At 40.8% G+C, this 55759-nt stretch carries 62 protein-coding genes, 2 riboswitches and 1 other annotated feature (1 of these 65 cut by a window edge); of the genes, 38 read left to right on the top strand and 24 right to left on the bottom strand.

Annotation, left to right across the window (positions count from 1 at the left end):
- On the bottom strand, positions 1–119 hold the 5' end (the start) of the coding sequence (locus tag Q7A53_RS11820) for a M23 family metallopeptidase (protein ID WP_411789377.1). Its footprint begins 820 nt before the window's first position; only the first 119 of its 939 coding nucleotides appear in the window; its start codon is at positions 117–119; the stop codon falls past the left edge of the window.
- An 80-nt stretch (positions 120–199) separates the two neighbouring features.
- Entirely contained in the window at positions 200–808 is a 609-nt protein-coding gene (locus Q7A53_RS11815) for a YhcN/YlaJ family sporulation lipoprotein (RefSeq protein WP_411789376.1), read from the bottom strand.
- A gap of 133 nt (positions 809–941) precedes the next feature.
- On the opposite strand from Q7A53_RS11815, the gene Q7A53_RS11810 reads away from it, so the two are divergent.
- Positions 942–1217 carry a YutD family protein gene (locus Q7A53_RS11810; RefSeq protein ID WP_411789375.1) on the top strand — a complete coding sequence of 92 codons (276 nt, stop codon included), beginning with the start codon at positions 942–944 and terminating at the stop codon, positions 1215–1217.
- A 31-nt stretch (positions 1218–1248) separates the two neighbouring features.
- On the opposite strand, the gene Q7A53_RS11805 is transcribed toward Q7A53_RS11810, so the two are convergent.
- Together Q7A53_RS11805 and Q7A53_RS11800 are read right to left on the bottom strand one after the other, a co-directional pair.
- Complete coding sequence (locus tag Q7A53_RS11805) at positions 1249–1539, bottom strand: cytosolic protein (RefSeq protein ID WP_411789374.1); 291 nt, start codon at positions 1537–1539, stop codon at positions 1249–1251.
- 51 nt (positions 1540–1590) lie between these two features.
- A complete protein-coding gene (locus Q7A53_RS11800; protein ID WP_411789373.1) occupies positions 1591–1857 on the bottom strand; it encodes an SAV0927 family protein in 267 nt (88 codons plus the stop codon).
- Positions 1858–2037: 180 nt separating this feature from the next.
- Between Q7A53_RS11800 and Q7A53_RS11795 the strand changes: the two genes are divergently transcribed.
- Both Q7A53_RS11795 and Q7A53_RS11790 read left to right on the top strand, forming a co-directional pair.
- Positions 2038–2475 (top strand): DUF86 domain-containing protein, encoded by a 438-nt coding sequence (locus Q7A53_RS11795; protein WP_411789372.1) that lies wholly within the window; start codon positions 2038–2040, stop codon positions 2473–2475.
- Between the two features lie 144 nt (positions 2476–2619).
- Positions 2620–3411 carry a TIGR01457 family HAD-type hydrolase gene (locus Q7A53_RS11790; protein WP_411789371.1) on the top strand — a complete coding sequence of 264 codons (792 nt, stop codon included), beginning with the start codon at positions 2620–2622 and terminating at the stop codon, positions 3409–3411.
- Between the two features lie 111 nt (positions 3412–3522).
- Here the strand turns inward: Q7A53_RS11790 and Q7A53_RS11785 are convergent, their stop codons facing one another.
- Positions 3523–5085 (bottom strand): hypothetical protein, encoded by a 1563-nt coding sequence (locus Q7A53_RS11785; RefSeq protein WP_411789370.1) that lies wholly within the window; start codon positions 5083–5085, stop codon positions 3523–3525.
- Positions 5086–5193: 108 nt separating this feature from the next.
- On the bottom strand, positions 5194–5712 hold the full coding sequence (locus Q7A53_RS11780) for a phosphatidylglycerophosphatase A family protein (protein WP_411789369.1): 519 nt from the start codon (positions 5710–5712) through the stop codon (positions 5194–5196).
- 172 nt (positions 5713–5884) lie between these two features.
- Here Q7A53_RS11780 and Q7A53_RS11775 point away from each other — a divergent pair, with 172 nt between their 5' ends.
- Entirely contained in the window at positions 5885–6847 is a 963-nt protein-coding gene (locus Q7A53_RS11775; protein ID WP_411789368.1) for a 2-hydroxyacid dehydrogenase, read from the top strand.
- Between the two features lie 44 nt (positions 6848–6891).
- On the opposite strand, the gene Q7A53_RS11770 is transcribed toward Q7A53_RS11775, so the two are convergent.
- Positions 6892–7113: a NifU family protein gene (locus Q7A53_RS11770; protein WP_411789367.1), complete on the bottom strand. Its 222-nt coding sequence runs from the start codon at positions 7111–7113 to the stop codon at positions 6892–6894.
- A 159-nt stretch (positions 7114–7272) separates the two neighbouring features.
- Here Q7A53_RS11770 and Q7A53_RS11765 point away from each other — a divergent pair, with 159 nt between their 5' ends.
- From Q7A53_RS11765 to Q7A53_RS11750, 4 genes are all read left to right on the top strand, one after another.
- Complete coding sequence (locus Q7A53_RS11765; RefSeq protein WP_411789366.1) at positions 7273–7611, top strand: YuzD family protein; 339 nt, start codon at positions 7273–7275, stop codon at positions 7609–7611.
- Positions 7612–7687: 76 nt separating this feature from the next.
- Complete coding sequence (locus Q7A53_RS11760; RefSeq protein WP_411789365.1) at positions 7688–7924, top strand: YuzB family protein; 237 nt, start codon at positions 7688–7690, stop codon at positions 7922–7924.
- Positions 7925–8190: 266 nt separating this feature from the next.
- Positions 8191–8553, top strand: a complete 363-nt coding sequence (locus Q7A53_RS11755) for a HesB/IscA family protein (RefSeq protein WP_411789364.1) — start codon at positions 8191–8193, stop codon at positions 8551–8553.
- 194 nt (positions 8554–8747) lie between these two features.
- Positions 8748–8999, top strand: a complete 252-nt coding sequence (locus Q7A53_RS11750) for a hypothetical protein (protein WP_411789363.1) — start codon at positions 8748–8750, stop codon at positions 8997–8999.
- 56 nt (positions 9000–9055) lie between these two features.
- Here Q7A53_RS11750 and Q7A53_RS11745 read toward each other — a convergent pair whose 3' ends face one another.
- The gene (locus Q7A53_RS11745; protein ID WP_411789362.1) at positions 9056–10042 is read right to left on the bottom strand and encodes an NAD(P)/FAD-dependent oxidoreductase; all 987 of its coding nucleotides are present in this window, start codon (positions 10040–10042) and stop codon (positions 9056–9058) included.
- 293 nt (positions 10043–10335) lie between these two features.
- On the opposite strand from Q7A53_RS11745, the gene Q7A53_RS11740 reads away from it, so the two are divergent.
- From Q7A53_RS11740 to Q7A53_RS11730, 3 genes are all read left to right on the top strand, one after another.
- Positions 10336–11574: an NAD(P)/FAD-dependent oxidoreductase gene (locus Q7A53_RS11740; protein ID WP_411789361.1), complete on the top strand. Its 1239-nt coding sequence runs from the start codon at positions 10336–10338 to the stop codon at positions 11572–11574.
- Positions 11575–11690: 116 nt separating this feature from the next.
- Positions 11691–12008 carry a YuiB family protein gene (locus Q7A53_RS11735; protein WP_411789360.1) on the top strand — a complete coding sequence of 106 codons (318 nt, stop codon included), beginning with the start codon at positions 11691–11693 and terminating at the stop codon, positions 12006–12008.
- Positions 12009–12110: 102 nt separating this feature from the next.
- The gene (locus Q7A53_RS11730; RefSeq protein ID WP_411789359.1) at positions 12111–12779 is read left to right on the top strand and encodes a 3D domain-containing protein; all 669 of its coding nucleotides are present in this window, start codon (positions 12111–12113) and stop codon (positions 12777–12779) included.
- Positions 12780–12897: 118 nt separating this feature from the next.
- Here the strand turns inward: Q7A53_RS11730 and Q7A53_RS11725 are convergent, their stop codons facing one another.
- Positions 12898–13374: a divergent PAP2 family protein gene (locus tag Q7A53_RS11725; RefSeq protein WP_411789556.1), complete on the bottom strand. Its 477-nt coding sequence runs from the start codon at positions 13372–13374 to the stop codon at positions 12898–12900.
- Positions 13375–13562: 188 nt separating this feature from the next.
- Here Q7A53_RS11725 and Q7A53_RS11720 point away from each other — a divergent pair, with 188 nt between their 5' ends.
- Positions 13563–15041 (top strand): leucyl aminopeptidase, encoded by a 1479-nt coding sequence (locus Q7A53_RS11720; protein WP_411789358.1) that lies wholly within the window; start codon positions 13563–13565, stop codon positions 15039–15041.
- 275 nt (positions 15042–15316) lie between these two features.
- Positions 15317–15559, top strand: coding sequence for a DUF2642 domain-containing protein (locus Q7A53_RS11715; protein WP_411789357.1), 243 nt, complete (start codon positions 15317–15319; stop codon positions 15557–15559).
- Between the two features lie 38 nt (positions 15560–15597).
- Here Q7A53_RS11715 and deoD read toward each other — a convergent pair whose 3' ends face one another.
- Positions 15598–16308, bottom strand: coding sequence for a purine-nucleoside phosphorylase (deoD, locus tag Q7A53_RS11710; protein WP_411789356.1), 711 nt, complete (start codon positions 16306–16308; stop codon positions 15598–15600).
- A gap of 280 nt (positions 16309–16588) precedes the next feature.
- Here deoD and Q7A53_RS11705 point away from each other — a divergent pair, with 280 nt between their 5' ends.
- Positions 16589–17077: a cation:proton antiporter regulatory subunit gene (locus tag Q7A53_RS11705; protein ID WP_411789355.1), complete on the top strand. Its 489-nt coding sequence runs from the start codon at positions 16589–16591 to the stop codon at positions 17075–17077.
- A 6-nt stretch (positions 17078–17083) separates the two neighbouring features.
- Positions 17084–18259: a cation:proton antiporter gene (locus Q7A53_RS11700; protein WP_411789354.1), complete on the top strand. Its 1176-nt coding sequence runs from the start codon at positions 17084–17086 to the stop codon at positions 18257–18259.
- 208 nt (positions 18260–18467) lie between these two features.
- Here the strand turns inward: Q7A53_RS11700 and Q7A53_RS11695 are convergent, their stop codons facing one another.
- Positions 18468–18848, bottom strand: coding sequence for a kinase-associated lipoprotein B (locus tag Q7A53_RS11695; protein WP_411789353.1), 381 nt, complete (start codon positions 18846–18848; stop codon positions 18468–18470).
- A gap of 121 nt (positions 18849–18969) precedes the next feature.
- Here Q7A53_RS11695 and Q7A53_RS11690 point away from each other — a divergent pair, with 121 nt between their 5' ends.
- Both Q7A53_RS11690 and Q7A53_RS11685 read left to right on the top strand, forming a co-directional pair.
- Entirely contained in the window at positions 18970–19152 is a 183-nt protein-coding gene (locus Q7A53_RS11690; protein ID WP_411789352.1) for a hypothetical protein, read from the top strand.
- 114 nt (positions 19153–19266) lie between these two features.
- Positions 19267–19848, top strand: a complete 582-nt coding sequence (locus tag Q7A53_RS11685) for a superoxide dismutase family protein (RefSeq protein ID WP_411789351.1) — start codon at positions 19267–19269, stop codon at positions 19846–19848.
- A gap of 124 nt (positions 19849–19972) precedes the next feature.
- Here Q7A53_RS11685 and Q7A53_RS11680 read toward each other — a convergent pair whose 3' ends face one another.
- Positions 19973–21148: a MalY/PatB family protein gene (locus Q7A53_RS11680; protein WP_411789350.1), complete on the bottom strand. Its 1176-nt coding sequence runs from the start codon at positions 21146–21148 to the stop codon at positions 19973–19975.
- 546 nt (positions 21149–21694) lie between these two features.
- Between Q7A53_RS11680 and yugI the strand changes: the two genes are divergently transcribed.
- Entirely contained in the window at positions 21695–22081 is a 387-nt protein-coding gene (yugI, locus tag Q7A53_RS11675) for a S1 domain-containing post-transcriptional regulator GSP13 (RefSeq protein ID WP_411789349.1), read from the top strand.
- A 50-nt stretch (positions 22082–22131) separates the two neighbouring features.
- Here yugI and Q7A53_RS11670 read toward each other — a convergent pair whose 3' ends face one another.
- Positions 22132–22371, bottom strand: a complete 240-nt coding sequence (locus Q7A53_RS11670) for a DUF378 domain-containing protein (RefSeq protein WP_411789348.1) — start codon at positions 22369–22371, stop codon at positions 22132–22134.
- Positions 22372–22517: 146 nt separating this feature from the next.
- Here Q7A53_RS11670 and Q7A53_RS11665 point away from each other — a divergent pair, with 146 nt between their 5' ends.
- The 3 genes from Q7A53_RS11665 (at position 22518) to Q7A53_RS11655 (ending at position 25774) form a co-directional block, all read left to right on the top strand.
- Positions 22518–23684, top strand: a complete 1167-nt coding sequence (locus Q7A53_RS11665; protein WP_411789347.1) for an iron-containing alcohol dehydrogenase — start codon at positions 22518–22520, stop codon at positions 23682–23684.
- Between the two features lie 220 nt (positions 23685–23904).
- Complete coding sequence (locus Q7A53_RS11660) at positions 23905–25251, top strand: glucose-6-phosphate isomerase (protein WP_411789346.1); 1347 nt, start codon at positions 23905–23907, stop codon at positions 25249–25251.
- Positions 25252–25345: 94 nt separating this feature from the next.
- The gene (locus tag Q7A53_RS11655; RefSeq protein WP_411789345.1) at positions 25346–25774 is read left to right on the top strand and encodes a YugN family protein; all 429 of its coding nucleotides are present in this window, start codon (positions 25346–25348) and stop codon (positions 25772–25774) included.
- On the opposite strand, the gene Q7A53_RS11650 is transcribed toward Q7A53_RS11655, so the two are convergent.
- Positions 25745–26743, bottom strand: coding sequence for a potassium channel family protein (locus Q7A53_RS11650; protein ID WP_411789344.1), 999 nt, complete (start codon positions 26741–26743; stop codon positions 25745–25747). The two genes, Q7A53_RS11655 and Q7A53_RS11650, sit on opposite strands and share 30 nt — an antisense overlap.
- 96 nt (positions 26744–26839) lie before the next feature.
- A complete protein-coding gene (locus Q7A53_RS11645) occupies positions 26840–27394 on the bottom strand; it encodes a thioredoxin family protein (RefSeq protein WP_411789343.1) in 555 nt (184 codons plus the stop codon).
- 133 nt (positions 27395–27527) lie between these two features.
- Between Q7A53_RS11645 and Q7A53_RS11640 the strand changes: the two genes are divergently transcribed.
- The gene (locus Q7A53_RS11640) at positions 27528–28586 is read left to right on the top strand and encodes a M20/M25/M40 family metallo-hydrolase (protein ID WP_411789342.1); all 1059 of its coding nucleotides are present in this window, start codon (positions 27528–27530) and stop codon (positions 28584–28586) included.
- A 74-nt stretch (positions 28587–28660) separates the two neighbouring features.
- A riboswitch (FMN riboswitch) is annotated at positions 28661–28805 on the top strand.
- 163 nt (positions 28806–28968) lie between these two features.
- Positions 28969–29565, top strand: a complete 597-nt coding sequence (locus tag Q7A53_RS11635; RefSeq protein WP_411789341.1) for an ECF transporter S component — start codon at positions 28969–28971, stop codon at positions 29563–29565.
- Between the two features lie 27 nt (positions 29566–29592).
- On the opposite strand, the gene Q7A53_RS11630 is transcribed toward Q7A53_RS11635, so the two are convergent.
- The 4 genes from Q7A53_RS11630 to Q7A53_RS11615 all read right to left on the bottom strand — a co-directional run bounded on the left by Q7A53_RS11630 (position 29593) and on the right by Q7A53_RS11615 (position 31927).
- The gene (locus Q7A53_RS11630; RefSeq protein ID WP_411789340.1) at positions 29593–30123 is read right to left on the bottom strand and encodes a TspO/MBR family protein; all 531 of its coding nucleotides are present in this window, start codon (positions 30121–30123) and stop codon (positions 29593–29595) included.
- Positions 30098–30472 (bottom strand): TraR/DksA C4-type zinc finger protein, encoded by a 375-nt coding sequence (locus tag Q7A53_RS11625; protein ID WP_411789339.1) that lies wholly within the window; start codon positions 30470–30472, stop codon positions 30098–30100. Before Q7A53_RS11625 ends, Q7A53_RS11630 begins: the two co-directional genes overlap by 26 nt.
- A gap of 22 nt (positions 30473–30494) precedes the next feature.
- Positions 30495–30890 carry a hotdog fold thioesterase gene (locus Q7A53_RS11620; protein WP_411789338.1) on the bottom strand — a complete coding sequence of 132 codons (396 nt, stop codon included), beginning with the start codon at positions 30888–30890 and terminating at the stop codon, positions 30495–30497.
- A gap of 92 nt (positions 30891–30982) precedes the next feature.
- On the bottom strand, positions 30983–31927 hold the full coding sequence (locus Q7A53_RS11615) for a 1,4-dihydroxy-2-naphthoate polyprenyltransferase (protein WP_411789337.1): 945 nt from the start codon (positions 31925–31927) through the stop codon (positions 30983–30985).
- A gap of 110 nt (positions 31928–32037) precedes the next feature.
- Between Q7A53_RS11615 and Q7A53_RS11610 the strand changes: the two genes are divergently transcribed.
- The 7 genes from Q7A53_RS11610 to Q7A53_RS11580 all read left to right on the top strand — a co-directional run bounded on the left by Q7A53_RS11610 (position 32038) and on the right by Q7A53_RS11580 (position 40106).
- A complete protein-coding gene (locus Q7A53_RS11610) occupies positions 32038–33558 on the top strand; it encodes an isochorismate synthase (protein ID WP_411789336.1) in 1521 nt (506 codons plus the stop codon).
- A complete protein-coding gene (gene menD, locus Q7A53_RS11605; RefSeq protein WP_411789335.1) occupies positions 33558–35297 on the top strand; it encodes a 2-succinyl-5-enolpyruvyl-6-hydroxy-3-cyclohexene-1-carboxylic-acid synthase in 1740 nt (579 codons plus the stop codon). The genes Q7A53_RS11610 and menD overlap by 1 nt, the downstream gene beginning before the upstream one ends.
- 3 nt (positions 35298–35300) lie before the next feature.
- Complete coding sequence (gene menH / locus Q7A53_RS11600) at positions 35301–36098, top strand: 2-succinyl-6-hydroxy-2,4-cyclohexadiene-1-carboxylate synthase (RefSeq protein WP_411789334.1); 798 nt, start codon at positions 35301–35303, stop codon at positions 36096–36098.
- Positions 36099–36159: 61 nt separating this feature from the next.
- A complete protein-coding gene (gene menB / locus Q7A53_RS11595; RefSeq protein WP_411789333.1) occupies positions 36160–36978 on the top strand; it encodes a 1,4-dihydroxy-2-naphthoyl-CoA synthase in 819 nt (272 codons plus the stop codon).
- A 78-nt stretch (positions 36979–37056) separates the two neighbouring features.
- Positions 37057–38520 (top strand): o-succinylbenzoate--CoA ligase, encoded by a 1464-nt coding sequence (locus Q7A53_RS11590; protein ID WP_411789332.1) that lies wholly within the window; start codon positions 37057–37059, stop codon positions 38518–38520.
- A 3-nt stretch (positions 38521–38523) separates the two neighbouring features.
- Entirely contained in the window at positions 38524–39627 is a 1104-nt protein-coding gene (gene menC / locus Q7A53_RS11585; RefSeq protein WP_411789331.1) for an o-succinylbenzoate synthase, read from the top strand.
- Positions 39628–39785: 158 nt separating this feature from the next.
- Positions 39786–40106: a hydrolase gene (locus Q7A53_RS11580; protein WP_411789330.1), complete on the top strand. Its 321-nt coding sequence runs from the start codon at positions 39786–39788 to the stop codon at positions 40104–40106.
- A 194-nt stretch (positions 40107–40300) separates the two neighbouring features.
- Here the strand turns inward: Q7A53_RS11580 and Q7A53_RS11575 are convergent, their stop codons facing one another.
- Positions 40301–41143, bottom strand: a complete 843-nt coding sequence (locus Q7A53_RS11575) for a DUF6612 family protein (RefSeq protein ID WP_411789329.1) — start codon at positions 41141–41143, stop codon at positions 40301–40303.
- Positions 41144–41412: 269 nt separating this feature from the next.
- On the opposite strand from Q7A53_RS11575, the gene ytkD reads away from it, so the two are divergent.
- Positions 41413–41892, top strand: a complete 480-nt coding sequence (gene ytkD, locus Q7A53_RS11570; RefSeq protein WP_411789328.1) for an RNA deprotection pyrophosphohydrolase — start codon at positions 41413–41415, stop codon at positions 41890–41892.
- Positions 41893–41966: 74 nt separating this feature from the next.
- Here the strand turns inward: ytkD and pckA are convergent, their stop codons facing one another.
- Positions 41967–43556 (bottom strand): phosphoenolpyruvate carboxykinase (ATP), encoded by a 1590-nt coding sequence (gene pckA, locus Q7A53_RS11565; protein ID WP_411789327.1) that lies wholly within the window; start codon positions 43554–43556, stop codon positions 41967–41969.
- Between the two features lie 323 nt (positions 43557–43879).
- Positions 43880–43997: riboswitch (SAM riboswitch) on the top strand.
- A 223-nt stretch (positions 43998–44220) separates the two neighbouring features.
- Here pckA and metK point away from each other — a divergent pair.
- The gene (metK, locus tag Q7A53_RS11560; RefSeq protein ID WP_411789326.1) at positions 44221–45420 is read left to right on the top strand and encodes a methionine adenosyltransferase; all 1200 of its coding nucleotides are present in this window, start codon (positions 44221–44223) and stop codon (positions 45418–45420) included.
- Between the two features lie 155 nt (positions 45421–45575).
- Positions 45576–47489 carry an asparagine synthase (glutamine-hydrolyzing) gene (asnB, locus tag Q7A53_RS11555; RefSeq protein WP_411789325.1) on the top strand — a complete coding sequence of 638 codons (1914 nt, stop codon included), beginning with the start codon at positions 45576–45578 and terminating at the stop codon, positions 47487–47489.
- Here asnB and Q7A53_RS11550 read toward each other — a convergent pair.
- Both Q7A53_RS11550 and Q7A53_RS11545 read right to left on the bottom strand, forming a co-directional pair.
- Positions 47470–48345, bottom strand: a complete 876-nt coding sequence (locus tag Q7A53_RS11550; protein ID WP_411789324.1) for a C39 family peptidase — start codon at positions 48343–48345, stop codon at positions 47470–47472. The two genes, asnB and Q7A53_RS11550, sit on opposite strands and share 20 nt — an antisense overlap.
- Positions 48346–48354: 9 nt before the next feature.
- On the bottom strand, positions 48355–48870 hold the full coding sequence (locus tag Q7A53_RS11545; RefSeq protein WP_411789323.1) for a gamma carbonic anhydrase: 516 nt from the start codon (positions 48868–48870) through the stop codon (positions 48355–48357).
- Between the two features lie 69 nt (positions 48871–48939).
- Here Q7A53_RS11545 and Q7A53_RS11540 point away from each other — a divergent pair, with 69 nt between their 5' ends.
- Entirely contained in the window at positions 48940–49725 is a 786-nt protein-coding gene (locus tag Q7A53_RS11540; RefSeq protein ID WP_411789322.1) for an alpha/beta hydrolase, read from the top strand.
- A gap of 51 nt (positions 49726–49776) precedes the next feature.
- Positions 49777–50817 (top strand): tetraprenyl-beta-curcumene synthase family protein, encoded by a 1041-nt coding sequence (locus tag Q7A53_RS11535; protein ID WP_411789555.1) that lies wholly within the window; start codon positions 49777–49779, stop codon positions 50815–50817.
- On the opposite strand, the gene Q7A53_RS11530 is transcribed toward Q7A53_RS11535, so the two are convergent.
- Positions 50794–51399 carry a class I SAM-dependent methyltransferase gene (locus Q7A53_RS11530; protein WP_411789321.1) on the bottom strand — a complete coding sequence of 202 codons (606 nt, stop codon included), beginning with the start codon at positions 51397–51399 and terminating at the stop codon, positions 50794–50796. The genes Q7A53_RS11535 and Q7A53_RS11530 overlap by 24 nt on opposite strands.
- A gap of 210 nt (positions 51400–51609) precedes the next feature.
- Positions 51610–51830 (top strand) — a binding site (T-box leader).
- Between the two features lie 50 nt (positions 51831–51880).
- Between Q7A53_RS11530 and leuS the strand changes: the two genes are divergently transcribed.
- The 3 genes from leuS (at position 51881) to Q7A53_RS11515 (ending at position 55228) form a co-directional block, all read left to right on the top strand.
- A complete protein-coding gene (leuS, locus tag Q7A53_RS11525) occupies positions 51881–54295 on the top strand; it encodes a leucine--tRNA ligase (RefSeq protein WP_411789320.1) in 2415 nt (804 codons plus the stop codon).
- A gap of 285 nt (positions 54296–54580) precedes the next feature.
- Entirely contained in the window at positions 54581–54877 is a 297-nt protein-coding gene (locus Q7A53_RS11520) for a rhodanese-like domain-containing protein (protein WP_411789554.1), read from the top strand.
- A 12-nt stretch (positions 54878–54889) separates the two neighbouring features.
- Positions 54890–55228 carry a rhodanese-like domain-containing protein gene (locus Q7A53_RS11515; protein WP_411789319.1) on the top strand — a complete coding sequence of 113 codons (339 nt, stop codon included), beginning with the start codon at positions 54890–54892 and terminating at the stop codon, positions 55226–55228.
- Positions 55229–55759 lie beyond the last annotated feature (531 nt).

Here is a 55759-nt window from a genome sequence, read left to right as displayed (position 1 = left end):
GCTGACGTTTTTTTATAAAGAGCCATTCTTGCTGAGCTTTCCTGATCAGCTTGAACCACAGAATTCGGCAAGATGATAAAAGATAATACTGCAGCTATAAGGAATCCAATGTACTTCATTTTTATTTCACCTACAGATTATTTGATACCATTAGCTTGTGAAATTTGCGGACTGTTATGATAGGAAAAGAAAGGAAGGTTTATTTTTTTTCCATGTCTCCGCTCATGTTCATATTCTTATTGTTATTTTGCTGAACTTGCCCTTGGGGAGCTTTTTTCATCTTTTTAATTATGCTTTCAATGACACTGTTATAGTTTTTATCGTAAACGGTAGACGTGCTTAAGCTTTGAATGTCTCCAAAAGCGGAAGGGTTATCTGACACATACACATGGTAGAAGCTGGGAACGAGGGAATAGGCGGTTTTTTTAACCATATCAGCTGCCATATTGCGGTCTTCGCTGGCCGGTTTTTTATAAGCGACTAGCACTTCGTTATCAGTCACTACCGTAGCAACATCTTCAAATCCATCGTAAGTTAATATCATTCTGGTAATCATATCAGCTACCTGCTCACGATTCACTTTAATTTTACGACGCTGTTCTTTTTTCTGATCCAGCTGCGTACTTTTAAACCGTACATAACCCACTTGTCCATCGACTAGTTTGTCATTATAACTATCCATGGAATTTCCATTGAGCGCATCATCTTGATTCATTTTATTATCTGCATTTTTCACCTTCTCATTGGCACACCCAGCTGAGGTGAGTATGACAACAGAAAAAAGTAAGGGTATTAGTTTGCTTTTCATTGTTTTTTTCCTCCTAATTGTTCTTTTCATTAGGTTGAACCGATTTTAAAGAAAAATACAAAATTTGAAGATATGTATTTCTCTCTATGGAAATAAATATGATACACTTAGTACAACGTAAGAGGTGATGCATGTGGTGGAAATATTAGGGAAAACCTACGAAATTCTTGAAGATTATCGAGAAGCTTATAAAGAGGAAGAACTCGAAGGACGCTTTAGCGATATTTTAAGTAAATACGATTTCATCGTAGGAGACTGGGGGTATGGTCAGCTTCGTTTGAAAGGATTTTATGATGATCAGAACCCAAAAGCGACTTTCGATACGAAAATAAGTACTTTGGAAGATTACTTGTATGAATATTGCAACTTTGGCTGTGCTTATTTTGTATTAAAGCGAATAGACCAATAAAACCGGCGCTGATTTAACGCCGGTTTTATTGTTATTCTTTTTCTTCTGAGGGTTTTAAATCCTGATCGGGCTCGTCATGAGTGGGGTGAGCTCCATCTTCCTGTCGGGGAAGATCCTGATGCAAGGCTTTATATTCATAATTGAAAGCACTGTAATAGCGCTGTTTGTTTGTCCATGGGGCACTTTTTCTATTGGAAACGGGCTTATATTTGTTTCTTGGAGACCCGTATGCGCCTTCGGGAAGCTGTTCGGGAACGAGGTAATTACGCTGTGCTTCTACATTCGCAAAATCAGAATAAAATTCTTCATCTTTATCGCCCATACTAAAAAACCTCCTTTGGGTTAGTTTTTCCAAAGAAGGTCCTCTTATTCTTCACAGAAGGTCATTTAAGTAGCTTCTTAACTGTTCTGCTTCCATTTGATTTAATTGAAAAACATGTTCTAAATGACCTGGCTGGTGTATGTTATCTTTATCGATTAGCCCATGCCGAGTGCCTAAGAGATCAATCACCAGCGTTTGGTCATTAAAGTAATCCGCCACTAATAATGCGAGTTCAAAGCGATGATTTCCTGCAGTAAAGGTTACAAAACGTGTGACTGTAGTTTCAGATGCATCATGGAGAAGACTTCGTTTGACCATTTCACCACTCCTATTCATGATTCATAGCTCGGTTAACATCTGTTTTAGACCTTACAAGCAGACTCTCTTCCCTATATTTTACCATAGACACGGCGGGCTTCTATCTCCTTTTTCATTCGTAATAAAAATTATGTTATCATGTGAAGGAAGAAGCGCGTACCAACGAGTGGAGGTTAAGTCATGTATTTTGTAAACCGAGAAAAAATTGAAGAAATTTTAGCTTTTATGGAAAAAATTTTAAAGCAATTTGATGAACAATCTTTTCATTCCTCTAAAGACCTCTTAATGCTTGAACGGGTAACTCACATCAGTGCAGAGGCAATCATTGATGTAGGTAACATGATGATTGATGGGTTTATTATGCGTGATCCCGGCAGTTATAATGATATTATTGATATTATGATGGACGAAAAGGTGATTCCTTATGAAGAAGAGGACAGCTACAAGCAATTTATCCAGTTGAGAAAAATGGTCGTTCAGAACTACGTATCCGTGGATCATCAAGAGATATTAGCGGTGTGGAAATCACATGGACAAGCATTAAAGCAATTTCCGATAAGAATCAGAACTTACTTAGATAATGAATTAGGTCCTGTCAGTGCTTTCTCCAAAGATTAAAACCTTATTATTTTACCCGTACTTCTCAAACGAATATAATAGATAGGTAAATAAATCGCGTGTTACACTCGACAATATTTGCTGAAAAGCCTCGTCATAACGGGCTTTTTTTAATGCGGAGAGGTAAAGGAGTTTTAGAAGAAAATGAAACCATATCAAGCTTATTTTTTAGATTTAGATGGAACGATGTATAAAGGAACCGATCGAATTGAAGGAGCAGCAGAATTTGTGAATCATCTTATCGAAAAAGAGCTGCCGTTCATGTTTTTAACAAATAATTCTTCCAAGAATGCTCAACAAGTAGCTGAAAAGCTTCAATCATTGGATATCCAGGCAAAACAAGAACAGATATTTACGACGAGTATGGCAACGGCTGAATATCTTAGCTCTGAGAAACCAGGAGCTAAGATCTTTGCTATTGGAGAAGAAGGGCTACTGAATGCTCTAGCTGAAGAGAATTTACAACTTGTAGAGGAAGATGCCGATTACGTCATCATAGGACTGGATCGAGAAGTCAATTATGAAAAACTTGCCAAGGCTTGTTTAAATGTAAGAAGCGGTGCAGAATTAATCAGCACAAATGGGGACATTGCCATCCCAACTGAAAGAGGAATGCTACCGGGAAATGGAGCAATAACTTCTGTTATTTCTGTCAGTACAAACGTTGAACCCACATTCATTGGCAAGCCCGAATCTACAATTATGGACCAAGCTCTTAAGAAAATGGGGACTACTAAAGAGAAAGTGTTGATGGTAGGAGATAACTATCATACGGATATATTAGCAGGCATTCATGCGGGGCTTGATACATTAATGGTGGAGACAGGAGTAAGTACCTTCGAGGATATTCGTAATCAAGACGAGCAGCCTACTTATAAAGCAAAAAATTTAATTGAATGGCTGCAAACGCACTGCCAGGACAATGAACGAAATTAGGATACTTGAAACTTTTTCCATCCGAATAAAACTGGCATGATAAGAGGAAAACCCCGAACCAAAGTGGATCCAATGGTTCGGGGTTTTCCTCTATTAACTTCTATTTCGATTTTAGATTAAGTAGGGACCGAAGAATATCATGATAAAAGCAACATGAATACCTACAAAATAGGTCACCTGAATGGGAATGGACCAATCTCTTTTCTTTAGGCCAAGCATGAGAATACCATAGGTGAGTACACCAAATCCTAACAGATAAATAAACGAGCTTCCCGTGAAAGAGAGGTAGTCAGGAGCACTATTCATTAGGGAGTGAGTAAACAACCGGTCTTTAAATATTAGAGTAGCAGCAAGATAGATAAAGATACCTGTGTAAAATACCCAGGGATGGTCATTATCAAGCGCTTTATTATTGCTGAACATCATAATTACAAGGAAAATCAACGGCCAAATAAACCAAAGAAAAGCGATGACTATGGTAAGAAAACTCAGAGACAGCATTCCAGCTGTTTTCCCTAACGCATTCAATAAGTTTCTTTTGTGAACTCCTTTCGCCTTTGTAATCACTTCTTTTTGGGAGGATGATAAAAATAAATCCTTTTGGTCACCGGTTAAATCCAGCCAAGTAATTGTATCATTATTGATCCACATCGGTTTTACAGAATTACTTGGTGTATTACTTAATCTCATGACACTTGTTACCTCAGTATCATTTAAAGCTGCCTTATAAATGTTAAATTGCTTTGATTCTTTATAACGAGTTGCAGTTCTGCCAAATGCTTTAAATAGAAGCTGAGTATGACCGTCATTTAATCTCAGTTTAATGTCCCCGAGTTCAGTTAAATGACCGCTTCCGTGTGGATCTTTAATCGATAATTGAGTTAAATTCAGTTGTTTTTTCATAGGAGTGGAAGCATAAAAATATTGGTTCTGTGGAGTTCCACTCATGTTTTGTTTCTGTAAGGCGGTAACTAATACTTTGACGGTATTGTCCTTTATCGCAAATTGTAAATCTTTTGCCACGAGGGAATCATCTAATGTAAAGTCGGATTTTCCGAGAGTAGTCACTTGATTATCCTTTAATTTATAGAAAGTGATGTGATTCCCTTTTTGATCGACTGAATTCTTCATCAGGTACGTACTCTGACCGGATTGATAAGCGTGTATAGAAGCATTTTCATTTTCCAGTTTTAAAAGAGGTTGAGACGTTAAGCTGTCGGTTTCCAGGGAGTAGAGCTGATTATCTTTACGGTAGAATACCTTGCTGTCAGTTGAGATAAATTGATCTATATCTGTCAATTTTTTATGGGTTTTTCCATTATATAGGGCGTAGTAGTCGGAATATAGAAAAGTAGTATCCTTTAAATAAACTTGAGTAAATTTGTTGACAGGAATCTGATATGTACTTTTATTCTTTAAATCGTAATCCTTATTATATATTTTCTTTGTAACGCCATCGGCAGTTAAATAAGTAAGCGTTATATCTCCATTCGCAGCAGTATATAGCGAAGGTTCTGAAGCAACTGGCGTCGTTCCAAGATTGATTTCTCTACTCCAGTTTTTTTCCGGGGCTTCAGTAACTTTTTGATAATTATTAATAAATAATAAGGCAATTCCCACCATTATTATAATGACTGGGGCAAGCCATACCCATTTTCTTTTAAAAAACTCCATGAAATCCATTCCTTTCCAACTATGTAATCTATTAACTACTATAGCTTACATACGGAATAAAAATCTATAGGTTTCAGAAAATTAAAAAACCGCGCAGGATTTGCGCGGTTACTCTTCTTCCTCATCTTCTTCATCGCCTACAGCGCTATGTGCTAAACGGCTGGAAGCAGCTGCCGCTATGGCTCCTACGATATCGTCAAGAAAAGTGTGACATTCTCCAGTTGATTTATCATTAAGCTTTTGCAGGATTCCAGGTTTTTGCTTATCAATGTAGCCATAATTAGTAAATCCAATGGAACCATACACATTTACTATCGAAAAGGCGATAATTTCATCCACTCCATACAAGCCTTCATCAGCTGCTATTGTAGCTTGAAGTGGTTCTTCTAATTTATTTTGTTCTGCTAATTTATCCAGCTGAATGCCAGTGAGAATCGCATTTTGAACTTCCCGCTTCTTTAAAACTTGATTTACATTATAGCGGCAGTCCTCCATGGTCAGGTTGTTATGATATTTGGATTGAAGATAGTGCACCAACTCTGCCATATCGTCTATGGTGACTCCCCGCTCCGTCAGCCATTCGCGTGCCGTTTTCTCAAGTGCGGATATTTTCTTGTTATCTGCCATAATCGTTGCCTCCCTCATTTACTCAACCCTAGTATAATTTACCCTGATTTATGAAACAAAAACTAAAAGGGATATTATTATTATACCAATAAATCGCTTTCATTGTGACAAATGACCTTCGTGATTTAAAAAGATGTTAAACTGAATAATAACCTGAGAGGAGGACGAAGCGATGAGCAAGCCGTCAATCTTTATTACAAGAAAACTTCCTGAGAAGGTTCTCGCACCTTATAGGGATAAATTAGAAATTGATATGTGGGAAAAAACAGATGAAGCAGTACCGAGAGAGGTCCTTTTACGAAAAGCAAGAGAAGCGGATGGTCTAGTGACCATGCTGACAGAATCCATTGATGACACTTTACTGAACGAAGCTGCCAATTTAAAAATCGTAGCAAATATGGCTGTTGGATATGACAATATCAATGTCGAAAGCGCTAGAAAGCATAACATTGAAGTAACCAATACACCTGATGTGTTAACCGATACTACAGCTGACCTGGCTTTTGGACTGTTAATGACATCAGCCAGAAGAATAGTGGAGGCAGATCAATATGTAAGAAATGGAGACTGGAAACATTGGGCACCTATGCTGATGGCGGGTTCCGACATCCACCATAAAACTCTTGGGATTGTGGGAATGGGACGGATAGGTACAACCTTAGCCAAACGTGGCAGAGGGTTCGATATGGAAATTCTTTATCATAACCGGTCGAGAAATGTAGAGGCTGAAGAACAGCTTGGAGCTGAATATGTGAGCTTGGAGTATTTACTGAAGAATGCAGATTTCGTTGTTTGTCTTGCCCCGTTGACTGATGAAACCTACCACATGTTCGACCAAGCGGCTTTCAAGCATATGAAAAATGATGCTATATTTATCAATGCTTCAAGAGGCGCCTTAGTGAATGAAACGGCATTGTATAACGCTCTCGTATCGAAAGAGATAAAAGGAGCAGGGTTAGATGTGTTTGAGAATGAGCCAATCTCCAAGGATCATCCTCTTCTACAGCTTAATCAAGTTGTCTGCCTTCCGCATATAGGTTCTTCGAGTGTAGAGACCCGTACGAAAATGATGGAACTTGCTTTAAATAATGCTCTGCGTGTACTGCAAGGAGATACAGCGATTACGCCGGTATAAAAAATCCGCCAGCTGTAAAAGCTGGCGGAGTATCCTGACAATCATTAAAATACTTGTTCTACTTCGTAAACTCCCGGAACTTCCTGGGATAGAGCTCGTTCAATACCGGCTTTTAAAGTGATTGTTGAGCTTGGGCAGTTTCCGCAAGCCCCCATGAGACGCAGACGGACGATTCCATCTTCAACATCTACTAATTCAACGTCTCCTCCATCACGCAGTAAAAATGGGCGAAGTTTATTAAGTACTTCCTGAACTTGTTCATGCATGTTCAATCTTCCCCTTTCTATATAATTCATTATAAAACGTTTCATTGAAAAAATCTATATTGTCTCATGATATTTATTGAGAACCATTTTCATTTTATCTTTTTTCAGATCTTTTGTAAAATAAAAGAAAAGAGCTGTCAGCTTTAGAGGAGGGGAATCATGGGGGGAGAAAAAAAGATTCATTTGGATGTTTACGGGGCAGAAATTAAATGCCCAAGTTGTGTGAATGCTCCTGGAGCAAAGGAAACCTATGAGTGGCTGCAAGCTGCCATATCAAGGAAGTATGGCAATCAAGACATAACTTATCATTATATTGATATTCACAAATCTGAAAATGAAGAAAAGCATACAGAATTTGTAAATCAAATTCTTAATGATGAACTTTTTTATCCACTTGTAGTAGTGGAGGGAGAGATCGTCGCTGAGGGTATTCCACGCTTAAAAACCGTTTATCAGGCGTTAGAACAGCATGGCTTACAAGAACTTACCGGTCTTTAATTAACGATCGATGAAAACGTATGGTAAAATAGGTGCTGTATGGGGATTCATTCTTCATTCAAAGGAGAGACAATGGATGAATCCAATGGTTGAATTTTGTATAAATAATTTGGTGAGTGGGTCACAGGCAGCAAAAGAAGTGCTTGAAAAAGATCCAGACCTAGATGTAATAGAGTACGGCTGCTTAAGTAATTGCGGTCTTTGTTCATACGGTTTGTTTGCATTAGTCGAAGGAGAACGTGTGATGGCTGAAACACCAGAAAAACTTGTAGATAATATTTATGAATATTTGGAAGAGAATCCCCACCTATAAAGGGTGTCAGCTTTGTAATACCACACGATTCCTTATTAAACGGCCGCCAGTTAGGCAGCTAAGTAAGAATTTCCAGTTAAGATGAATGGAAATTCTTTTTTTGACTCAATGGCATATGTATATAGGGTTGAAGGATTTAGTCAGAGGAGGTACTTCCTAAACTCCATCGAATCACTGTTTTACTTAGTTTAGAAAGAGATTAAACATTTGATAATATAAAGGCTGGTTAGTATACTAACAGTAAGATTAGAAAGGAGAGGCTCGGGATGATTCTGAACATTACAGAAGCGGCTAGTCACCGAATTAAAGAAATGATGAAGGAAGAAGATTCTGAACAAGTACGTCTTCGCTTCGGTGTTAAAGGTGGAGGTTGCAGCGGATTGTCTTATTCAATGGGCTTCGAAGATCAGATTAACGAAGAACTTGATATTACTGAGGAAGCACATGGAATTCCGGTAGTAATTAATAGACAGGATGCCGCCATTATAGAAGGAACAACCATCGACTTTAAACAGAATATGATGGGCGGAGGTTTCACAATCGATAATCCGAACGCGATTGTCTCCTGTGGGTGTGGCTCTTCCTTTAAAACCGCAACCAATGCAGGTACTCCAGATCCTAACTGTTAAAAAGTAAAGGAATAAAAACTGATCGTTTATTTAATTACAGTTAAATGATTGGAAATACAAATCCCGCTGAACGAATATGCCACTTGTTCAGCGGGATTTTATGCGTTTAAATTTTTAAGATTAAGATTAGATAGAGATAGGAAGTTCCTGCTCTGCATACCTTTAATTAAAAGGAAAAGAGGGGGAGTTTCCTTATGAAGAAATTTCTCATGCAAAGTTTTTCAGCAGATGAAAGCAGAATTAGTGCAATTATTATTGGTTTTTTTATCACGCTTATTATTTCTATGCAGCAGTATATTCTTTCAGGCACCGTCGATGAAAATGCAAAGCATTTGTTAATCACTTTTGTATATGTGATAGGCGGGGTACATGTATCCAACCAAGTAAAGGAATACGTTACTATAGAATTCCGGAGAAATGGGAAGGGCTCTCCTCCAGAAGAGTGAATAAGAAAAGCCAGCCTATTGATCGGCTGGCTTTTTCTACGTGTATGGCTGGTTTTTTAAGTGAACATACTAGTGGAATGCTTCGGCTGAAGGCGAGCATTTGGATCCATATAGGCTTTGGCATTATTTACGGCTGTCGGACCTTCCCCGAAACCTGAAGCAATGAGCTTCACCTTGCCAGGGTACGTACAAATATCTCCTGCAGCGTATATGCCTTGAATATTCGTTTCCATTTTCGAGTTTACCACGATGCTGTTCTTTTCAATTTCCAGTTCCCAGTCTTTAATCGGTCCAAGGGAGGAAATAAAGCCGTAGTTCACAATAAGATCATCTACATCTACTGTTTCTACTTTGTCCCCTTTGACCTCTTGCAGTACCACTTGAGAAATTCGATCTTCCCCGATCATCTTTTCAGGTGTGAACGGGGTCAGCAGTCTGACCTTTGAATTTTTAAGTTGCTCTACACTGTGTTCATGAGCACGGAATTTATCTCTACGGTGTACCAGGGAAACTTGTTTAGCAATAGGCTCAAGCATAAGGGCCCAGTCTACTGCTGAATCCCCGCCGCCGCAGATCATTACATTTCTATCTGCAAATTTGCTCATATCATCTACAAAATAATGCAGGTTGGAATTTTCGTATTTTTCGGTACCATCCATTTTTAATTTACGAGGCTGGAAAGCACCATTTCCGGCAGTGATGATAATTGTTTTAGTGTAGTGAACACCTTGGTTAGTCGTTAATTTAAAGGATTGATCCTCCATGCGTTCTATGGATTCGACGGCTTCCTCCAGTGCAATAGCTGGGTCGAACGCCATTGCTTGTTCTTTAAGGTTATCGACAAGCTCCTGGGCACGTACCCGAGGAAATCCTGCGACATCAAATATATGTTTTTCTGGATATAATGCAGTTAATTGGCCTCCAAGATGTGGCAGGCTCTCTATGATCTTAACGCTGGCTTGCCGCATTCCGCCGTAAAAAGCGGTAAATAAACCTACGGGACCACCACCGATGACAGTTATATCATAAACTTTATCATTCATAGTTCTCCCCCCTGTTCGTTATGATTACATTTTTTCATTCTATCATAAAATCCATATCCAAGGGAACAATGTTATTGTGTAAGCACTTTCGGGTAATGGTCAGTAGTAGTACTTTATTTATGGAATAAGTTGAAAATGCCGAAAACAAGGAATAAGAAAAGACAAAAAAACATAGGTGGCAGTACCGTTCTTATAGGAACAGATTGGCTTTTTTTTATAAAATACTGTGTGAATATAGTCACAATACCCAAGAAAGCTAACCTGAAGCCTGTTTAGTGATTAAATACTAAGAGATGGAAGTGATGATGTTGAAGAAACCTACTATTGTCATTCTAGGTGCAGGTTATGGAGGAATGATTACTGCAGTCAAACTTCAAAAGAGTTTAGGAATCAACGAAGCCAATGTGACGCTGGTGAACAAGCATAGTTATCACTATCAAACCACTTGGCTTCATGAAAATGCTGCAGGAACGCTTCACCATGATCGTACCCGTATTCAAATTAAAGATGTGGTAGATCCAGGCAAGATTAATTTAATACAGGATACCGTAACTGCTATTCATCCTGAGAACAAGAAAGTCACGTTAGAAAACGGCGAACTAGACTATGATTATTTAGTTATTGGATTAGGGTTTGAGGCGGAAACTTTCGGGATTTCTGGATTGAAAGAGCATGCATTTACGATTGGCAGCATTAACAGTGCCCGCCTGATCCGTCAGCATATTGAATACAACTTTGCTAAATACAACAATGAAAAAGAGAAAAAGCAGGAGCGGCTAAATCTAGTGGTCGGCGGGGCAGGCTTTACAGGAATCGAGTTTGCAGGCGAACTTGCTAATCGTGTGCCCGAGCTTTGCAAGGAATATGATATCCCCCGGGAGAAGGTTCGTATTATTACCGTAGAAGCGGCTCCAACTGCATTGCCTGGATTTGACCCTGAGCTCGTGGAATATGCTATGAACAGGCTTGAAGCGAAAGGGGTAGAATTCAGGATCGGAGCCATGATCAAAGAAGTAACAGCAGATAAATTAATTTACGAAAAGGACGATCAGCGCGAAGAAATTCCTACAAATACTGTGGTATGGGCAGCCGGGGTACGCGGGAATCCACTGGTAGAAGAAGCTGGGATAGAAGCTAATCGCGGGCGAGTGAAGGTAAGAGAAGATCTCCGTCCTTCTGAATATGATGATGTATTTATCGTAGGGGATTGTGCACTGATTATTAATGAAGAAACAAATCGCCCGTATCCCCCAACTGCTCAAATTGCTATCCAGCAGGCAGAGAATACAGCAGCTAACCTTAAACGGTTAGTTCAGGGACAGACCCATTTAGAACCCTTTACTCCGGATCTTAAAGGAACTGTAGCTTCTCTTGGCAGCAAGGATGCTATTGGGGTAGTCTTTGGTGACAAGAAACTCTTTGGCTGGTCCGCATCAGCGATGAAAAAGGTGATCGATAATCGCTATCTTCTTAAATTAGGCGGGATCGGTCTAGTATTGAAAAAAGGCAAATTAAACTTTTTAAATTTATAGGCCATCGGTGAACGAAGCAAAGGCAGATCATTCTGCCTTTGCTTTTTTTATAGATGAACTATAAAATATAGGGTGGATGAGGGGTACATAGATAAAATTTACAGGGGGAAACGTTTTTGAACATCGTACAGTTTTTCGTTTCTATATTGCTCTTTTTTGTGCTTTTTTTTGGGATTTCCTTTCTTATTAACATGATTTTGCGTTCTTCTTGGTTAATGGCTTATGTATATCCAATTATTGTCCTGTTAATCATTGACGACTTTGCGTTCAGCAAGTATTTTGCCTATCCTGGATACGCTTTTCCAACCGTGTTTGACCATTTAATTCATTTGAAAGTCGTGGATATATTAATCCTGCTCAGTGGCTTTTTAGGAACGATTGGAGCAGGATGGGTTATTCGTTTTCTTAGAAAAAGCGGGTATCAAATGTTTTAATTCATTTCACTGTTCGATCCTCTCATCTCAGATCTGAGGATCGGACTTTTTTTGTATAATTAGGTAAGTGGTTGGACATGATTACATCGAGAGGTGATGATCATGAAAAGGCGCACTTACCATATGATGATAGCTGGGTTATTAACAGCTACTCTATACAATACAATTGCTAATCTTTCAAATTTATCAGTGACTGATTTGGATGATTGGCTGGCTAGTAATAACCAAACTGTTTCGATTCAAACAGCTGTAAGGACCGCCCAAGAGAAGGAGCAAACGAATGACTCTGCAGTTGAGGAGGAACAAAGTTCTGCTGCTTCTGCCGCAGGATACAGTTCACTAAAGGATACTTTGACTTTATCCAATTATCCCAAGAAGACCGTGACGGCCACAGGGTATACAGCAGGTTTTGAATCTACAGGAAAGACGCCTGAGCACCCAGAGTATGGGATTACTTTTTCAGGAGTTCCTGTACAGCGTGATTTATATTCAACAATTGCAGCAGATATTAGAGTGTTTCCGATTGGTACAGTATTGTTTATTCCCGATTATGGGTATGGGGTGGTGGCAGATACCGGTTCCGCCATACAAGGCAACAAAATTGATCTTTATTACCCCTCAGTGGATGCTGTATATGATAATTGGGGAAAGAAAACACTTGAAGTCTATGTGATTAAAAGGGGAACAGGGAAATTAACTGCTGAAGACCTTAATCACTTGAATGAAAATCAGGCTTTACAGGTGTTTCGTAATGAAATCCTTAAAGAATGATAGAAGAGTCTGAAGATGACAACGGTCTTTCTTCACTCACCCAAAGAAAGCGTGACATCAAGAGCTTCAGCTTGATGTCACGCTTTTCTGTTCAGTCAGAGATGTTTCTTCTGACCTGCTAATAAATCATTGAATGCAGGATAAAAGCAAGTAAAATTCCGGTGACTCCTCCAAAAAAAACTTCGATAGGCTGGTGTCCGAGAAGTTCTTTCAATTCCGCTTTACGTTGAAACTGTTCTTTATTTCCCCAATCTTTAGCTTCATCTACAAACCTTTGGAAATCTTTTAGTAAGATATTCAGCATGATCGCCTGTTCGCCGGTTTGTCGTCGTACACCTGTGGAATCGAACATCACAATGATCGTAAACACGCAGGCCACAGCAAAGATGGCAGAATCGAAACCTTCTTGTATGCCGACTCCGGTGGCAAGAGCCGTGACAGCAGCTGAATGACTGCTTGGCATACCGCCTGTACTAAAAGCAAGGCCAGGAGTAAACTCTCTTGATGCGAAAAAATGGATGGGAATCTTTACAAGCTGTGCAAAGAAAATAGCAGCGATCGATGCCCACAAGGGGAAATTATGCAATAAACTCAGCATGGTGACATCCTTTCCAGCCCAAAATAAAATAGAAATTCATCCGTGTTCATAAGAGGTGAGTATGAAAAATTCTATGTATATCATATCACATTCAAATAATGAACGTCCCTAGAAATGTTGTTCCTAAAAGTTAAAGTAAGAAAAAAATTAAGGTTTCTAGTATACTTTGAACTGGAGGTGTTCACATGTTTTCAACTAGAAAAACATTATTCGAGGAAGACCAGGCTTTAATCGTCGGTTTATTTCAGGATGATAAGAAGATGAATTCCTATCATCAGGTCAATGAGAAATTTAATGGTCAGCTGGACAGCTACATACAGGAAGGTGATCTTTCAAGTAAAAGACAGAAAGTGTCTAAATTAATGCCCGCAGGAATCCTTTCGGCAAAACGCGTCTACTTTATAGGCTTAGGTAATAGTGATCAACTGACTCGCTCTACTTATCGTAAAGCTCTAGGCCGGTTATTTAAACAGCTGCAGCAGGATGGAATTACTCAAGCAGCTCTAGCAATGGATAGTTTAAAACCTGATCAGCTTCGCATTGAAGAGTGTGCGGAGATAATTGCAGAAGCGATGATTACATCTACTTGTGTACTCAAACATTATAAAACCCGAAAGTCGGAAGGCTCCCTTGCGATCGAGCACGTTACTTTCATAAGCAGTGACGATGAACGCGTGTTACTTCGTTCCGCAGCGACTGGATTTGCGTTTGGTAAAGGGGTAAATACAGCAAGAGACCTTGTCCATCTGCCTGCCAACCTTCTGACTGCGACAGATATGGCGAAGTATGCGCTTCACATGGCAGACAATTATGGGTTTGAGGCAGAAATTTTAGAGAAAGAAGATATGGAGGAACTGGGGATGGGAGCTCTGTTAGCTGTAAATCAGGGTTCCACTGAGCCTCCGAAAATGATCGTATTAAAATATCAGGGCTTAGAAAACTGGGAGGATGTTACCGCTTTAGTAGGAAAAGGGATTACGTACGATACAGGCGGTTATTCGATTAAATCTAAAACCGGTATGCCTGGTATGAAAGGGGACATGGGAGGTGCAGCTGCAGTCCTTGGTGCCATGGATACGATTGGCAGGCTTAAGCCGAGCAAAAATGTATTAGCTGTTATTCCTTCCTCAGATAATATGATTTCTGGCTCCGCTTTCAAGCCAGATGATGTCATTACTTCATTAAGTGGGAAAACCATCGAAGTGCTGAATACAGATGCGGAAGGCAGGCTTGCGCTAGCGGATGGCGTGACGTATGCCAAACAGAACAAAGCTGACCGCGTGATAAACGTCGCCACTCTTACGGGCGGAGTAGTTACCGCTTTGGGCTCCTGGATGACTGGAGCTATGACTAACAATATCAACCTTTATAAAGAGCTTGAGTCTATTGGGGAATCCATGGGAGAACCTATTTGGCAGCTTCCTTATAATGAGGATTATCAAGCCCAAGTTCGAAATAGCGATATTGCCGATTTAAATAATTCACCTACGAGAAAGGCCCATCCGATAATGGGGGGAGCTTTCGTAGGAGAATTTGCTGAAAATACTCCGTGGGTTCACTTAGACATTGCAGGAACTTCTGTGGCAGAAGCTTCTCATGAACTTGGGCCAAAGGGACCAACAGGCGTGATGGCAAAAACATTAGCTGGTTATATTCTTAGCTAGGTAAGCTTCCAAAGTTCTGCACCATCCTAATTTTATACAAAAAATTTCCCGGACCATATTTTCAGAGGTCCGGGTTTTTATTTTCTATATTTGTCTGCTTCGATTTCCATGGCCGCAGTTATGGTTAACGTGCAGACCACTTCTTCTAGCCATTAAGCATTCACCAGAGGAAAAGCAGCATGCACTTCCCTAGTATTGTCTATGGTTGAAAAGCCCAAACAAACTCAATACTAATGTATAGGATAAATAAGATTATGTTTGGGGGAGGACTTTCCATGTCTTATCCAGAATATGCAGTTCCGCCCGAAGGAACATCGCCTTCAACAAGCAGAAGTATTGAAACCTGGCTCCTAAGCACCATGAAGCTGTGCATGGGAAAACACTTACTCATTCAAACGAAAAAGTATTGTTTTCGGGGACAGCTTGAGAAGGTAAAATCCTGCTACGCAGAGGTCTTAGTCGGAGATTCAGTTCTCTTTATCCCTTTAGATGAAATTGAAAAAATAAATCAAAAATGAAAAACACCCGTTATCTCATAGAGAACGGGTGAATCGTGCTAGTCTTGAATCGCTGCTTCTAAAGCAACTTCAATCATTTCGTTAAACGTGGTCTGCCTTTCTTCCGAAGAAGTTTCTTCTCCAGTAAGAATGTGGTCGCTGACGGTTAAGACCGATAATGCCTGCCGGTTATATTTCGCAGCTAGTGTATAAAGAGCGGTCGTTTCCATTTCTACGGCCAGTACATTATATTGAGCGAGAAGGTTGAATAAGTCCATTGCCTGGTCACGGTAGAAACTATCGCTGGTAAACACATTACCCACTTTAAGTTTAAGCCCTTTATTCTTTCCAGCATCGTAAGCATTTTTTAATAACCCAAAGTCTGCGGTCGGAGCAAAATCAATACCGCCAAAGACCATACGATTCATTTGAGAATCGGTAGTGGAGGTAGAGGCGAGAATGACGTCACGCACTTTCACGTCTTTTTGCAGGGCTCCGCATGTACCGACACGGATTAGTTTTTGAACATCATAGCTTTCCATTAGTTCATTTATATAAATGGAAATCGAAGGAACTCCCATTCCGGTTCCCTGTACAGAGATACGTTCACCTTTATAAGTTCCGGTATAGCCATACATGCCGCGGACTTCATTATAGCATTTTGGATTTTCTAAAAAATTTTCAGCAATATACTTTGCACGGAGCGGGTCACCCGGCAATAGAATTTTTTCAGCAATATCTCCAGGATTCGCACCAATGTGTGTACTCATTAGATAACCCCCTTGTATTAGTTAAGCTATTTAAAATTACCACACCAAAATAAAGAAAACAAATCATCATTATATAAAGGTTTGTATTAGTAAACCGTACTGGTAAAATAAAGAATAAAGGAAGATAGGCATCAGATCGATGTAAAAGAACTCGTGTTCCATTCATTGAAATAAAGACCGTGGGGGCGATACAAAGCTTTGCGGTTTATTTTCATAGTAAACGTTTCATAATAAAAAGAAGCCTTGGACCGTACACCTGCTAATAAAAGGAGCTGAAAAAATGAATATATCGATTTCGAAATTGCCGGGGATCGGTCAAAAGATTTCCCTTATAACCGGCGATGACAGTATGCTTGTTTTAATTGTCCATCACACTGGAAAGCGAGAATTATACTTTTTTGATGAGGCGGACAGTGAAGAAGCAGATTTTGCTATGGATTTAACTTCAGATGAAACTCGGGAGCTAGGGGCTCAATTGCTTGGTGCTACTTATCAGCCTGTAGATGCCGACAAATTGAAAATCTTTAAGAACCAAATTGTTATAGATTGGGTGGAGCTCAAAGAAAAATCATCGATTGCTTTTCAAACGATTGAAGAATCGGAGATCCGAAATAAAACGGGAGCAACAATTATTGGTATCGTTAAAGGAGACGAAACGATTGCCATTCCTGAAGCGGATACCCGACTTCAGCCCGGCGACGTCATCATGACCATTGGAAAGCAAGACCAAATTGACAGCCTGTCTGCTTTGTGTAAAGGAGAGGAATGATCATTAGTGCCCACTGAATTTCCAGCCCTGCTTGGCGCAGGATTGATTTTGCTATTTATCTTCTACTTAGGTTTTTTAAGTATTAAAATCAAGTTCCCCAACGTCGTCATGTATATCCTGCTTGGAATTTTCCTGTCGGATTTGGTAGCGGATAGTGAACTGCTGCACTTCGCCAGTGAAATTGGCATCGTTCTCCTCTTCTTTTTGCTGGGTCTGGAATTTAATATTAATCGACTAGGTGGCATTGCTAGACGGATTTGGCCAACTGGACTATTAGACATCGGATTAAGTTTAGGAGTCACGACCGGAATTGCCTTATTATTTCAGCTTGATTTATTTTCAAGTTTTTTAATCGGGGGTTTATGCTACGCTACTAGCTCTTCGATTACCGCTAAACTGCTGGATGACCGGGGGAGAATGGCAAACACGGAAACGGAATTCATGCTCGCTCTTCTCATCTTTGAAGACTTAGCAGCGCCCATTATTGTGGCAGTTCTCTTTGGCATCCACTCAGGCGAAGATTTAACTGTGGTCACCTTTTTGCTCTTAGCTGGAAAGATTGCAGGACTTGCTTTATTAGCAATCTTGCTTGGTAAAACATTATTTAAGCGTTTTGAAGCTTTCTTGGACCGGATTGATGATGAAGATTTCAAAATCGCTCTATTAATCGGCATTGCTTTAGGATATGGAGGGTTTGCACTTTACTTGGGTCTATCCGAGGTCCTGGGTGCATTTTTAGCTGGGATGATGCTGGCTGAGATTGGAAAGGTCGAAAAAGTAGAACAAACCGTTTATCCTGTGCGAGATCTACTTCTGCCGGCTTTTTTTGTGTATTTTGGGACAACTATTGAATTAGGAAATGGGATTCCAATGGCCGGCCTTTTACTCACACTTGTGGTCTGGTCTGTTTTGTCCAAAGTTTTGGTCGGTGTTTTAGGCGGACCAATGTATGGAATATCAAAGCGGGCTTCTCTCAGAGCTGGATTATCTTTGTGTGCTCGTGGAGAGTTTTCAGTAGTGATTGCCGGGGCTGCTGCAGGTATGCTTAAAGTTTTCAGCGGAATATATATAGTGGCAGCTGCCTTTACCGGAATGCTTCTGTTTGAACAGGCATCTAAGATTACTAATAAACTATATGGAAAACCAGTGAAAAAGAAGAAGAATTTAAAAGTACCTCGATAAAATAGGTGCTTGAAGCTTATAAGTACGACCCATACATCAAACGAGACGGAGCGTGTGCCCGTGGAAATTGACTTAGTTGGACAGGTTCCGCTGAATACCTCGTTAAATTCATAAACCCCCGAACTATTACGTTCGGGGGTTTATGGTGAATAAATTTCAGCTGCCTGTCTCTCTTGATGAAAAAGTAAAGTTATTATACCTGTGATAGTTAACCAAAATACTGGTGTTCAAGCTCAGCGAGACGCTGTACAGCCAACTTATTAAATTCGGTCTCTCTTCTCGTCAGCTTTGCCTTTAATTGCTCCATAGAGTCCCTTAATGAAGCTTCATACTCTGGAACCTCTCCTTCATAGGAATGAACAGCTTCCTTCTGGACATTCGCTTTCTCCTGGAAGCTGAGCGCTTTGCGCTGGTGAAAGAACACCTCTTCCGTTTTACCAGGATTATGTAAATCCCCTTGCATCGGATGCTTGTCAACGGCTAAAACCTTAACCAAATAAAAACGGTTTCTGTCTTCTGCTACTTCTCCTATATAAATTCCAGATTTATAATGAGCTTTGACGATGTCTCCAATGTTATGCTCTGGCATGCACCGAACCTCCTTTTTTCTTATTGTAACAAAGATATTAAGTGTGAAGATATCGTGAAGAAGTGATTTCTAAATGGAAGATTTGATATAATGAAGAAATAGGGAAGGAAGTGATCGTGTTATGATGGAATTTTTGTATTTTCCAGAAGACAAATCGGAATATATCCCAGCCGTTATTTCATTGCTCATCTTCATGGCAGGTGCCGTACTCACTATGTATCTCATTATCCGCGCATCAAGGAAAGAAGAAAAGAAATCAGAAGAGAATTACACGTCTGCTGCTGAACAGCACCACGAACATTGAATTGGCTGCGCTACCGGGAACAGCGCGGCCTTTTTGTTTGCTTTTAAAATTTATATTTTTCCTGTTTTATGGAGACACTAGCTTTAAGGACTCAGTCAGACACGGAGGTGCTCCATGAACAGAGTTATACCAATTGGATTTATCATCTGCCTCTTTCTTTCCGCCTGTAGTGCAGATAAACGGTCACCATTAAATACTTCGTTCTATAACGGACAGGGAGACAAGATAGGAACGGCTACTTTGAAAGAAATGTCAGATGGCGTTCAAGTGAAAGTGAAGGTAGAAGGGTTAGAGCCTGGCCCCCATGCCATCCATGTTCATGAATTCCCTAAATGTAAAGCACCAGACTTTAAAAGTGCGGGGAATCATTTCAATCCAATGTCTAAGCTTCATGGACTGATGAATGCAGAAGGCGCTCATGCTGGGGATCTGCCTAATATTGAAGCGGACTCAGCTGGTATGGTGAATGCGGAATTAATGCTTCCAGATGCTACTTTAAAAGATGGGCAGAAGTCTCTTCTTCGTAAGGAAGGTACCTCCCTTGTTATTCATAGTGGAGTGGATGATGGAATGACGCAGCCGGCCGGTGACTCGGGTGAACGATTTGCATGTGCTAAGATCACTTTAGATGCGGACAAGAATGAAACCAGTGATCCAACAGAACCAATGGAAAAACAAAAGAAAAGTAGTAAGTGATGGTATAATGATTTACTGATCTTAGAAAAAAATGTAACTGATTTCAATATATGTTCAATAGAAAACCCGGACCATTCACGTTTTGTGAGTCCGGGTTTTTTAATATCTAGTTTAAAGTTCCTTGTTAAGAGTGATTTTCAACTGCTTTAATAATCCGATTTACGCCTTCTTCTATTATTTTTTTTGGCGCAGCAATATTTAAGCGCATGAACCCTTCGCCTTCTTCTCCGAAAGAAGCACCATCATTCAATCCTATTCTTGCCTCTTTCTGCATAAATGATTTAAGTTCTGTATGCGTCAAGCCCAGGTTACGGCAGTCCAGCCATAATAGATAGGTTCCTTCGGCTGGAATAACTTGAATAGCATTGGTTTCATCGTGGAAGCGTTGTGCCACGTAATCTCTATGATTTTCCAGGGTCTCAAGCAGCTCACTGAGCCACTCTTCACCTTTCGAGTAAGCTGCCTCTAATGCAGTGATACCAAGTGTATTTAACATCCCCATGCCCTGCTGTTTAAATTGTTTCTCTACTTTTTCCCTTAACTCCTGATTTGCGGTCACTAAATAAGAAACCTGTAATCCAGCTAAGTTAAAGGTTTTAGTTGGAGATAAGCAGGTAACTGTTTGATCGCTAATGTCGTTGGAAAGAGATGCAATCGGAATGTGCTTTGCTTCACTAAAGATTAAGTCTGCATGAATTTCATCGGCCACAATTTTTACGTTGTGTTTAAGGCAGATTTCGCTCATTTTAGTCAGCTCTTCTTTTGACCATACTCGTCCGACCGGATTATGGGGGTTGCAAAGAATAAACAATTGCACATGATTATCGATTATTTTATCTTCAAAGTCTTTAAAGTCTATTGTGTATTGGTTGTTTTCCAAAACTAAAGGGTTTTTAACCAAATTTCGATTATGCTGCTCTACCACACTGTAAAAGGGGGGATAGACTGGCGTTTGAATTAAGACATGGTCACTTTCCTCCGTCAGTGATTGTATAATCATATGGAGACTGGGGATCACACCTGGACTGTATGTAATCCATTCGGGTTGAATTTCCCATTGATGCCGGTGCTGAAGCCAACCGGTAACCTCCTCCTTTAATTGGTTGTCTGGCAGGGTATATCCAAAAATTCCATGAGCTACCCTTTCTTCTAAAGCTTGAATCACAGCATCTGGAATGCGGAAATCCATGTCGGCAACCCACATGGGAAGAATGTCTTTATCTTGGTAAAGGTCTTCTGCCATATCCCATTTGACAGACCTGGTCCCTTTTCTAGGTGTAACTTCTGTAAATCTACTCAATATGATCCCTCCAATTATTCCAAGACTTGTGTCTATCATATCGAATCTTAAAAAATCTGCCCAATAAGCTGTTTCCCCTCTGGTATTTTTGGCAAAAAAAAAGCAAAGCGATCGCTACGCTTTGCTCACACAGGGGGAATACGAGAAAGTCTTACATTTATAGGTATTACCATAAATAATAGAGTTTAAACCTATTATTTTAATTTTTTTAGAATAATATTCATGAAAGTAGATTCGCGACATGCAATTATGCTTATTGGACAACGGTGAATATTAAACTTCTTCTGCAAGTTTTTATTGCCAGAAGCGACGTGGTTCGTACTGTTCTTCATCAAAGGGCTTTTTTTCAATTGGGTTTAAGAATTTTTTACGTGTTTATAATCGCATTGAAAAATTCCTTTTAGTAATAGCAGAAGGGAGGCAGGGTGAAATTAATATTAGATCACGTGTAATTTCTAGATTCCTTTGCTAAATTAGAGAATCTGTGATAAAATCATTTATTGCGTGAAAAGAAACGAATAATATATATATCAGGAGTTGTATAGCATGTCAGAGAAGTTTCAAGAAGGTCAAGTTTTAGAAGGTAAAGTTACAGGTATCCAGCCATATGGTGCATTTGTTGCATTAGATGATCAAGTACAAGGTCTCGTTCACATTTCAGAGGTGACTCATGGTTTTGTTAAGGACATTAATGAGCACTTAAATGAAGGTGACGAAGTACAAGTTAAAATTCTGAACATCGATGAGAAAAGCAATAAATATTCTCTTTCTATTCGTGCTACTCAGGAAGCCCCTAAGAAAGAGGAGCGTCGTCCTAGGAAACAAGCGGCAGTGAAACAGCAAGAAGATTCTTCTGCTGGTTTTAACTCCTTGAAAGATAAGCTGGAAGACTGGATTAAACAATCAGACGACCGCGAAAAATTTCGTAAGTAATAGTGAAAAACCCGGCTGAATGGCCGGGTTTTTTTATGCAGAATTTTATCTTACTCTGTAGTTTCTGCTGAAGGTGCTTCGTCGTAGTCCGCGGCAGGGGAGAAGTAAAGGGAGATTGCAATAAGTCCACTGATCCCTACGAGTGTGTAAATAACACGTGCGAACGATCCACTTTGTTCTCCGCCGCCAAATAGGCCGGCTACTAGGTCATATTGGAATAAACCAATTAAACCCCAATTGATTGCTCCAATAATAATTAGCAAAAGTGCTGTACGTTGAATCCAGTTCATTGTTTGCCCTCCTATAATTTGTAATGAACAGTCCTAGCTTAAGCTATATTAATAAAAATATACATAAGCCGTTTCTTTTGAGAATAAAGGAGAAATTATGGATAATATAAAACGAATAGCAGGAAATCGAGAGGAGAATTTAAAACATGGATGCATTTACTTTTCACAATCCTACAAAGTTAATTTTCGGTAAAAACCAAGTGGAAGCATTGAAAGATCAGCTTCCAGCACATACAAAAAAAGTCCTTCTAGTCTACGGAGGAGGAAGTATTAAAAAGAACGGGATTTATGAACAGGTTATTGCTCAGTTGGACCAAGCTGAGGTGGAAGTTGTTGAGCTTTCTGGTGTAGAACCAAATCCACGGTTAAGTACGGTTAGAAAAGGGGTAGACCTCTGTAAACAGGAGAATGTGGACTTCATCCTAGCTGTTGGCGGTGGAAGTGTAATCGACTGCACAAAAACGATCGCAGCAGGTGCAAAGTATGATGGTGATGCTTGGGAACTTGTTACTAAACAAGCTTCTCCAAAAGGAGCGTTGCCTTTTGGTACAGTTCTTACCCTTGCTGCAACTGGATCCGAAATGAATGCTGGTGCAGTCATTACCAATTGGGAAACAAATGAAAAGTACGGATGGGGATTCCCTCCTTACACATTCCCAACCTTTTCAATTCTTGATCCGCAAAATACAATGAGCGTTCCTCGTGATCAAACAATTTATGGCATTGTGGATATGATGAGTCATTTATTTGAACAATATTTCCACAATGAAACACAATCTCCCGTCCAGGATGAAATGGTAGAAGGTGTATTGCGTACCGTTATTGATACAGCACCTAAATTGCTTGATAATCTGGAGTCCTACCAGCACCGTGAGACGATTCTTTATGCAGGAACCATCGCGTTAAATGGCATGCTTCAGATGGGATATAGCGGAGATTGGGGAAGCCATAATATTGAACATGCGGTTTCAGCAGTTTATGATATTCCACATGCCGGAGGACTTGCAATCTTGTTCCCGAACTGGATGAAACACAATGTTGAAGTAAATGAGAAGCGATTTGTCCGCATGGCTACTAAAGTATTTAACGTGGATACAGAAGGGAAGACGGATCGTGAAGTTGCCCTTGAAGGCATTGAAGCTCTTCGCTCTTTCTGGTCCTCTTTAGGAGCACCTGAAACACTTGCTGATTATGATATCCAGGATGACAAGTTTGATGTGATTGTGGATCGAGCAATGAATCGCGGAGCATTCGGAAACTTTAGTAAGCTGGAAGGTAAAGATGTAGAAAAAATCTTAGTCATGTCTAAATAATGCTTGAAAAAGTGGTGCAGGAGGTTCCTGCACTTCTTTTTTTAGACTGAAGTCATTTCTCTGTCTACTTTGGGTGAAATCATCATGAGCTCAGTACCATCTTATGGTTCTTCCGTAAGTGTATCCGCTTACAATAATGAGTTTCCTTGATTTGCTAGTCAGGTTTCGATAAAGTGAAATTGGCTTACTTATTTTAATAAAAAATATTGGAGGAGAATCCATGACACATCTTCGTTTTGATTATGAAAAAGCGCTTCCGTTTTTTGGGGAACATGAGCTGGAGTATATGCAAGGGGCTGTTTCTTTAGCTCATGAGGCATTGCACGAAGGAACTGGGGCAGGCAGTGATTTCTTAGGCTGGCTGGACTTGCCGGAAAACTATGATAGAGAAGAGTTTTCCCGCATTAAAAAATCTGCAGAAAAGATAAAGTCGGATTCTGATGTTTTGTTAGTCATTGGAATCGGCGGTTCTTATCTCGGAGCTCGTGCGGCGATTGAGATGCTTAATCACAGCTTCTATAATGAATTACCTTCTGAACAGCGTGATACTCCGCAGGTTTTCTTTGTAGGGAACAGCGTGAGTGCACCTTATATCAATGAGTTGTTTGATGTTTTAAAGGATAAAGACGTTTCGGTTAACGTTATTTCAAAAAGCGGCACTACCACAGAGCCCGCAATAGCTTTTCGGATTTTCCGTAAATTCTTAGAAGAGAAATACGGTCAAGAAGAAGCGCAAAAAAGAATTTATGCGACGACGGATAAAGAAAAAGGTGCTCTAAAAACCTTAGCATCTGAACAAGGTTACGAAACTTTTGTAGTTCCTGATGATGTGGGCGGGCGCTATTCCGTTCTGACCGCAGTGGGTTTACTACCCATAGCAGCGAGCGGAATTGATATTGAAGAGATGATGAAAGGAGCTGACTTGAGCCGCAAAGAATTAAGCTCGGATCAGACCTCCGAAAACCCTGCTTATCAATATGCAGCGGTTCGAAATGTACTTTACAACAAAGGGAAGACGATTGAAATGATGGTCAACTATGAACCATCCTTACAATACTTTTCTGAGTGGTGGAAACAGTTGTTTGGGGAAAGTGAAGGAAAAGACCAAAAAGGGATCTTTCCTGCTTCAGCAAACTTTTCTACAGACTTGCATTCTTTAGGTCAATACATCCAGGATGGACGGAAGGATCTATTCGAAACTGTCCTTCATGTAGAATCACCAACTTCAGATATTACGATTGAAGAGGATGCTCAAAACCTTGATGGTTTAAATTATCTTGCAGGAAAAACAGTTGATCAGGTAAACGAAAAAGCCTATCAGGGAACGATGCTGGCACATACAGATGGACAAGTTCCGAATCTTATTGTCCATGTTCCTAAGCGGGATTCCTTTACATTCGGCTACCTAGCTTACTTTTTTGAGAAAGCATGTGCAGTCAGCGGCTATATTCTTGGAGTAAATCCATTTGATCAGCCAGGTGTAGAAGCATACAAGAAGAACATGTTCGCTTTACTGGGTAAACCAGGATTCGAAGATGAAAAACAAAAGCTGGAAAAACGACTGTAATTAATATTAAAAGTTTCGCCTCAGGCACATCCATAAAATGGACAGCCTGAGGTTTTTTCTTTTGGGCAAGATATAGCTAAAAGGAGAGATTTCCGTGATTTTATTAAATTCGTCACTTACTGATTCTGTTATTTCAATGAGTGAATTAGATGAAGAACTAAAAACTTTTGGCTTTCATCTATCTGATAATTGGGATTATGAACATGGATACTATGACTACTTATTAGCGGATGATGAGGGGTATCATTTTCTGCGTATTCCCTTTACTGTAAAGACGGGTACATTAGACAGCCCAGATGATAATTCTTTAATCCGAATAAGCGAGCCATTTGTACTTTCCCATATTTATCAGGATGGTTTAGATGATCAAGTTAAAGAAGGTAACTTCCGTGCCGTTTTTGACCAATTCCAAGAACCTAAAGACAAGGATGGAAAAGTTCCTGAGCAATATGTTCAAATGGGGCGTGAACTCCTTTCCCAAGTAGAACACAAACTAAGTTCTAAGCTGGGAAAGGAAGATTAAGCGATCGCCTTCTTTTAAGGTGGTATCCTGATCGAGTTTAAATGTAACGTCCTGTTCATTGCGAAGGCCAATGATCAAAGAGCCATCTTTAAGGTAATCAGCAAGTACGGTAATGAATGGTTTTCCTATTAAAGCATGGTCGATCACTTCTTCATGGAATTGCCGTGAAATTAACAAATCTAAAAGCAGCTGAAATGGCTGGACAGGATCGTTACGATACAACTCATGGTAAAATAAGCTGCTCATAAAATCATTAGAACGGATGACTGTATCGGCCCCTGCACGTTGTGCATTTATTTTTTGACGCTCGGTAAGTATTTCAGCAATGATAAAGAGCTGAGGATGATGGCCCTTAAGAGCAACAATTTGATGAATTACGGATTGATCTGATTGCTGCTCTTTCTTAGAAGGGTCTGCAGTAATAACTGCTAAGCGAGCATGCTTCGCATTCGCCATCTCCAATGTTTCCTCATTCGACGCATCCCCTTTAACAAAATGAACTAGAGAAAGCCGCTCATACATTTCATTCATTGTGCTATCGATTAGGACAATCTTTTCCTGATCCTTTTGATGAAGGATCATGTCAATCAATTGTCTGGTCCGTTCATTCCAGCCCACGAGGATAACGTGGTCCGTACCTCTAAACGCTATTTCCCCGCGACTGAGTGCCTGTCCGTGCTTTACAGTGGAAGCGGACAAAGTAGCCATATAGAAAGTGACCAGACCACCCCCCATAAGAATTAAAATGATTCCTGTCAATTTGCCGCCTGTGCTAAGCGGAACGTAATCCCCATACCCCACAGTGGATCCCGTAACAAAGGCCCACCATATTCCATCAAAAATTGTTGGGAAACTATCGGGTTCGAGGGTATGAATAATAAACCCAAAGAGAATCATTAATAATAAAACAGTTCCCAGCAGTCTTAAAAATAAAGGCATACGGAAATAAACTCGAATGAGACTCTGCATTCATACTCACTCCCTTTTTCTATTCATTATGGCAATAAAAAAAGGTTTCAAACATAAAAAAAACTCGCCCGGCAATTACAGGCAAGTTTAGGTTTTTTAATATTTTAGCGTTTTCTTAAGATCTTCATATACATAATTCCACAGATCCTGATTGCCCCGGTAAGCTTTTATTACAAAGCGGAGCATTTCCTTTTGCTTTGCTTTAAATTCTTGATCATCTTTTTGGGGTAGACTTGCTGAGGATTCATCTATAAATTGCTGAAGTTCCGGTGCTCTGGGTCCCCAATTGCAAATTTCCTCCCCTTTCGAATTGATTACAATAATCTTTGGAATGGAACGGGAGGTGCCATTTGTTAAATACTGATCCATTAAATCCGGATTTTCATCTCTAAGCAAGAAATGAGTATGAATGTGGCTTGCTTCCGCTAATCTTAGAAAGATAGGAATATTCATCATCGCATCTCCGCACCAGTCTTCCGTTAAAATCAGAGCGCGTAAGTTTCTTTTCTGCAGCTGTTCAAAGAATGGATGATCCTTCGCAGAAACATCAAAATTCTCATATATATAGATCAGATCTTCTTTGTGATGATCCATAGAATCTACGTATGCTTGTGCTGTCATTCCTTTGAGAAACCAATCTTCCAAATTCATTAATAATCCCTCCTAAAACCTGCATACTTGATCTTGTTCCCGAAGTCAGGAGAGAATATGCACTTTTTAAAAAAACTGCAGAATAAAGCTGGATTTGGTATTATTAAAAATGAATCTAAAGGAGGGCTTACATATGGATCAATCACGTTTGAATTTTTTAATGGAGCTGCTGAAGACACCATCCCCGTCTAGTATGGAGATGGCCATTCAAAAGCGATGGATAGAGGAAATGAAGCCAGTAGCCGATGAAATTAGAACTGATCATGCTGGTAATGCAATGGCAGTCCTGAATCCGGAGGCGGATTTTAAAATCATGCTGGCCGGGCATTGTGATGAAATTGCACTGGTTATCAATCGAATTGATGAACGCGGATACCTGCATTTTGATAAGATGGGCGGAATTAATCCAAAGGCAGCGGTAGGCATGAAAGTGACCGTCCTGGGATACAAAAAAGCAATTACTGGAGTAATTGGTGTGAATGCCCAGCATCACGGAGGTCTGAAGGGTGATTTTGACCTAGAAGAATTGTTTATTGATTGCGGCGCACAATCTAAAGAAGAGATGGAGGGGCTCGTTCAGATTGGGGATCTCGCTGTATATAAACGTTCCCCAGAAGTACTCATGGACCGTTATGTATCAGGAAGAGGACTGGATAACCGCACCGGTCAATTTATCGTCGGGGAAGTAGTGCGTAAATTAGCCGAAAAGAATCTTAAGGTCGGTGTTTATGCAGTCAGTACTGTGAATGAAGAAACGAATATGGGCGGTGCTTATTTTGCAGCGGCAGCCATAGAGCCTGACTTAGCGCTGGCGTGTGATGTAACCTTTGCTACCGATTACCCAGGAGTTAATCAAAATAAGCACGGCGATATTCGGTTAGAAGGCGGACCTGTACTTGCCAAAGGCGCACCGATAAATAGAAAAATTAATCAACTGCTTGAGAAAACAGCAACATCACTTTCTATGAAAGTACAATATGAATTGACCCCGAGAGCCACAGGCACCGATGCAGATCGTATGCGTTTAACAGGAAAAGGGGTGCCCGTCAGTCTTGTATCTCTTCCGCTGCGCTATATGCATTCTCCAGTGGAAACGGCGAGTATCAAGGATATGGACGAGGAGATTGAACTGCTTACAGAAATGATTGCGAACATGACCGGAAACGAAAGTTTAAACCCTTTAGAAGACTAGACTAGTGCTTTTGGAACAAATGAGTTGCAGTTTTTCCATCCTGCCTATAAAATAAAAGTACAATATTATATCGATTCCGTCTTCGGGGCAGGGTGAAATTCCCGACCGACGGTGAGGAGTGCTGCACTCTAAGTCCGTGACCCGCTTGGCCTCAGCCAATCGGTGGACCTGGTGAGAATCCGGGACCGACAGTGAAAGTCTGGATGGGAGAAGATGTCGAGCGAAACAGGTAGAGTATGTGAAATTTCTGCCTTTGTTTTCCTATGGATGTTAATGACCAACCCTAAAGCCCCTGATTGTGCTTTAGGGTTTTTTTATATGCCGTAGGTAAGCTCACCTTCATCTGGGATGTGAATCGATGGAAGGATGAAGGAGGAGATTGATGGTGAACCGCTATGGACAATCATCAAAATTATTTAAATTAATTCTTATCGCACTTTTAGGAAGTATATCTATGGTTCTAATGCTGATAAACTTTCCGCTGCCTATGCTGCCGCCTTATTTAAAGGTGGATTTTAGTGAAATCCCGGCTTTAATAGCGGCTGTTTTATTTACACCGCTTGCCGGAATTGCTGTGGAACTATTGAAAAATTTCTTATTTTTCATTTACACCGGAGCTTCTGATCCTGTAGGGGTGATGGCGAATGTTACTGCGGGAATTCTTTTCATAGTACCTGCTGCCGTGATTTACCATAAATTTAAAACGACGAAAAGTTTGATGCTGGGATTAATCACCAGTATTGTTATTACAGCAGTAAGTATGAGCATATTAAATTACCTGCTTATTTTACCGGCATACAGCTGGTTTATGGGCATGGAGGAAATGAGTGCTAAAGTGAAGTGGGCAACGATTACAGCTGCCATTCTTCCATTTAACGCACTGAAGGGTGTTATCATAGCTGTGCTGTTTACCCCGCTGTATATAAAGATAAAACCATGGGTAGAGCAGAGAGTGACCCGGTCATCCTCTGCTGCCTGAAAAAAAGCGCCGAATCCGGCGCTTTTTTTATTGGAACATAGTCATATTTGGATTTAGCATATAGAATTTGAATGCCAAGTAGGTGGCGAATAAAGTCCAAAACATGTAAGGGAGTAACAGCAGTGTACTCAGTTTGCTGATTTTTCCAAACACAAGGACTAAAGAAATAGTAGTTAAAGCCGTAAATCCACAATCGATAGCTGCAAATAGTAAGTCTTTTTGAGAAAACTGAAAGTAGCTGAACATTTGATTAAAGATATAATTCAAGATAATAAGTATCCATAGTCCGGCAGGCATACGGAAGGAACCTCTTCTATGGAAAGCCCAAGTATAAGCAAGAGCAATTAGACCAAATAAAATGCCCCAGACCATTCCAATAAAGGTGCCTGTCGGTGCTAAAGCAGGTTTATCAAGCGAATCATACCAAGACTGATCAATGGGGAACAAAAATCCCGCCAGAGCGAAAGCGGCGTAAATGAAAATAAATACGAGCAATAACTTTAGAAGTCTCATAACAGAAGAAAAGAACGGCTTATGACTGTCCTTCCTCCACCTCATCTACTTTAAACCTTGCCGTCGGGATGGCTTCCAGCCGCTCAACGGGAATAGGTTCTCCGCTCTTTTCACTTACGCCGAAACGGCCTTCTTCAATTCTTTTTAGAGCGTCATTAACTTCCATTAATCGCTCGCGGGCCTGTTCATAAAAAGTTAACTCTTTTTCCTGTTCAAATTGATCTGTCCCAAGGTTGCCGGGATGATCAGCTACACTGGAAATCTCTCCGGTATTATCCTTCTGATAATCACTTTCTTTTTGTTCTTTTCGGTAATCCTTTAATTCCTCTTCCGTGTCTCTTTTCATTTCTTCTAACTGTTGTTTAAATTCCTTAATTTGTTTTTCTGAAAGCATATTTTTTTCCCCTTTCTTTATGTCAGGAGTTCTTAAGAGGAACAACCCCTATGGTGCACCGGGATATGGAAATCATCTGGTCGTTGTCATTTGTTATTTTCGTTTCCCAAACCATCGTGTTCTTTCCGATATGTAAGGGAACGGCCACGCCGGTTACATTTCCTGACCGGGCACTCCTTAAATGATTGGCGTTAATCTCCATTCCGAAGACTTGCTGGACAGAAGGATCTACATTCAAATAGGCACCGATGCTTGCCGCAGATTCTGCCAATGCTACACTTGCACCTCCATGAAGAAAGCCCATAGGCTGATGTGTTCTCTGGTCCACCGGCATCCGGATTTGAACTTCTTCTGGTGTTGCTTTAACCACTTCCATTCCCAGCGTTTCCATTAAAGTATTCCTCATTGAAATATCCATTTAATCATTCCTTTTTTATTATTTCCCTGAGATCATTTTATAAAACCTGTATAAAAAGAGGATGGTTTCTCACCATCCTCTTTTCTGAAATATTATCCTATTGGCAGATAGAGTTGCAAAAGTAACGATATCCCTAAAAGAAATCCGTAGATAGTGTTTGTTTTGGCAGTGGAAACCATGGCAGGAAGCATTTCAAGCGGCGCCGACTTGCCGGTGAAACCTTTTACAGCTTTCACACCTTTTACTAAACTCAGTAAAGTAATGAGAGACCAGATAGGGAGCATATTAGTCAAGATAAAGACAAGCGTTAGTACATAAGCAAGTGTGAACAATGTTCCGAGCAGAGTAACGGCACCATTATGCCCGAAAAGAATGGCAAGGGTACGTCTGCCGTTTTCTTCATCGCCGACCCTGTCTCTAATGTTGTTGGCTAATAGAATGGAACCTACAAAAATAGCCACAGGGATGGAGACGATTACCACTTCGCTATTTATTGTCAGGGTCTGGATGTAATAGCTTATTCCGATTATGATGGTTCCCATGAAGAAACCTGCTGTGACTTCTCCAAAAGGAGTATAAGCAATTGGATAAGGGCCGCCAGTATAAAGGTAACCAAATAACATCGAAACAATTCCGATTAGAGCTATCCACCAGCTGGAAACGGCGCAGATATAAAAGCCAAGTAAGGCAGCAATCATAAAAAAGCTGAGGGCAAGCCATAATACCGTACGTGGACGAATTCCATCCCGAACGATCGTACCGCCTATCCCTACGGAGTTTTCATTATCCAGCCCCCGGACGAAATCGTAATATTCATTAAACATATTCGTAGCTGCTTGAATGAGGATCGAGGCGAGCAGCATTGCTGTAAATAACCAGAAATTAATTGACTGATCAATTGCAGCGAGCATCGTTCCGACAAAAACGGGTACAAATGCTGCGGTTAATGTGTGTGGGCGCAAAAGCCTCCACCATACTTGCAATCCTTCGCGTTCATTCAAGGAAGCTTTCATATTTTGGTTTGGCAAAGAGCTCATGGGTGTTTCTCTCCCTTGTAAAGACTAGTAATATTATATCAACTTAAGTTTAGGGAAACTGACTTGGAGTGTCAATCCATGAAGAATATATAAGAAACAGGTGTGATTTCTTGAGTCAAGCGAAAAAAGAGAATAAAATAGAGAAAGATATACGGGATTCAAGAAAAACAAAATTAGATGATAGTTTCATTATAAAGGATTTTCTGGAATACGTCCCTTATGAATTGGGAGGAATGAATATGCTTCATACAAAAGTCCCTCAAATAGAAGAGATTATTGAGGACGCTTTAGCAAATGCGGTCCGCGAAGGGCAGCCGCAGTTAGTGAGTGTAGTGGATCGTATTGATCTGACAGACCCTTTTATATTTTTTCAAAATGCTGCACAAGTAGATCAGCATCGCGTGTTCTGGCGCAGTGCCGAAGAGGATTTTGTGATGGCAGGCTCCGGTTGTGCGAGCCAAATGTTTACTGCGAGCCAAAATCGTTTTCATGAGCTTCAGAAGGCTTGGAATGATTTACGAGCTAAAGCGATTGTTTACGATCCCTTTGAGCAGAAAGGTACAGGTGTCGTAGCTTTGGGCGGATTTAGTTTTGATTCGGCTGAAGAGGAAAAGACCCCCTGGGAATCTTTCCCGGACAGTCAAATGACGATTCCGGCATTTTTGTTAACTAACAGGAACGGTGAATCTTATTTTACAACAACGGTGCTTATTTATCCGGAAGATCATGAACAGCAAATCGTTCATCAAATTCTCGAGCAGAGAGCACTGCTGCTTAAAGAGAGCCGTGATGTGCCTGACCTTCCTGAACGGTTACATGCTACAGAACTAAATCCAGAAGATTGGAAAGCCTCTGTGAAACGTGCTACCGATGATATTAAGCAGGGTATTCTCGATAAAGTAGTGCTTGCCCGTGAATTAAGAGTGACTTTTAAAGATCCTGTCCAAATTGCGGCTGTACTCAGGGAATTAGTAAATACCCAGGAGAACAGTTATATTTTTGCAGTAGAAAGCGGAGGCGATTATTTCATCGGCGCTACGCCTGAACGCCTCGTGAAAGTAGAAGACCAGCAGCTCGTTTCAACTTGTTTAGCCGGTACTACACCTCGTGGGAAAGATGCGGAAGAAGATCATGCTTTAGGTCAGCAGCTCTATCATGATCCTAAGAATAGACAGGAGCATGAATTTGTCGTGCGTATGATCAGGGAGGCTGTGGAAGCTTGCTGTTATAATGTTGAGATTCCAAAAGCTCCCGTGTTGTATCCGCTGAGTAATTTACAGCACCTTTATACCCCTGTAAGGGCAACATTAGAAAATGGCTATACGCTTCTTGATGTGGTGGAGAGATTACATCCTACTCCTGCCCTTGGGGGGATGCCGCAGAAAGCTTCCGTTACTTATATTCGAGAGAATGAATATTTAAATCGCGGCTGGTATGCAGGACCTATCGGCTGGTTCGACCGGTCGAATAACGGCGAATTTGCGGTTGCGATACGCTCGGCACTTATTCAAGGAAAAGAAGCTTCGCTGTTTGCTGGCTGTGGAGTAGTAGAAGATTCTGACCCTGAAGCCGAATACGAGGAAACGGCGGTTAAATTAAAACCCATGCTGTCTGTTTTAGGAGGATTGTAATGGAGGATCATATCCAGGCACTGTCAAAGTTTGTGACACATTTTGTCGACCAACTAGTCTATTCAGGAGTGGAGAATGTAGTAATTTCACCAGGGTCACGCTCTACTCCATTGGCAATGACTTTTGCGGAACATCAAAATATTAAGCATTGGATGAATCTTGATGAGCGTTCTGCTGCTTTCTTTGCTTTAGGAATGGCGAAGGAGCAGCAAGCGCCTGTAGCTTTAGTTTGCACGTCAGGCACAGCGGCTGCTAATTATTATCCAGCAATTGTGGAGGCGTATTACAGCAGAATTCCATTAATTGTTCTTACGGCAGACCGCCCGCATGAATTAAGGGAGGTAGGTGCACCTCAAGCTATAGATCAATCGCATATGTATGGGAAGTATGTGAAATGGCATCATGATATGGCTCTGCCGGAACTTTCCCAGACAGGCTATTCCAGACGGCAGGCAGCCCGCGCAGTTGATGAAAGTCTGGGCAGACATGCGGGGCCGGTACATGTGAATTTCCCATTTCGAGAGCCCTTGATCCCTGATTTTAACCTTGAAGGCTTATGGCGGAAAGAGGAAAAGCCGATTCCGAGAGCATGGAGAGGAACTGTTTGTGCAGACAGATCCCAGATTCAAGACCTTTACAGCGAACTAGGGACGGATCGGAAGGGATTAATTGTTTGTGGACCCCAGACAGATGAAGAGCTGGCGGAGCCTATTACGGAATTAGCCAATAGGCTTGGAGTTCCGGTTTTTGCTGATCCTTTGTCACAGTTGAGAACGGGAAAGCATGATAAGCGCAATATTATAGAGAACTATGATTCTTTACTTAAGTCACAGGAAGTTAAAGATCGATGGCAGCCAGATTATATAATTCGATTTGGAGCTATGCCAGTTTCGAAGGCGTATTTACAGTGGATCCGCCAATATGATCATGCCATTGATCATTTCATTGTAGATGAGTACTCAAGCTTCCGTGAGCCTGCAGGCATAACAGCGCAGTTTATTTGGTCAGAGCCTAAATACTTTTGTCGAAGCCTGGCAGAATATTATCGTCAAGGAAGCGTGACGTCTAACTGGCTTACGGAATGGAAAGAAATGAATGTCATTGCCAAAAATCAGATGCTGCTGGAACCGGACAATGATCTTAACGAAGGACATGCTGTGGTGTACTTATCAGAAGCTGTTCCGGATGGTTCTATCCTTTTTGTCGGCAATAGCATGCCGATTCGCGATGTGGACAGTTTTTTTATGTCAACTCCAAAACAAGTTAAAATTATGGCAAACCGAGGAGCAAATGGCATTGATGGGGTTATTTCGTCTGCCCTTGGCGCGGCTTCTTCTGGGAAGCAGGTCACATTGCTTTTAGGTGATGTTTCCTTTTTTCATGATATGAATGGTTTACTGCTTGCCAAACAGAAGAATTTATCGATAACGATTGTAGTAATTAATAACGATGGTGGAGGAATATTCTCCTACTTGCCTCAAGTGAATCATAAAGATCATTTTGAAGAAGTATTTGGCACTCCACTTGGAATTAATCTGAAGCCGGCAGTGGAGATGTATGGTGGCATCCATCATCAGGTAACTAGCTGGAACGATTATAAAAGAGCATTAGAAGACAGTTATCTAGAGCAGGGACTTTCCGTGGTTGAAGTGATCACCAGCCGTGATGACCATGTAGGTTTCCATAAAGCCAAATGGGGTAGTATTAAAGAAGAAATAGAGCAATGGGGCGGGATTTAACCAATGTATGTAACGGTTAATCACCACACGTACTGGATTGAGGATGAAGGAGACGGTCCGGTTTTATTGCTTTTTCATGGATTTACCGGCAGTCTTCATACTTTTGACGATTTGCTGGAAAGACTTCCTGATCAGGTAAGGACCATCCGGGTTGATATGCCTGGCCATGCAAAAACCGGTGTGATCGGTGAGGTAACAATGGAACAATTCTGTCACGATGTAAATACCTTACTTGAGCAGTTATTGATTCCTAAGGTGCACTTACTGGGGTATTCTATGGGAGGAAGAGCCGCATTAACCTTTACTGTGCTCTATCCTGAAAGAGTGAAGGGACTCTTATTAGAGAGTGCTTCTCCGGGCTTGAAGTCCAGTGAAGAGCAGGCTGACAGGGAGGCGAAAGACAGAGATCTAGCCAAAATGATTTCAGAAGAAGGGTTGGAAGCATTTGTCTCTTTTTGGGAAAATATCCCCCTGTTCGTGACACAGAGAAACCTGTCTGTGAATAGAAAGTACCAGCTTCGAACAGAACGGTTACAGCATCAAAAGGAGGGGCTGATTCAGTCTCTTATTTCCATGGGAACAGGAAAGCAAGCATCTATGTGGGCCTATCTTAAGGATGTGTCCATAAGAGTGGTTCTTGTCACTGGAACTGAAGACCAGAAATTTGTCAGGATCAACAAGGAAATGCAGCAACTGCTGCCTGATTCGAAAGTAGTAAAAGTCCAAGGTGCCGGCCATGCCGTCCATCTTGAGGATCCAGAGTTTTTCGCTAAAATTGTAAATGACTTCGTGTTACAATAAAGGAGTACCGGCGAAGTCCGGTTTAATTAAACGATTGTTAGAAAGTAAGGAGGAATTTATAGTGTCTTTTGAATGGGTTCGCGAACGCGAATACGATGATATTTTATACGATACGTTTGAAGGAATTGCTAAAATCACGATTAATCGTCCTGAGGTTAGAAATGCTTTCCGTCCTCATACGGTGCATGAATTGATCGACGCATTTGCTTACGCACGTGATGACTCCAACATTGGTGTTATTGTGCTTGCGGGTGCAGGAGATGAGGCTTTCTGTGCAGGAGGAGATCAAAAAGTAAGAGGTCATGGCGGTTACGTTGGAGACGACCACATTCCGCGTTTGAACGTACTTGATCTTCAACGCTTAATTCGGGTAATTCCTAAACCTGTCGTTGCTATGGTTTCAGGATATGCTATCGGCGGTGGTCATGTCTTACATATTATCTGTGACTTAACTATTGCTGCTGACAATGCTATTTTTGGCCAGACAGGCCCGAAAGTGGGCAGCTTTGATGCAGGATATGGTGCAGGACTGCTTGCCAGAATCGTAGGTCATAAGAAAGCCCGTGAAATTTGGTTCCTTTGCCGTCAATACAGTGCCAAAGAAGCAGAAGACATGGGATTAGTTAATACTGTGGTTCCTACAGACAAACTTGAAGAGGAAACTGTACAGTGGTGTAAGGAAATGCTTGATAAATCTCCTACTGCCCTTCGTTTCCTTAAAGCTTCCTTTAATGCCGATACAGACGGATTAGCAGGGCTCCAGCAAATGGGCGGAGACGCGACTCTATTGTATTACACTACTGATGAAGCGAAAGAAGGCCGCGATGCCTTTAAGGAAAAACGCAAACCTGAATTTGATAAGTTTCCGCGTTTCCCTTAATATAATACTGATTTTCCAAGGGCTGCCCAACTCGGGTAAGCCCTTTTATTTAAGAATAAAAGAAGGCAGGTTATTTGAATGAATCAAACCATTCCTCATTGGCTCGAAAAACAGTTTGAATTGAATCCGAATCGTCCCGCAATAGAATTTGAGAATGGAGAAGTCCTCACATTCTCAGAATTAAGAAAGGAAAGCCGGCAGGCAGCTGCAGGAATGAAGGAGCTAGGAGTGAAGGCGGGTGACCATATTGCCCTTTTGGTAACGAACTCTCGTCAAGCGCCCATCTTTATTCACGCTTTTAGCTACATAGGGGCTGTAGGGGTTATGCTGAATACTCGTTTAACCCCCACGGAGCTTGCTTTCCAATTGGAAGATGCCGAAGTGACATCTTTGTTTGCGGAAGAAAGCCTCTATCAACAAGGAAAGGAAGCTATTCAGACCACATCTTTAACACAGAAGGATTTTCATACTCTGGAGGATTGTCCGAGGTTGAGTGAGGAAAGTGAATTGAAATCGACTCTGCATTTAGAGGACCCATTTACTATGATGTACACCTCAGGAACAACCGGTCAGCCAAAGGCAGTGGTTCATTCTTATGGAAACCATTGGTTCAGTGCAATTTCCTCTGCGTTAAATTTAGGGTTATCATCTCATGATAAATGGTTGTTGTGTCTGCCGGTTTTTCATGTAGGCGGTTTTTCTATACTTATGAAAAATGTTATTTATGGTATGCCGATCAGTCTGTTTGCCTCCTTTGATGAAGACAAGGTTAATCAGCAGATTCTCCATAATCAAGTGACGATTGTTTCTGTGGTAACTGTAATGCTGCAACGCTTACTGGATAATTTAGAGGAGCGGTTTTACCCGTCTGCTTTTCGCTGCATGCTCTTGGGTGGTGGTCCTGCACCAAAGCCTTTGCTAGAAGAAGCACATGACAAATCCATTCCGGTTTTCCAAACATACGGCATGACTGAAACGAGCTCGCAAATTTCAACTTTGAGCCCTGGAGACGCATTTAGAAAAGTGGGCTCTTCTGGTAAAGCTCTTCATACTGCTGATTTAATTGTAGAGGCAGAAAAGCCGGGAGAAGTGGGGGAAATCTTAGTATGCGGACCTATGGTATCAGATGGGTATTATAAACATCAAGAGCGGAAAAGCCCATGGTTAAGAACCGGGGACCTAGGTTACTTGGACGAAGAAGGATTCTTATATATTGTAGACCGCGTGAAGGACGTTATTATATCAGGAGGAGAGAACGTTTATCCGGCGGAAATTGAAAGTGTTCTGACAGGGATACGCGGTGTTAAAGAGGCAGGAGTCGCCGGTGTGCAGGATAATCAATGGGGCGAGGTGCCGGCAGCTTTTCTAGTCATGGAACCAGAGGCAGAAGCAGATGTGAAAGAGATGTATGAGTATTGCACCCTTCACTTGGCAAAATTCAAAATTCCTCATTCATTTCACGTCGTTAAAGAATTGCCTCGCAATGCTTCTAATAAAATTCTTCGAAGAAAATTGACGGACACTCTCAAGGATGGAGAATGATCAATGAATGTTAAACAGGTTACTCTGCACCTCGCAGAGCTTCCAATGCGGACGTCATTTGTAACGCATCAGGGTACAATTACTAATCGAGAATTAATAATTATTGAAGCGGAAGATGAGCAAGGTCGTAAGGGATGGGGGGAAGTGAGCGCCTTCTCGACTCCTTTTTATACTTCTGAAACGGTAAAGACAGCTTGGCACGTGATTGTGGATATCCTGCTTCCTAATTTAAAATTTAAGGATCTTACGCACCCTCGAGAACTTGTGGACAAGTTTTCCTATGTCAAGGGCCACCCAATGGCAAAGGCAGGCTTAGAAGGGGCAGTGTGGGATTTATACGGTAAACAGCAAGGCAAAAGTCTTAAGGAACTCATTGGCGGAGTGAGAAATAGCGTAAAAGCAGGGGCAGTTCTCAGTTTATCAGACCATTTGGCAGAAGATATTTCCTATTTAAAAAGCAGCGGTTATCAAAGATATAAACTTAAAGTAGAAAGAGGAAAAGAGAAAGAGTTGGTAAAAAGAGTTCAGGAGATCGATCCTGGTCTCCCGCTAATGATCGATGCTAATGGCGCCTACTCTGAAAAAGATATTCCTTATTTAAAATCACTGGATACATTGGGGTTGTTAATGATTGAACAACCTTTTCAAGCAGGAGATTTTTATTTGCACAGGAAATTGCAATCACAACTAACAACACCTCTTTGTATGGACGAATCGATAGCGTCTTTCCACGACGCTAAGCAGGCGATCGAATTGGGTAGCTGCCGGGTTCTAAATATAAAAATCAGTCGTGTTGGGGGATTAACTGCAGCTTTAGCTATTCATGATTTAAGTAGGGAATCTGGAATCCCTGTCTGGTGCGGTGGAATGGTCGAAAGTGGTATTTCTAAAGCCCATAACTTAGCGCTCTCTTCCTTAGAAAATTTTTCGATTCCAGGTGATCTCTCAAGTTCATGCCGGTACTTCTATAAGGATATAGTTACCCCTTCGATCCAAGTAGAAAATGGAGAAATTGATGTTCCGTCAGGACCTGGGATTGGAGTGGAAGTGAATGAAGAATTTCTTCGATCTTTAAGTACAAGCAACTATGTGAAGTCCTATCAATAGAAGTTATTCTTGCTCTCATCTAGCTGATATGTTTGTTTTGCTTTTATCAAAGGTTGAAGCCTGTAGATCGAAAGCTAATGTATGGTTAAGATTAATTCCTTGATTCTGTAATAAGGATGACGCCAAATGCTCACAATAAAGAGCAGGAGGGCTGAATTATGAATAAAAAGGAATATTACGTAAACATCGGCACAAGGGAAATTTCGATTAACCATGATGCGAATAATGATGATTTCATTATCGAAGCTAGTAATGAAGAAGTAATGGCGCTGCGTGAAGTGTTTGAAGAAATTTATAATTCAGATGTGCGATCTTTTTTCAGAGCTCATGTTACCGCTTTACCTTATCACCTGGATGAAGCTAATGATGAATATGATGAAGGAATGAAGACTGCATTTCGAATGATTTATAACCTGGGAAATGAAGAATCGAGACAGCAAATTGAAGAGATGGGTGTTTTGGAGGATCTGTCGGAATAAGAATGAAAGGTAAAATGAAAGTAGAGGCACGAAAATATCTTGAAATTCTTATTACACGCAGTTACTCGGAAACTATACGATTCCCTGCGTGCGATTCTTGAATGAGCTGGCAGTTCATCCAAGGCAATCACAAAAAAGCTTGTAGAGAAAGAATAACTTCTCTACAAGCATGATTTGTTACTACCAAGCAAACGTTACTGGTCTAGCAGGGATTGCATGTCGGAGAGTTCTTTGGCAGATTTTTGGATTTTAGCTGGAACACTTATTTCTCCAATTTGATTATAGTCGCTATATACTCCATTTAAGGTTTGCTTTATGTGAGTTTTCTTGCCTTGATCATCGATAGTGAAATTCATTTCCATATCAATCGCTGTGGGATAGTAGGACTCTTTATCTATCTTAAATGTATAATCTACATTTTTAATGGTTACTTTATCCAACAAGTCCTCCGGAAGTTTTCCTTCTGGGAATGTTTCTTTCATTGTATCTTTAAGGAGGTCTTTCACATTTTCCCCTTCTGAATGAAAGGAAAGAATGTATTGACCATCCTTTTGATCTAAATCAAACTCGTCTACATAATCTTGCAGCTTCTCTAATTGTTGAGCGGGTGTCTTCTGAGCCGCTGCTAATTGATTTAACTGATCCAAATATTCTTTGGGAGCTTTCATCCACTTTTCACTGCCAGGTGAGGACATGTAAAAGCCATCCTTAGTATAATATTGCTCTGTGGTCTGGCCCATCGATGTTACATGTTGGTGAAAAGCGGCGGGGTCAATCTGGATATCGGCATCAATGGTGGTTTGCATAGGTATGCCGCCGGGTATTTCTTTTCCGTTTGCAGTCTTTTTGCTTTCCATATCTCCCATTCGGACCCATTGAACCGAATCTGCTTTCATGGAAAAGCTGTTAAGATCTTTACTTGCCGCAGTTGATTTTGAATAAATATCTGCAATTTTTGACCCTTCCGTACTGGAGCAGGCGCCCATTAATCCAATCACTAATAAGAGTGACATAAGCAGCATTAATTTATGTTTCATCGAATCCTCCTTTAAATATAGTCTCTAGTAACATATACGAGTGAAAAGGAAAAAAGTTTCATTATATACAATAATCACCTTTAGGGTTTACTCTAATTCGATTACAGGAATAATATCAGTATCAGCAAAGTAACCCAAAAAGGAATTCCAGGTTTGTATTTAGATCTGCTTATGGTACGCTTTATAAAGACGTTTCAGTACTTACGAAAGTAGTTGCTAATGAAAAGGTCTATTGCAGCTAATCAGGAATAAAAGGCAGTTGATCAAACATGAAAACATTTTACGATTTTTACCGAAATCAAGTTACGCTATCATTTGAAGATCATCCATTTTCGAGTTGTCCGAAACATGTGTGGGTCATTTGCCGGTATAAGAACCGCTGGTTACTAACAAAGCATAAGGATCGTGGGATTGAATTTCCTGGTGGTAAAGTTGAAGAAGGAGAGACACCAGAACAAGCGGCCATTAGAGAAGTAAAAGAAGAAACAGGGGCAGAAGTTCTTGATTTGAACTACATTGGTCAATATCATGTAGCTGGCAAAGGCGGGACGATTATTAAGAATGTATATTTCGCTACGATTTCAGAATTAGTGGTACAGGAGCATTACTTTGAAACGCTTGGTCCCGTTTTATTTGAAAGGCTGCCGGAAACCATGGCTTCTAATGATCGTTTTAGTTTCATGATGAAGGATGAAGTTCTTCCCCAATGTATGGAGTACATCCAAACGAAAATTGAAAATGAACTCTGACCAAAGAAGGCAGGCAATCATGAGATTGCCTGCCTTCTAATTTTATAATGTGAAGAGATTAAATCATAAATTTTTTATCCTTGATAAACAGGTCCTGCTTGCTTAATTTCAGAACTTGCCTTAGTAAATTTCTTAAAGTTGCTATGAAACTTCTCAGCTAATTCTTTAGCCTTTAAATCATATTGTTCAGGATCTTTCCATGTCTTTCTCGGAATTAACACTTCGCTTGGAACTCCTGGGCAGTGGGCTGGAATATTCAATCCAAACACTGGGTCCTGATACGTTTCTACTGAATTTAATTCGCCTTCAAGTGCCGCGTGAATCATGGCTCTAGTATAAGAGAGATTCATTCGTTCACCTTCGCCGTAAGCTCCTCCTGTCCAGCCTGTATTAACGAGATAAACTTCAGAGTTAAACTGATCAATTTTCTCCCCAAGCATTTCAGCGTAAGCAGAAGGTGCAAGCGGAAGGAATGGGGAACCGAAGCATGCTGAGAACGTTGCTTGAGGAGAAGTAACTCCACGTTCCGTTCCTGCAAGTTTACTTGTGTAACCGCTTAAAAAATGGTACATAGCTTGTTCTTTAGTAAGTTTACTAATCGGAGGCAGCACTCCTGTAGCATCAGCAGTTAGAAAGATAATCGTATTCGGATGACCAGCAATACTTGGCTGGACAATGTTTTGAATATGCTCTAGTGGATAAGCGGCTCTCGTATTCTCAGTCAACGAAGTATCATTATAGTCAGGAACATGAGAAGACTCATCCAGTACTACATTTTCAAGTACAGAACCGAAGTGAATCGCATCAAAAATCTGCGGCTCTTTTTCCTTTGAAAGGTTGATGCATTTTGCATAGCAGCCGCCTTCAATATTAAAAACGCCGTGGTTGGACCAAGCATGTTCATCGTCCCCGATTAAGCGACGTCCGGGATCTGCAGACAGTGTAGTTTTTCCTGTGCCGGACAGACCGAAAAACAAGGCCACGTCTCCTTCTGGCCCCACGTTTGCTGAACAATGCATAGGGAGTATGTTCTTCTGAGGCAGTAAATAGTTCATCACGGAGAAAATAGATTTCTTAATTTCGCCTGCATATTCCGTACCGCCAATTAAAACAATGCGGTGCTTGAAAGAGACCATAATGAAAGCTTCGGAGTTAGTGCCGTCAATTTCGGGTTCGGCTTTAAATGTAGGGGCCGACACTACAGTAAACTCAGCTTCATGTTCCTGCTTATCTTCCTCATCTAAAGGAATAAACATTTGTCGTGAAAACAAGTTGTGCCACGCGAATTCATTGATTACTTGAATAGGAAGGCGGTACTTCTTATCAGCGCCGGCATATCCTTTGAAAACAAATAATTCGTTTCTGTCTTTTAAGTATTCTAGGACTTTATGATACAGGTTAACAAAAGTATCTTCATCAATAGACTGGTTGATATTTCCCCAGTCTACTTTTGACTCGGAGTCTTCATCTTTAACAATAAATTTGTCTTTTGGTGATCTTCCAGTATAAGCACCAGTAGTGGCTTGAATAGCGCCTTGATCAGTTAAGGTACCCTCATTACGGGAAAGAATCTTTTTTACCAGTTGTGGTACTGATAATTGGTGCTGTACATGCTCTTCTGCTAATAGTTGGTTCAATTCAGACATTTGGTTAATGGCACTCATATGTGTCTTCCCGCCTTTATAAAAAAATTTAAATAAAGCATTGAGTTTTTTCTGACCATTAGTATAACACATTGCTTTTAATAATCCATACTAATAATCAAAAACTTGATTTTCTTTGAAATGATGACACTGTATCCTCATTATACTCTTAACCCTGTTGTATGTCAGTTACTTCCTGCACCTTTCTTTCCTTATAGGAAAAGATCATTATTGCCTCAGGGATAATGGGGGTAAAAAATTTTTAAAACCATATTTAACAACGTTCATTGCGGTTTTATTGACATTAACAGGGTATTTCGATACGATAATTTCGAACGGAAACTCTCTTATCCAGAGTTGGTGGAGGGACAGGCCCTTTGAAACCCGGCAACCCGTCATTTGTTAATGGCACGGTGCTAACCTGAAGCAAGTACTGGTAACCAGTTACTTGGACGATAAGAGCGAAAGGATGCAGCCCCTTTCCTCTAGTAAGGAAGGGTTTTTTCTTTTTTTAAGGGAAATATTCGTCACGGCTGTGTAAGACAGCTACACCTATGGTTTGACTAATAGGTGGTGACATGGACGTATGTTCCACATATAAATGAAGACTTATTAGTTTCTACACACATACTGGTAAAGAGTTCCGTCTACTATTCGTGTCATGTTGAAGGAGGAGTTTTAGAGAATGTCAGCCAATCGTCGGTTATTTACATCAGAATCCGTAACAGAAGGTCATCCTGATAAGATTTGTGATCAGATCTCTGATGCCATCTTAGACGAAATTTTAAAGAACGATCCAAATGCAAGAGTGGCTTGTGAAACCACGGTAACCACGGGCCTTGTGCTCGTATCTGGTGAAATTAGCACAAATACTTATGTAGATATTCCTGCAATTGTTCGTAAGACCATCAAAGATATTGGCTACACCCGGGCTAAATATGGATTTGATGCGGACACCTGTGCAGTTTTGACCGCTATTGACGAGCAATCCCCGGACATTGCCGGCGGCGTAGATGTAGCGTATGAAGCTAGAGAAGGTCAAATGAGCGATCAAGAAATTGACTCAATTGGCGCTGGGGATCAAGGACTGATGTTTGGTTATGCAAATAATGAAACAAAAGAGCTTATGCCGCTCCCCATTTCGCTTGCTCACCAATTGTCTAAACGGTTATCTGATGTCCGCAATGATGGAACGCTTGATTATTTGCGGCCGGATGGTAAAACGCAGGTGACCATCGAGTATGATGAAAATGATCTGCCGAAAAGGGTAGATACGATCGTTATTTCTACACAGCACGCAGAAGAAATTACGCTCGAGCAGATTCAATCCGATTTGAAAAAACATGTAATCGAGCCAGTGGTCCCAGAGAAATTGATTGACAAGGAAACAAAGTACTTTATTAATCCTACAGGGCGCTTTGTCATCGGGGGGCCGCAGGGTGATGCGGGCCTTACAGGTCGAAAGATTATCGTGGATACTTATGGAGGATACGCTCGTCACGGCGGGGGAGCGTTCAGCGGGAAAGACGCGACTAAAGTAGACCGTTCCGCAGCGTATGCGGCAAGGTATGTAGCCAAGAACATTGTAGCTGCGGGGCTTGCAGATTCATGTGAAGTTCAGCTTGCCTATGCGATCGGAGTAGCTCAGCCAGTTTCAATTTCCATCAATACTAATGGTTCAGGAAAAGTTTCTGAAGAGGCACTTGTCGAAGCGGTGCGTCATTTATTTGATCTCCGCCCTGCCGGAATTATCAAAATGCTTGATCTCAGACGTCCAATCTATCGTCAAACAGCTGCTTACGGGCACTTTGGCCGAACCGATGTTGAGTTTCCGTGGGAGAAAACAGATAAAGCAGAAGAGCTGAACAGTTATCTAAACCAATAAATACGCGCATCGTTCTTGGGTAAATTTCAAGAACGATGTTTTTTTTAGGGAATATTACATAAAATGACCAATATAGGCTCTCGAAGAGGTCATTGATTTATGGTATAATTTTGACTCGTAAGTTTAGACAGCAAAAAAGAAAGTGAGGAACGTCTATGTGTGGATTTATTGGAATGATTAGAGATCTTCCTTCCCTCCCTGATGACGAACAACAAGCGACGTTCAAATATCGCAATGATTTAATTACTCATCGTGGACCTGATGATGAAGGTTTCTTTCACGATGATTATATATCCTTTGGGTTTCGAAGATTAAGCATTATTGATATTGAAAGTGGTCACCAGCCGCTGAGCTATGAAAATGACCGTTATTGGATGGTTTTTAACGGGGAAATTTATAATTATGTAGAACTGCGAGAAGAGTTAAAAGAGCAGGGTGCTACATTTGCAACTGAATCGGATACAGAAGTGATTGCAGCTCTGTTTCATCAAAAAAGAGAACGTGCCTTTCAAGAATTGCGTGGTATGTTTGCTATCCTTATTTGGGACAAGCAGGAACAAACTCTTTATGGTTCAAGAGACCCTTTTGGTATCAAACCTCTTTTTTATGCTTCCGAAGAGGATGGGATGTACTTTGCTTCTGAGAAAAAAAGCCTGACCGTGGCTAAACAAAATGAAGTAGTGAACACGGATGCGCTTCAGCATTACTTAAGTTATCAATTTGCACCAGAACCAATGACCTTAACAGAAGGTATTCATAAAGTTGAACCAGGTCATTATTTCGTTAAGAAGCCGGGGGAATCTATCGAGTTTCATCGCTATTTCCACGCAACCTTTCAGCCTAAATTAATGAGCAAGACTGATTGGATCAGCAAGATCCAAGATGTGATGTTTGATTCGGTAAATAAACATATGCGAAGTGACGTTCCTGTAGGTTCTTTTCTGTCTGGGGGCATTGACTCTACTATTATTGTCGCTATGGCGAAGCAATTTAACCCTAATATTAAAACTTTCTCTGTAGGGTTTGAACGAGAAGGCTACTCTGAAGTAGATGTTGCGAAAGAAACTGCTGAAAAATTAGGAGTAGAGAATATTTCTTATATGATTACACCAGAAGAATATGTGCAGAAGCTTCCTAAGATTATGTATCATATGGATGATCCATTAGCTGATCCTGCCTGTGTGCCGCTTTATTTTGTTGCTCGTGAGGCACGTAAGCACGTCACTGTCGTGCTTTCCGGCGAAGGCAGTGATGAATTGTTTGGTGGATATAATATTTACCGGGAGCCGGAGTCACTGAAAGCATTTCAGCATATTCCCAGCACCCTTCAGAAGATGATCGGAAAAGTAGCGGATGTGCTTCCGGAAGGAGTAAGAGGTAAGAGTTTCTTACAAAGAGGAACCACACCACTTAAAGATCGTTATATCGGAAACGCTAAAATGTTTGAAGAAGCAGAGAAACAAGCGCTCCTCAAAGACTACCGTCATGAACTGCCTTATCAAAAGGTGACTGAATCTCTTTATCAAAATGCAGGTTCATATGATCTGGTTAACCAAATGCAGTATATAGATATCCACACTTGGATGCGCGGAGATATCCTTCTGAAAGCTGATAAAATGACGATGGCGCATTCACTTGAGCTGCGTGTTCCTTTTCTAGATAAAGAAGTGTTTAAAGCCGCTAGAGAAATTCCGGTAGATCTGAAAATTGCTGATGGAACAACGAAGAGCATTTTAAGGCAAGCATCCAGAGGGATTATTCCTGATCATGTACTCGACCGTAAAAAACTTGGCTTCCCTGTTCCTATTCGTCACTGGCTAAAAGATGAATTGAATGAGTGGGCGAGAACGTTAATTCATGAAAGCGAAACGAGTTATCTTATTGACAAGCCATACATTCTGAATCTATTGGAAGCTCATTGTCAGGGGAAAGGTGACTATAGCCGCAAGATTTGGACCGTCCTAATGTTTATGCTGTGGCACCAAATTTATATCGAAAGAAAAATTCCGTTAGAACATTTAATGGAAGAAGATAAAACAAGAAGCAAGCTTACGGCTTCGAGATCGTAATTGCTTGCTTCCCCATTTGCACCCATGCTTCTTTGAAGCTTTTAATGGGTGCTTTTTTTGTTCGATTTAATGGATCATTAAAGTAGATGTAATTCTTATCGTATCCAGTAACCACAACGGAATGTTCTTTTCTTGTGATCTGCCGCTTTCCATTTGGAGTGATCCAGGTTTTGAAATAGGATTTATTCAGCTTCTTATAATCTGAGTTAATAATCACCCAAACCGGCTGTCCTTGGTTTAAGTACTCTAATAGCTGAGAAAAGTCCTGGCCGGTAAAATCAATGGCTCGTTCATCAAAATAGCTCTGCGCGAGCTCCAAAATAGGTTTGTGATATACTCCCAGTCCTGGATTTTTCAACGTGTACATATCTCCCACAAACCCGTCGTTTGGGTCACCATAGTACACTTTTCCTTTTGAAATATGCAATTTTGCAGGGTTTTTCTTAACTTCATCTGCTAGAGTAAGCTTATCCATATCGACACCATTAAACTTAAAGAGCATAGTTAAACTGGTGACCTCACAGCCTCGTGGCAATTCAGGGAACTGCTCTACAAGGGGGACATTCAATTTGATAGAGGGAGAGAGTGAGTCGCCTTCAGCTCTTTGCAGGTTCTTATTCCCTTCCCTGGACAATGCTTCAGTTTCTTGACCAGCGATATAGGCAGAATAGAAGGCTTTACTTTTAGCTGCCCAATGGTATTCAAAGGAGAAATAGAGAAGAATACACACGCTTACTAAGAAAAATAACCGGCTATAAAGCAAGGCTTTCCTTTTAAGGGAGGGCACAAGCTTTCGGGAATGCACAGATAAATAGATCGCGGCGGTTAAACTGAATAGTAATAAAAAAGTGCTCATAGAAGTAGATCACCTGTCTAATATTTCTTTATAGTAGCGCCCTTTTTCAACATAACTTTGCCGGATACGGTCAAGTTCTTTATAATCTTCTTCATTTAATTCTCGGATCACTTTTGCCGGTCTGCCGAATGCAAGGGTATTAGCTGGAATTACTTTCCCTGGAGGCACAAGGCTGCCGGCACCGATAAAAGCATTTTCTCCAATTTCTGCACCATCCAAAATGATGGACCCCATACCAATTAAGGCGTTTTTCTTAATACTGGCGGAATGAAGAGTAACTTGGTGTCCAACAGTTACCCCGTCTTCAATCGTTAATGGCTGGCCTGGACTTTGATGAAGCATGCTTAAATCTTGAACATTGACTTGTTCGCCTATTTTGACGGGAGCTACATCCCCTCGGATGACTGTTTTAAACCAGATGCTTGAATCCTTTCCAATAACTACGTCCCCAGTGATGACCGCATCTTCAGCAGTAAAGGCAGTGGGATCAATTTGAGGCATCTTTCCTTTATATTCGCAAATCATTATAAACCCCCTTATAATATGACTATGTACAGTATAGCAAATATAGTTTCGTTTTAAGGGGAAGAAGTCATGAAAAAAATAGTAAAGTGCAATAACCCTTTGGGTACTATTATTATTGTCCATGGTGCATTTGAACATGCAGGGCGCTACCATGAGCTTGCCAAGCGATTTCATGAGGATGGCTTTAACGTTATTTATGGTGATCTTCCTGGGCAAGGTGATACTCCGGGGTTAAAAGGTCATATTAAACGTTTTGATAGTTACATACAAACCATTAAAGGGTGGATTTTTGAAGCGGATGACCAAGTTCCCTTATTCCTATTGGGGCATAGTATGGGAGGGACTGCTGTGATACGAGCCATGGAAGAATTGAAACCCTCTGTCTCCGGAGTCATTCTCTCCTCTCCTGCAGCGGGAATAATGAATGGACCCTCCAAACCTATGGAAGTTATTTCGCATATTTTAAATGCAATCTGGCCATCATTACGAGTGAAATCTCCTTTAAATCCTCACTTAGTAACAAGGAACGAGACAGTGAGCACCAGGGATCAGGAAGATGCGTTTATTCTTGATCGTGTATCAGTAAGGTGGTATCGTGAATTTCGCAAGGCTATTCAAGAGTCTTTTGATTATATTGATCAGTTTCCGGATGTTCCGCTGTTAGTTATGCAGGCGGGAGAGGATTATATTGTCGATCAAAGTAAAACATTAGAGTGGTTTCATAAAACAGCTGTTAAAGAAAAGACCTATAAAGAATGGGAAGGTTTTTATCACGAACTTTTTAATGAGCCGGATAGTGAAATAGTTTACCAATACACTCTGCAGTTCTTACAACAACAATTAATTAAATCATAGATAGGAGGATCTATCTTGTCTGGACAAGTTCCGCACAATTCAGTTAAGTTGATGGTTCGAGTTTATCGAACGATATTCCCTCGCGTCCATCAAGAATTAGATCAGTGGATAAATAAAGCACAGGCCATCCCGAATCAGGAATTACGAAGCCAGGCGCTGGCCAGCATTAAAGAGAAAACCTTTCATTGTGAAGGAGGTTCTATTTACGCATTATTAGCTGGTGAAAAGTGGGCGGAAGCTATCCGCTTTATCGTCGCTTATCAGACTATCAGCGACTATTTGGATAACCTGTGCGACCGCAGTACTTCCATGGATCCCAAAGACTTTCGTATGCTGCACCAGGCGATGACGGATGCCTTAACACCTGGAAATGAGCTGAAAGACTATTATTATTATCGTGCTGATAAAGATGATGGCGGTTATTTACATGCGCTGGTAAGCACTTGTCAAACGGTGCTGAAAAGCTCAGACACCTATTCATTTGTATCAGACCATACAGTTAAGCTGGGGGGATTGTATAATGATCTTCAAGTACATAAACATGTAATTGAAGAAGAACGGATACCTCGATTAAAAGAATGGTTTGAAAACCATCAGGCAAGCTGGCCTAACCTGGAGTGGTACGAGTTTTCTGCTTGCACGGGATCTACATTAGGTATATTCTGTCTCGTTTCTTATACTTTGGGAGGAGCGATGGATAAGCCACTTGCTGTACAAATAGAAAAGAGTTACTTTCCTTTTATGCAGGGCCTTCACATTCTACTTGATTATTATATAGATCAGCAGGAAGACCTTGAAGAAGGTGATTTAAACTTTTGCTCTTATTATGCTCACGAAGAAGAAATGAAGAACCGCTTTAAGTTTTTTGTGGAGCAGACACATCAAGAAGTTCAGAAACTTCCAGATGCGAAGTTCCACCACATGATCCATACAGGTCTGGTTGGTATGTATTTAGCTGATCGTAAAGTCGGCAGGCTATCCAATGCGAAGAGCTTTGTTAAGGATCTGCTGAAAGTAAGCGGAAAGAAAGCCACCTTCTTTTATCTTAATACGAAAATGTACCATAAATTAAAGCCGGAGCGACCTGTTTAGGTTCTCAGGCTTTAATTTTTCTATAGCAACTACAAAAGGCGGATTATTTCTTTGGTTTAGAAAATTGTATTGCAGCACTTGGAAAGAGTTTTGGTCCAGTTGACTTACAAAGTCGAGAATGGCATTTTTTTCTTCTTGTCCTCCAGGATGTCCGTGGTAAATAACAAGTACGATGAGGCCATCCTTATTTAAATTCGCGAATAAGTGTTCTAGCGATGCGATGGTCTCCGTCGGTGTAGTAACAATTGACTTATCACCGCCTGGCAGATAGCCCAAGTTGAAAATCGCTCCCTGTAAAGAAGATAAATGAGCGGTAGAAATGTAGTTCATACAGCTTCCATGACTATCTTGAATCAGCTCGACTCGATCTTCCATTCCATCCTCTCTCAAGCGATCGCTTGTTGAATCAATGGCCTGTGCTTGAATATCAAACCCATATACGCGGCCGGTTTCCCCTACCAGATTTGCAAGAAATACCGTATCATGTCCGTTTCCGCATGTCCCATCGATAGCTGTGTCTCCTTCTTTTAGAACTTCTTTCATTAGCTCATGAGCATATGGTAATACTTTTTTTAAGGTCATTAGTCTAAGTTCCTTTGTTTGAATAAATTTCCCTTTCTCAATTTTGTAGATGAAAGTGGTGGAAGTTGAGCAAGGGATGCACCTTAATTCTAACATCTGCCTGCTGCGATCACACGACCTTTAGCTTAAAGGAATCAGAGTTCCTTATGGTTATAGAATCGTCCTCAGCTTGACAAAGAGGGGTTCTTTCATTAATATACGGTTATACATGCAAAGACGTGGAAAAGGAGTAGTAGTAAAGCTTTAAGTCCTAGAGAGTCAGCGGCTGGTGAAAGCTGACCTTGAACTTTATGAACTCGCCTTGGATGTCGCAGAAGTGAACTCAAATGGTAGCTTTTGCCGGTTTCAATCACCGTTATCGATTTCAAGTGAACGTGAATGGTCACGTTAATTTGGGTGGTACCGCGGGAATAAAGCTTCTCGTCCCATTTTTGGGATGAGAGGCTTTTTTTATATTTAAGAGTGAACAGGAGGAAAGAACATGGCTTTCGATCATAAGACAATTGAAAAGAAATGGCAGAATTACTGGCTTTCTAATAAGACCTTTCAGACGGATAGTCAGTCAAATAAAGAGAAATTCTATGCCCTTGATATGTTCCCTTACCCTTCTGGTGCCGGCCTGCACGTTGGCCACCCAGAAGGATATACAGCAACGGACATTCTTTCTAGAATGAAACGTATGCAGGGGTTTGAGGTGCTGCATCCAATTGGGTGGGATGCATTTGGTTTGCCTGCAGAGCAATACGCTCTGGACACAGGGAATGATCCTGAAGAATTTACCGAGCAGAATATTCAAACCTTTCGCAGACAAATTCAGGAGCTGGGTTTTTCCTACGATTGGGAGCGTGAAGTAAATACGACTGATCCTAATTATTATAAATGGACTCAATGGATCTTTCTTAAACTTTACGAAAAAGGTCTTGCCTATATTGATGAAGTAGCTGTGAACTGGTGCCCTGCTCTTGGAACAGTACTTGCCAACGAGGAAGTTATTGATGGAAAAAGTGAGCGAGGCGGGCATCCAGTTGAGCGCCGTCCGATGAAACAGTGGATGTTAAAGATCACGGCCTATGCTGATCGCTTACTTGATGATTTAGAAGAACTTGATTGGCCGGAAAGCATTAAAGATATGCAGCGTAACTGGATTGGTAAGTCAGAAGGAGCTGAAGTCACTTTCGACATTGAAAGTCATTCACTTTCTTTTGATGTGTTTACAACTAGACCGGATACGTTGTTTGGAGCCACTTATGCAGTGCTTGCTCCGGAACACCCGCTAGTGAAAGATATTGTCACTGAAGACCAGAAAATTGCTGTAGCAGCTTATCTTGAGAAAGCTCAAAATAAGAGCGATCTTGAACGTACGGATTTAGCGAAAGATAAAACTGGTGTTTTCACAGGGGCTTATGCAGTCAATCCTATTAATGGCAGTAAGTTACCTATCTGGGTAGCTGATTATGTATTGATGAGTTATGGAAGTGGAGCGATTATGGCTGTTCCTGCTCATGATGAGCGGGACTATGAATTCGCTCAGAAATATGACCTTGCCATTACAGAAGTAGTGGAAGGTGGTAATACTGCAGAAGAAGCTTATACAGGGGACGGGAAACACGTAAACTCTGATTTCCTAAACGGTCTTGAAAAGGAAGAAGCCATAGAAAAAGCAATTGAATGGCTGGAAACAAATCAAAAAGGAACGAATAAAACGACTTATCGCCTGCGAGATTGGTTATTCAGCCGCCAGCGTTACTGGGGTGAACCTATTCCTATTATTCATTGGGAAGATGGATCTATTTCGCCTGTGGATGAATCTGAGCTTCCAGTCGAGCTTCCGAAAACGACTGAAATTAAACCTTCAGGCACTGGAGAATCTCCGCTTGCGAATATCGACGATTGGGTGAACGTAGTGGATTCTGAGACCGGAATGAAAGGGCGTAGGGAAACGAATACTATGCCGCAATGGGCAGGCAGCTGCTGGTATTATCTACGGTACATTGATGCGGATAATGATGAAGTCTTTGCCGATTATGACAAGCTAAAAAAATGGCTGCCCGTAGATGTGTATATCGGGGGTGCCGAGCATGCGGTACTGCATCTGCTATATGCAAGATTTTGGCATAAAGTGCTTTATGATGCAGGCGTCGTCCCTACAAAAGAACCGTTCCAAAAACTATTCAATCAGGGTATGATCCTGGGTGAAGGAAATGAAAAAATGAGCAAATCCAAAGGGAATGTAGTTAACCCGGATGATATCGTCGCCACTCATGGAGCGGATACGCTTAGATTATATGAAATGTTTATGGGTCCGCTGGATGCTTCGATTGCCTGGTCAACGAATGGCCTTGATGGAGCAAGACGCTTCCTAGACCGTGTTTGGCGTTTGTTTACTGAAGAGGGTGAACTGTCAGCAAAGATTCATTCTAATAGTGAAGACGATACTCTTGAAAGGGTATATCATGAAACAGTCCAGAAAGTTACAGATAATTTTGAAGCTCTGCGGTTCAATACAGGGATTTCGCAAATGATGGTTTTTGTCAATGAAGGCTATAAGGCAGAAGAGATTCCAAAAGAATTCGCGGAAGGTTTCGTAAAACTGCTTTCACCGATTGCACCGCACATTGCTGAAGAACTTTGGAACAAATTAGGTCATGAAGAAACTATTAGTTATGAACCATGGCCAGACTATGATGCCTCTAAACTTGTGGAGGATGAAGTGGAAATTGTTGTTCAAGTTATGGGAAAAGTTAGAGCTAAACTTAAAGTTAGTCAAGAAGCGTCCAAAGAAGACTTAGAGAAAACAGCACTTGAGAATAACCAAGTACAGGAATGGCTGGAAGGAAAAACAGTTCGTAAAGTCATCGTTGTACCTGGAAAACTTGTCAATATAGTCGCGAATTAAAGGTAGAACGAATAAGTCTTCAGTAACTTGATCGGTGAATAGGAAGTTTGAATTCAAGGATAGGATATTCACGAGCCATCATTAGAAGCCGTAACATCCTGTATTTCTGAATCAAGCAAACCCGGACCAATGAGAAGAAATGGTCCGGGTTTGCTTATGAGTTAAATTCTTTTGTCACTGTTCATTTTTAGTATGAGCCATTTTCTTGACTTGGATAAATAAATCAATAAAATAGGTCATGTTAGATTAAATAAGGAGGGGAATCTCGTGAGTGAAATTAATCAAATGAAACCTGAGCAACTAGAAAAGCTCTTAGAAAATAATGCGAAAATTAATGTTATAGATGTAAGGGAAGACGAGGAAGTAGCCCAGGGAATGATCCCCACTGCTAAACATATCGCTTTAGGAACAATTCCAGAGTCGGCTGACAGCCTCGATAAAGAACAAGAATATGTAATGGTTTGCCGTTCTGGTAAACGAAGTATGAATGCTTCCGAATATCTAAAAGCTCAAGGCTTCCGTAAAGTCCATAATCTAGAGGGTGGAATGCTGGATTGGAACGGGGAGCTAGTGTTTTACTAGGAGAGGTTGAAAATGGAATGGTTGATTCTGATTATTACAGCAATTACTGTAACTTTCCTAGTTAAACGATTAGTTCTTGGACTTTCAATTAAACCTATGAAAGATAAAGAGTTCAGCTCAGATGATTATTGTGTTATCGATATTAGAGATTACATTGCATCACATCGCTCCCCTTATCCAGGTGCTGAAAATATCCCACTAAGCTATTTGCCAAGGCAGCTTAATAAACGTTTTGAATGCACCAAACAAATTTTGTTAATTACAGATGATAAACGCGGAGCAAAGTTAGCTGCTAAATTAATTCATAAGAAACGGACAGCTTCCATCTATTATATTAAACCTGCTTCTTAAAAAAGCGGGACTAAATAATTAAATAATTATCCGGACCAATGTTTAACAGTGGTTCGGCTTTTTTATTTTCTAGTAATTTAGAATAGGCATTGAGTGTGGATGCCTTTTGCGGTTTGAAGCTCCATTCATCGGTCAGACCCTCGAATCATAAGTTGATCGCCTGCGTGGATAATGAGACTTCCATTCCGCCGATCTTCTTGTGCTAGTCAGGTGTACCTGGAGACCTAAAGGAGGAGAGGCATTCTTTTGAGTTCTGACGGTTTTGAAGGATACAGCTGGAGGAGAAGGGGGACTCCCCTAATCTATGAATCTAAAAAAATTTAAAATGATATTGACTTATGATTTTGAAGGATGTATTATTATTAACGTTGCTTATTTAAGCAGTAAACAGTTTTATTAAGTCAAAGTAAAGTTTTAATTTTGATTTAATGTTTTGTATTGACACAATCTATCGAATTATGATAGAATTTATTTACTGTCGATGAGGGCAGCACTTGATCTTTGAAAACTGAACGAACCAACCAGTACGTC

This window comes from Halobacillus rhizosphaerae (assembly GCF_046719735.1).
Lineage (GTDB): Bacteria > Bacillota > Bacilli > Bacillales > Halobacillaceae > Halobacillus_B > Halobacillus_B rhizosphaerae.
Note: the sequence above shows the minus strand (reverse complement) of the source record. Positions and strands in the feature narration are given on the sequence as shown.

Bases quoted from the DNA above. Each gene is read 5' to 3' on its own strand.
- Q7A53_RS11815 (WP_411789376.1), bottom strand. From the start codon at position 808: ATGAAAAGCAAACTAATACCCTTACTTTTTTCTGTTGTCATACTCACC.
- Q7A53_RS11805 (WP_411789374.1), bottom strand. From the start codon at position 1,539: ATGGGCGATAAAGATGAAGAATTTTATTCTGATTTTGCGAATGTAGAA.
- Q7A53_RS11800 (WP_411789373.1), bottom strand. From the start codon at position 1,857: ATGGTCAAACGAAGTCTTCTCCATGATGCATCTGAAACTACAGTCACA.
- Q7A53_RS11795 (WP_411789372.1), top strand. From the start codon at position 2,038: ATGTATTTTGTAAACCGAGAAAAAATTGAAGAAATTTTAGCTTTTATG.
- Q7A53_RS11790 (WP_411789371.1), top strand. From the start codon at position 2,620: ATGAAACCATATCAAGCTTATTTTTTAGATTTAGATGGAACGATGTAT.
- Q7A53_RS11785 (WP_411789370.1), bottom strand. From the start codon at position 5,085: ATGGAGTTTTTTAAAAGAAAATGGGTATGGCTTGCCCCAGTCATTATA.
- Q7A53_RS11780 (WP_411789369.1), bottom strand. From the start codon at position 5,712: ATGGCAGATAACAAGAAAATATCCGCACTTGAGAAAACGGCACGCGAA.
- Q7A53_RS11775 (WP_411789368.1), top strand. From the start codon at position 5,885: ATGAGCAAGCCGTCAATCTTTATTACAAGAAAACTTCCTGAGAAGGTT.
- Q7A53_RS11770 (WP_411789367.1), bottom strand. From the start codon at position 7,113: ATGCATGAACAAGTTCAGGAAGTACTTAATAAACTTCGCCCATTTTTA.
- Q7A53_RS11765 (WP_411789366.1), top strand. From the start codon at position 7,273: ATGGGGGGAGAAAAAAAGATTCATTTGGATGTTTACGGGGCAGAAATT.
- Q7A53_RS11760 (WP_411789365.1), top strand. From the start codon at position 7,688: ATGAATCCAATGGTTGAATTTTGTATAAATAATTTGGTGAGTGGGTCA.
- Q7A53_RS11755 (WP_411789364.1), top strand. From the start codon at position 8,191: ATGATTCTGAACATTACAGAAGCGGCTAGTCACCGAATTAAAGAAATG.
- Q7A53_RS11750 (WP_411789363.1), top strand. From the start codon at position 8,748: ATGAAGAAATTTCTCATGCAAAGTTTTTCAGCAGATGAAAGCAGAATT.
- Q7A53_RS11745 (WP_411789362.1), bottom strand. From the start codon at position 10,042: ATGAATGATAAAGTTTATGATATAACTGTCATCGGTGGTGGTCCCGTA.
- Q7A53_RS11740 (WP_411789361.1), top strand. From the start codon at position 10,336: ATGGAAGTGATGATGTTGAAGAAACCTACTATTGTCATTCTAGGTGCA.
- Q7A53_RS11730 (WP_411789359.1), top strand. From the start codon at position 12,111: ATGAAAAGGCGCACTTACCATATGATGATAGCTGGGTTATTAACAGCT.
- Q7A53_RS11720 (WP_411789358.1), top strand. From the start codon at position 13,563: ATGTTTTCAACTAGAAAAACATTATTCGAGGAAGACCAGGCTTTAATC.
- Q7A53_RS11715 (WP_411789357.1), top strand. From the start codon at position 15,317: ATGTCTTATCCAGAATATGCAGTTCCGCCCGAAGGAACATCGCCTTCA.
- deoD (WP_411789356.1), bottom strand. From the start codon at position 16,308: ATGAGTACACACATTGGTGCGAATCCTGGAGATATTGCTGAAAAAATT.
- Q7A53_RS11705 (WP_411789355.1), top strand. From the start codon at position 16,589: ATGAATATATCGATTTCGAAATTGCCGGGGATCGGTCAAAAGATTTCC.
- Q7A53_RS11695 (WP_411789353.1), bottom strand. From the start codon at position 18,848: ATGCCAGAGCATAACATTGGAGACATCGTCAAAGCTCATTATAAATCT.
- Q7A53_RS11690 (WP_411789352.1), top strand. From the start codon at position 18,970: ATGATGGAATTTTTGTATTTTCCAGAAGACAAATCGGAATATATCCCA.
- Q7A53_RS11685 (WP_411789351.1), top strand. From the start codon at position 19,267: ATGAACAGAGTTATACCAATTGGATTTATCATCTGCCTCTTTCTTTCC.
- yugI (WP_411789349.1), top strand. From the start codon at position 21,695: ATGTCAGAGAAGTTTCAAGAAGGTCAAGTTTTAGAAGGTAAAGTTACA.
- Q7A53_RS11670 (WP_411789348.1), bottom strand. From the start codon at position 22,371: ATGAACTGGATTCAACGTACAGCACTTTTGCTAATTATTATTGGAGCA.
- Q7A53_RS11665 (WP_411789347.1), top strand. From the start codon at position 22,518: ATGGATGCATTTACTTTTCACAATCCTACAAAGTTAATTTTCGGTAAA.
- Q7A53_RS11660 (WP_411789346.1), top strand. From the start codon at position 23,905: ATGACACATCTTCGTTTTGATTATGAAAAAGCGCTTCCGTTTTTTGGG.
- Q7A53_RS11650 (WP_411789344.1), bottom strand. From the start codon at position 26,743: ATGCAGAGTCTCATTCGAGTTTATTTCCGTATGCCTTTATTTTTAAGA.
- Q7A53_RS11645 (WP_411789343.1), bottom strand. From the start codon at position 27,394: ATGAATTTGGAAGATTGGTTTCTCAAAGGAATGACAGCACAAGCATAC.
- Q7A53_RS11640 (WP_411789342.1), top strand. From the start codon at position 27,528: ATGGATCAATCACGTTTGAATTTTTTAATGGAGCTGCTGAAGACACCA.
- Q7A53_RS11635 (WP_411789341.1), top strand. From the start codon at position 28,969: ATGGTGAACCGCTATGGACAATCATCAAAATTATTTAAATTAATTCTT.
- Q7A53_RS11630 (WP_411789340.1), bottom strand. From the start codon at position 30,123: ATGAGGTGGAGGAAGGACAGTCATAAGCCGTTCTTTTCTTCTGTTATG.
- Q7A53_RS11625 (WP_411789339.1), bottom strand. From the start codon at position 30,472: ATGCTTTCAGAAAAACAAATTAAGGAATTTAAACAACAGTTAGAAGAA.
- Q7A53_RS11620 (WP_411789338.1), bottom strand. From the start codon at position 30,890: ATGGATATTTCAATGAGGAATACTTTAATGGAAACGCTGGGAATGGAA.
- Q7A53_RS11615 (WP_411789337.1), bottom strand. From the start codon at position 31,927: ATGAGCTCTTTGCCAAACCAAAATATGAAAGCTTCCTTGAATGAACGC.
- menD (WP_411789335.1), top strand. From the start codon at position 33,558: ATGGAGGATCATATCCAGGCACTGTCAAAGTTTGTGACACATTTTGTC.
- menH (WP_411789334.1), top strand. From the start codon at position 35,301: ATGTATGTAACGGTTAATCACCACACGTACTGGATTGAGGATGAAGGA.
- Q7A53_RS11590 (WP_411789332.1), top strand. From the start codon at position 37,057: ATGAATCAAACCATTCCTCATTGGCTCGAAAAACAGTTTGAATTGAAT.
- menC (WP_411789331.1), top strand. From the start codon at position 38,524: ATGAATGTTAAACAGGTTACTCTGCACCTCGCAGAGCTTCCAATGCGG.
- Q7A53_RS11580 (WP_411789330.1), top strand. From the start codon at position 39,786: ATGAATAAAAAGGAATATTACGTAAACATCGGCACAAGGGAAATTTCG.
- Q7A53_RS11575 (WP_411789329.1), bottom strand. From the start codon at position 41,143: ATGAAACATAAATTAATGCTGCTTATGTCACTCTTATTAGTGATTGGA.
- ytkD (WP_411789328.1), top strand. From the start codon at position 41,413: ATGAAAACATTTTACGATTTTTACCGAAATCAAGTTACGCTATCATTT.
- pckA (WP_411789327.1), bottom strand. From the start codon at position 43,556: ATGAGTGCCATTAACCAAATGTCTGAATTGAACCAACTATTAGCAGAA.
- metK (WP_411789326.1), top strand. From the start codon at position 44,221: ATGTCAGCCAATCGTCGGTTATTTACATCAGAATCCGTAACAGAAGGT.
- asnB (WP_411789325.1), top strand. From the start codon at position 45,576: ATGTGTGGATTTATTGGAATGATTAGAGATCTTCCTTCCCTCCCTGAT.
- Q7A53_RS11550 (WP_411789324.1), bottom strand. From the start codon at position 48,345: ATGAGCACTTTTTTATTACTATTCAGTTTAACCGCCGCGATCTATTTA.
- Q7A53_RS11545 (WP_411789323.1), bottom strand. From the start codon at position 48,870: ATGATTTGCGAATATAAAGGAAAGATGCCTCAAATTGATCCCACTGCC.
- Q7A53_RS11540 (WP_411789322.1), top strand. From the start codon at position 48,940: ATGAAAAAAATAGTAAAGTGCAATAACCCTTTGGGTACTATTATTATT.
- Q7A53_RS11535 (WP_411789555.1), top strand. From the start codon at position 49,777: ATGGTTCGAGTTTATCGAACGATATTCCCTCGCGTCCATCAAGAATTA.
- Q7A53_RS11530 (WP_411789321.1), bottom strand. From the start codon at position 51,399: ATGACCTTAAAAAAAGTATTACCATATGCTCATGAGCTAATGAAAGAA.
- leuS (WP_411789320.1), top strand. From the start codon at position 51,881: ATGGCTTTCGATCATAAGACAATTGAAAAGAAATGGCAGAATTACTGG.
- Q7A53_RS11520 (WP_411789554.1), top strand. From the start codon at position 54,581: ATGAAACCTGAGCAACTAGAAAAGCTCTTAGAAAATAATGCGAAAATT.
- Q7A53_RS11515 (WP_411789319.1), top strand. From the start codon at position 54,890: ATGGAATGGTTGATTCTGATTATTACAGCAATTACTGTAACTTTCCTA.